60 protein-coding genes, 1 tRNA gene, 3 pseudogenes and 1 riboswitch (2 of these 65 running past the window's edge) are annotated in these 57,101 nt (G+C 41.1%); of the genes and pseudogenes, 51 read left to right on the forward strand and 13 right to left on the reverse strand.

The window, feature by feature from the left end; genetic code table 11:
* From AC3ZVC_RS11075 to AC3ZVC_RS11105, 7 genes are all read left to right on the forward strand, one after another.
* Positions 1–262 carry the 3' end of a spore germination protein gene (locus tag AC3ZVC_RS11075; RefSeq protein ID WP_490068453.1) on the forward strand. 1,199 nt of this gene lie to the left of the window's left edge, so the window shows 262 of its 1,461 coding nt (coding positions 1,200–1,461); its start codon lies beyond the left edge, outside the window; the stop codon is at positions 260–262.
* A 163-nt stretch (positions 263–425) separates the two neighbouring features.
* Entirely contained in the window at positions 426–626 is a 201-nt protein-coding gene (locus AC3ZVC_RS11080; protein WP_490068454.1) for a YqgQ family protein, read from the forward strand.
* An 18-nt stretch (positions 627–644) separates the two neighbouring features.
* A complete protein-coding gene (locus tag AC3ZVC_RS11085; RefSeq protein WP_490068455.1) occupies positions 645–1,607 on the forward strand; it encodes an ROK family glucokinase in 963 nt (320 codons plus the stop codon).
* Between the two features lie 353 nt (positions 1,608–1,960).
* A complete protein-coding gene (locus AC3ZVC_RS11090; RefSeq protein WP_490068458.1) occupies positions 1,961–3,820 on the forward strand; it encodes an LTA synthase family protein in 1,860 nt (619 codons plus the stop codon).
* 123 nt (positions 3,821–3,943) lie between these two features.
* Positions 3,944–5,131, forward strand: a complete 1,188-nt coding sequence (locus AC3ZVC_RS11095) for a M14 family metallopeptidase (RefSeq protein ID WP_490068460.1) — start codon at positions 3,944–3,946, stop codon at positions 5,129–5,131.
* Positions 5,132–5,356: 225 nt separating this feature from the next.
* On the forward strand, positions 5,357–6,511 hold the full coding sequence (locus AC3ZVC_RS11100; protein ID WP_490068462.1) for a YqgU-like beta propeller domain-containing protein: 1,155 nt from the start codon (positions 5,357–5,359) through the stop codon (positions 6,509–6,511).
* 25 nt (positions 6,512–6,536) lie between these two features.
* On the forward strand, positions 6,537–6,851 hold the full coding sequence (locus AC3ZVC_RS11105) for an MTH1187 family thiamine-binding protein (RefSeq protein ID WP_490068463.1): 315 nt from the start codon (positions 6,537–6,539) through the stop codon (positions 6,849–6,851).
* Positions 6,852–6,888: 37 nt separating this feature from the next.
* On the opposite strand, the gene AC3ZVC_RS11110 is transcribed toward AC3ZVC_RS11105, so the two are convergent.
* On the reverse strand, positions 6,889–7,062 hold the full coding sequence (locus AC3ZVC_RS11110; RefSeq protein ID WP_490068464.1) for a DUF2759 domain-containing protein: 174 nt from the start codon (positions 7,060–7,062) through the stop codon (positions 6,889–6,891).
* A 124-nt stretch (positions 7,063–7,186) separates the two neighbouring features.
* Entirely contained in the window at positions 7,187–7,666 is a 480-nt protein-coding gene (locus AC3ZVC_RS11115; RefSeq protein WP_490068466.1) for a hypothetical protein, read from the reverse strand.
* Between the two features lie 100 nt (positions 7,667–7,766).
* Between AC3ZVC_RS11115 and AC3ZVC_RS11120 the strand changes: the two genes are divergently transcribed.
* Positions 7,767–8,402: an MBL fold metallo-hydrolase gene (locus AC3ZVC_RS11120; RefSeq protein ID WP_490068468.1), complete on the forward strand. Its 636-nt coding sequence runs from the start codon at positions 7,767–7,769 to the stop codon at positions 8,400–8,402.
* Positions 8,403–8,861: 459 nt separating this feature from the next.
* Positions 8,862–9,932 (forward strand): class I SAM-dependent methyltransferase, encoded by a 1,071-nt coding sequence (locus tag AC3ZVC_RS11125; protein WP_490068470.1) that lies wholly within the window; start codon positions 8,862–8,864, stop codon positions 9,930–9,932.
* Between the two features lie 62 nt (positions 9,933–9,994).
* Here the strand turns inward: AC3ZVC_RS11125 and AC3ZVC_RS11130 are convergent, their stop codons facing one another.
* Positions 9,995–10,240 (reverse strand): DUF2626 domain-containing protein, encoded by a 246-nt coding sequence (locus tag AC3ZVC_RS11130; protein ID WP_009332938.1) that lies wholly within the window; start codon positions 10,238–10,240, stop codon positions 9,995–9,997.
* 268 nt (positions 10,241–10,508) lie between these two features.
* Positions 10,509–11,207, reverse strand: a complete 699-nt coding sequence (locus tag AC3ZVC_RS11135) for a helix-turn-helix transcriptional regulator (protein WP_490068473.1) — start codon at positions 11,205–11,207, stop codon at positions 10,509–10,511.
* A gap of 307 nt (positions 11,208–11,514) precedes the next feature.
* Here AC3ZVC_RS11135 and AC3ZVC_RS11140 point away from each other — a divergent pair, with 307 nt between their 5' ends.
* On the forward strand, positions 11,515–11,868 hold the full coding sequence (locus AC3ZVC_RS11140) for a Spx/MgsR family RNA polymerase-binding regulatory protein (protein WP_490068474.1): 354 nt from the start codon (positions 11,515–11,517) through the stop codon (positions 11,866–11,868).
* Positions 11,869–12,287: 419 nt separating this feature from the next.
* On the opposite strand, the gene AC3ZVC_RS11145 is transcribed toward AC3ZVC_RS11140, so the two are convergent.
* Positions 12,288–12,359: transfer RNA gene (locus AC3ZVC_RS11145), tRNA-Gln, on the reverse strand.
* A gap of 158 nt (positions 12,360–12,517) precedes the next feature.
* Here AC3ZVC_RS11145 and comGA point away from each other — a divergent pair.
* The 9 genes from comGA to AC3ZVC_RS11190 all read left to right on the forward strand — a co-directional run bounded on the left by comGA (position 12,518) and on the right by AC3ZVC_RS11190 (position 17,322).
* On the forward strand, positions 12,518–13,588 hold the full coding sequence (gene comGA, locus AC3ZVC_RS11150) for a competence type IV pilus ATPase ComGA (protein ID WP_490068475.1): 1,071 nt from the start codon (positions 12,518–12,520) through the stop codon (positions 13,586–13,588).
* A complete protein-coding gene (comGB, locus tag AC3ZVC_RS11155) occupies positions 13,575–14,606 on the forward strand; it encodes a competence type IV pilus assembly protein ComGB (protein ID WP_490068476.1) in 1,032 nt (343 codons plus the stop codon). Before comGA ends, comGB begins: the two co-directional genes overlap by 14 nt.
* The gene (gene comGC / locus AC3ZVC_RS11160) at positions 14,606–14,965 is read left to right on the forward strand and encodes a competence type IV pilus major pilin ComGC (protein ID WP_490068478.1); all 360 of its coding nucleotides are present in this window, start codon (positions 14,606–14,608) and stop codon (positions 14,963–14,965) included. The genes comGB and comGC overlap by 1 nt, the downstream gene beginning before the upstream one ends.
* A complete protein-coding gene (comGD, locus tag AC3ZVC_RS11165) occupies positions 14,965–15,402 on the forward strand; it encodes a competence type IV pilus minor pilin ComGD (protein ID WP_490068479.1) in 438 nt (145 codons plus the stop codon). The genes comGC and comGD overlap by 1 nt, the downstream gene beginning before the upstream one ends.
* Positions 15,386–15,715 (forward strand): phosphatase, encoded by a 330-nt coding sequence (locus tag AC3ZVC_RS11170; RefSeq protein WP_490068480.1) that lies wholly within the window; start codon positions 15,386–15,388, stop codon positions 15,713–15,715. The genes comGD and AC3ZVC_RS11170 overlap by 17 nt, the downstream gene beginning before the upstream one ends.
* A 13-nt stretch (positions 15,716–15,728) precedes the next feature.
* On the forward strand, positions 15,729–16,145 hold the full coding sequence (comGF, locus tag AC3ZVC_RS11175) for a competence type IV pilus minor pilin ComGF (protein WP_490068482.1): 417 nt from the start codon (positions 15,729–15,731) through the stop codon (positions 16,143–16,145).
* The gene (gene comGG, locus AC3ZVC_RS11180; protein ID WP_490068483.1) at positions 16,135–16,518 is read left to right on the forward strand and encodes a competence type IV pilus minor pilin ComGG; all 384 of its coding nucleotides are present in this window, start codon (positions 16,135–16,137) and stop codon (positions 16,516–16,518) included. The genes comGF and comGG overlap by 11 nt, the downstream gene beginning before the upstream one ends.
* A 13-nt stretch (positions 16,519–16,531) precedes the next feature.
* The gene (locus tag AC3ZVC_RS11185; RefSeq protein ID WP_490068484.1) at positions 16,532–17,029 is read left to right on the forward strand and encodes a shikimate kinase; all 498 of its coding nucleotides are present in this window, start codon (positions 16,532–16,534) and stop codon (positions 17,027–17,029) included.
* 107 nt (positions 17,030–17,136) lie between these two features.
* The gene (locus AC3ZVC_RS11190) at positions 17,137–17,322 is read left to right on the forward strand and encodes a YqzE family protein (protein ID WP_490068486.1); all 186 of its coding nucleotides are present in this window, start codon (positions 17,137–17,139) and stop codon (positions 17,320–17,322) included.
* 52 nt (positions 17,323–17,374) lie between these two features.
* Here AC3ZVC_RS11190 and AC3ZVC_RS11195 read toward each other — a convergent pair.
* Together AC3ZVC_RS11195 and AC3ZVC_RS11200 are read right to left on the reverse strand one after the other, a co-directional pair.
* Positions 17,375–18,168 (reverse strand): annotated as a pseudogene (locus tag AC3ZVC_RS11195) (YqhG family protein).
* Positions 18,146–19,834 carry a DEAD/DEAH box helicase gene (locus tag AC3ZVC_RS11200; protein ID WP_490068488.1) on the reverse strand — a complete coding sequence of 563 codons (1,689 nt, stop codon included), beginning with the start codon at positions 19,832–19,834 and terminating at the stop codon, positions 18,146–18,148. The pseudogene AC3ZVC_RS11195 and the gene AC3ZVC_RS11200 overlap by 23 nt, the downstream one beginning before the upstream one ends.
* Before the next feature lie 179 nt (positions 19,835–20,013).
* A riboswitch (glycine riboswitch) is annotated at positions 20,014–20,102 on the forward strand.
* A 162-nt stretch (positions 20,103–20,264) separates the two neighbouring features.
* Between AC3ZVC_RS11200 and gcvT the strand changes: the two genes are divergently transcribed.
* From gcvT to gcvPB, 3 genes are read left to right on the forward strand one after another with little or no spacing between them, the layout of a single operon-like run.
* A complete protein-coding gene (gcvT, locus tag AC3ZVC_RS11205) occupies positions 20,265–21,371 on the forward strand; it encodes a glycine cleavage system aminomethyltransferase GcvT (RefSeq protein ID WP_490068490.1) in 1,107 nt (368 codons plus the stop codon).
* Between the two features lie 16 nt (positions 21,372–21,387).
* The gene (gene gcvPA / locus AC3ZVC_RS11210; RefSeq protein ID WP_490068491.1) at positions 21,388–22,734 is read left to right on the forward strand and encodes an aminomethyl-transferring glycine dehydrogenase subunit GcvPA; all 1,347 of its coding nucleotides are present in this window, start codon (positions 21,388–21,390) and stop codon (positions 22,732–22,734) included.
* Entirely contained in the window at positions 22,727–24,187 is a 1,461-nt protein-coding gene (gene gcvPB, locus AC3ZVC_RS11215) for an aminomethyl-transferring glycine dehydrogenase subunit GcvPB (RefSeq protein ID WP_490068492.1), read from the forward strand. The genes gcvPA and gcvPB overlap by 8 nt, the downstream gene beginning before the upstream one ends.
* A gap of 117 nt (positions 24,188–24,304) precedes the next feature.
* On the opposite strand, the gene AC3ZVC_RS11220 is transcribed toward gcvPB, so the two are convergent.
* Positions 24,305–24,688, reverse strand: a complete 384-nt coding sequence (locus tag AC3ZVC_RS11220) for a rhodanese-like domain-containing protein (RefSeq protein ID WP_110064391.1) — start codon at positions 24,686–24,688, stop codon at positions 24,305–24,307.
* Positions 24,689–24,870: 182 nt separating this feature from the next.
* Here AC3ZVC_RS11220 and AC3ZVC_RS11225 point away from each other — a divergent pair, with 182 nt between their 5' ends.
* From AC3ZVC_RS11225 to AC3ZVC_RS11240, 4 genes and pseudogenes are all read left to right on the forward strand, one after another.
* Positions 24,871–25,707 (forward strand): lipoate--protein ligase family protein, encoded by an 837-nt coding sequence (locus AC3ZVC_RS11225; protein ID WP_490068493.1) that lies wholly within the window; start codon positions 24,871–24,873, stop codon positions 25,705–25,707.
* A gap of 807 nt (positions 25,708–26,514) precedes the next feature.
* Positions 26,515–29,076, forward strand: coding sequence for a vitamin B12-dependent ribonucleotide reductase (locus AC3ZVC_RS11230; RefSeq protein WP_490068494.1), 2,562 nt, complete (start codon positions 26,515–26,517; stop codon positions 29,074–29,076).
* A 238-nt stretch (positions 29,077–29,314) separates the two neighbouring features.
* Positions 29,315–30,340, forward strand: coding sequence for a spore photoproduct lyase (gene splB / locus AC3ZVC_RS11235; protein WP_490068496.1), 1,026 nt, complete (start codon positions 29,315–29,317; stop codon positions 30,338–30,340).
* Between the two features lie 183 nt (positions 30,341–30,523).
* Positions 30,524–31,409 (forward strand): annotated as a pseudogene (locus AC3ZVC_RS11240) (patatin-like phospholipase family protein).
* A 271-nt stretch (positions 31,410–31,680) separates the two neighbouring features.
* Here the strand turns inward: AC3ZVC_RS11240 and AC3ZVC_RS11245 are convergent.
* Positions 31,681–32,067 carry an SA1362 family protein gene (locus tag AC3ZVC_RS11245; protein WP_490068498.1) on the reverse strand — a complete coding sequence of 129 codons (387 nt, stop codon included), beginning with the start codon at positions 32,065–32,067 and terminating at the stop codon, positions 31,681–31,683.
* 478 nt (positions 32,068–32,545) lie between these two features.
* Between AC3ZVC_RS11245 and AC3ZVC_RS11250 the strand changes: the two genes are divergently transcribed.
* From AC3ZVC_RS11250 to efp, 4 genes are all read left to right on the forward strand, one after another.
* Positions 32,546–33,076, forward strand: a complete 531-nt coding sequence (locus AC3ZVC_RS11250; RefSeq protein WP_214722963.1) for a YqhR family membrane protein — start codon at positions 32,546–32,548, stop codon at positions 33,074–33,076.
* Positions 33,077–33,389: 313 nt separating this feature from the next.
* Positions 33,390–33,836 (forward strand): type II 3-dehydroquinate dehydratase, encoded by a 447-nt coding sequence (aroQ, locus tag AC3ZVC_RS11255; RefSeq protein ID WP_490068499.1) that lies wholly within the window; start codon positions 33,390–33,392, stop codon positions 33,834–33,836.
* A gap of 2 nt (positions 33,837–33,838) precedes the next feature.
* Positions 33,839–34,900 carry a M24 family metallopeptidase gene (locus tag AC3ZVC_RS11260; protein ID WP_490068502.1) on the forward strand — a complete coding sequence of 354 codons (1,062 nt, stop codon included), beginning with the start codon at positions 33,839–33,841 and terminating at the stop codon, positions 34,898–34,900.
* A gap of 23 nt (positions 34,901–34,923) precedes the next feature.
* Positions 34,924–35,481, forward strand: a complete 558-nt coding sequence (efp, locus tag AC3ZVC_RS11265; RefSeq protein ID WP_214722956.1) for an elongation factor P — start codon at positions 34,924–34,926, stop codon at positions 35,479–35,481.
* Between the two features lie 40 nt (positions 35,482–35,521).
* Here efp and AC3ZVC_RS11270 read toward each other — a convergent pair whose 3' ends face one another.
* The 3 genes from AC3ZVC_RS11270 to AC3ZVC_RS11280 form a co-directional block, all read right to left on the reverse strand.
* On the reverse strand, positions 35,522–35,689 hold the full coding sequence (locus tag AC3ZVC_RS11270) for a hypothetical protein (protein WP_490068503.1): 168 nt from the start codon (positions 35,687–35,689) through the stop codon (positions 35,522–35,524).
* 82 nt (positions 35,690–35,771) lie between these two features.
* Positions 35,772–36,458, reverse strand: coding sequence for an SIMPL domain-containing protein (locus AC3ZVC_RS11275; protein WP_490068504.1), 687 nt, complete (start codon positions 36,456–36,458; stop codon positions 35,772–35,774).
* 91 nt (positions 36,459–36,549) lie between these two features.
* A complete protein-coding gene (locus AC3ZVC_RS11280; protein WP_490068505.1) occupies positions 36,550–37,908 on the reverse strand; it encodes an alkaline phosphatase in 1,359 nt (452 codons plus the stop codon).
* A 439-nt stretch (positions 37,909–38,347) separates the two neighbouring features.
* Here AC3ZVC_RS11280 and spoIIIAA point away from each other — a divergent pair, with 439 nt between their 5' ends.
* The 8 genes from spoIIIAA (at position 38,348) to AC3ZVC_RS11320 (ending at position 43,614) form a co-directional block, all read left to right on the forward strand.
* Positions 38,348–39,271 (forward strand): stage III sporulation protein AA, encoded by a 924-nt coding sequence (gene spoIIIAA / locus AC3ZVC_RS11285; protein WP_490068507.1) that lies wholly within the window; start codon positions 38,348–38,350, stop codon positions 39,269–39,271.
* On the forward strand, positions 39,272–39,787 hold the full coding sequence (gene spoIIIAB, locus AC3ZVC_RS11290; protein ID WP_490068508.1) for a stage III sporulation protein SpoIIIAB: 516 nt from the start codon (positions 39,272–39,274) through the stop codon (positions 39,785–39,787).
* Between the two features lie 60 nt (positions 39,788–39,847).
* A complete protein-coding gene (gene spoIIIAC, locus AC3ZVC_RS11295) occupies positions 39,848–40,054 on the forward strand; it encodes a stage III sporulation protein AC (RefSeq protein WP_110064378.1) in 207 nt (68 codons plus the stop codon).
* Positions 40,042–40,458 carry a stage III sporulation protein AD gene (spoIIIAD, locus tag AC3ZVC_RS11300; protein WP_490068905.1) on the forward strand — a complete coding sequence of 139 codons (417 nt, stop codon included), beginning with the start codon at positions 40,042–40,044 and terminating at the stop codon, positions 40,456–40,458. The genes spoIIIAC and spoIIIAD overlap by 13 nt, the downstream gene beginning before the upstream one ends.
* 105 nt (positions 40,459–40,563) lie before the next feature.
* Positions 40,564–41,763: a stage III sporulation protein AE gene (spoIIIAE, locus tag AC3ZVC_RS11305; RefSeq protein ID WP_490068510.1), complete on the forward strand. Its 1,200-nt coding sequence runs from the start codon at positions 40,564–40,566 to the stop codon at positions 41,761–41,763.
* Between the two features lie 11 nt (positions 41,764–41,774).
* Positions 41,775–42,410, forward strand: coding sequence for a stage III sporulation protein AF (spoIIIAF, locus tag AC3ZVC_RS11310; RefSeq protein WP_490068512.1), 636 nt, complete (start codon positions 41,775–41,777; stop codon positions 42,408–42,410).
* Entirely contained in the window at positions 42,403–43,071 is a 669-nt protein-coding gene (spoIIIAG, locus tag AC3ZVC_RS11315) for a stage III sporulation protein AG (RefSeq protein ID WP_490068513.1), read from the forward strand. Before spoIIIAF ends, spoIIIAG begins: the two co-directional genes overlap by 8 nt.
* Before the next feature lie 3 nt (positions 43,072–43,074).
* Entirely contained in the window at positions 43,075–43,614 is a 540-nt protein-coding gene (locus AC3ZVC_RS11320) for a SpoIIIAH-like family protein (protein WP_490068514.1), read from the forward strand.
* 114 nt (positions 43,615–43,728) lie between these two features.
* Here AC3ZVC_RS11320 and AC3ZVC_RS11325 read toward each other — a convergent pair whose 3' ends face one another.
* A complete protein-coding gene (locus AC3ZVC_RS11325) occupies positions 43,729–43,893 on the reverse strand; it encodes a hypothetical protein (RefSeq protein ID WP_490068515.1) in 165 nt (54 codons plus the stop codon).
* Between the two features lie 314 nt (positions 43,894–44,207).
* Here AC3ZVC_RS11325 and accB point away from each other — a divergent pair, with 314 nt between their 5' ends.
* From accB to recN, 13 genes and pseudogenes are all read left to right on the forward strand, one after another.
* Positions 44,208–44,714: an acetyl-CoA carboxylase biotin carboxyl carrier protein gene (gene accB / locus AC3ZVC_RS11330; protein WP_490068906.1), complete on the forward strand. Its 507-nt coding sequence runs from the start codon at positions 44,208–44,210 to the stop codon at positions 44,712–44,714.
* A 14-nt stretch (positions 44,715–44,728) separates the two neighbouring features.
* Positions 44,729–46,086: pseudogene (gene accC, locus AC3ZVC_RS11335) on the forward strand (acetyl-CoA carboxylase biotin carboxylase subunit).
* A 13-nt stretch (positions 46,087–46,099) separates the two neighbouring features.
* On the forward strand, positions 46,100–46,507 hold the full coding sequence (locus tag AC3ZVC_RS11340; protein WP_490068517.1) for an Asp23/Gls24 family envelope stress response protein: 408 nt from the start codon (positions 46,100–46,102) through the stop codon (positions 46,505–46,507).
* Between the two features lie 540 nt (positions 46,508–47,047).
* Positions 47,048–47,437, forward strand: coding sequence for a transcription antitermination factor NusB (nusB, locus tag AC3ZVC_RS11345; RefSeq protein ID WP_490068518.1), 390 nt, complete (start codon positions 47,048–47,050; stop codon positions 47,435–47,437).
* 111 nt (positions 47,438–47,548) lie between these two features.
* The gene (gene folD, locus AC3ZVC_RS11350) at positions 47,549–48,406 is read left to right on the forward strand and encodes a bifunctional methylenetetrahydrofolate dehydrogenase/methenyltetrahydrofolate cyclohydrolase FolD (protein ID WP_490068519.1); all 858 of its coding nucleotides are present in this window, start codon (positions 47,549–47,551) and stop codon (positions 48,404–48,406) included.
* A gap of 202 nt (positions 48,407–48,608) precedes the next feature.
* Positions 48,609–49,949 (forward strand): exodeoxyribonuclease VII large subunit, encoded by a 1,341-nt coding sequence (gene xseA, locus AC3ZVC_RS11355; RefSeq protein WP_490068907.1) that lies wholly within the window; start codon positions 48,609–48,611, stop codon positions 49,947–49,949.
* A 5-nt stretch (positions 49,950–49,954) separates the two neighbouring features.
* On the forward strand, positions 49,955–50,188 hold the full coding sequence (locus tag AC3ZVC_RS11360) for an exodeoxyribonuclease VII small subunit (protein WP_490068520.1): 234 nt from the start codon (positions 49,955–49,957) through the stop codon (positions 50,186–50,188).
* Positions 50,189–50,193: 5 nt separating this feature from the next.
* Positions 50,194–51,084, forward strand: a complete 891-nt coding sequence (locus AC3ZVC_RS11365; RefSeq protein WP_490068908.1) for a polyprenyl synthetase family protein — start codon at positions 50,194–50,196, stop codon at positions 51,082–51,084.
* Positions 51,085–51,939: 855 nt separating this feature from the next.
* Positions 51,940–52,557: a hypothetical protein gene (locus tag AC3ZVC_RS11370; protein ID WP_490068521.1), complete on the forward strand. Its 618-nt coding sequence runs from the start codon at positions 51,940–51,942 to the stop codon at positions 52,555–52,557.
* Positions 52,558–52,569: 12 nt separating this feature from the next.
* On the forward strand, positions 52,570–54,465 hold the full coding sequence (gene dxs / locus AC3ZVC_RS11375) for a 1-deoxy-D-xylulose-5-phosphate synthase (RefSeq protein ID WP_490068522.1): 1,896 nt from the start codon (positions 52,570–52,572) through the stop codon (positions 54,463–54,465).
* 3 nt (positions 54,466–54,468) lie between these two features.
* Complete coding sequence (locus AC3ZVC_RS11380) at positions 54,469–55,314, forward strand: TlyA family RNA methyltransferase (RefSeq protein WP_490068523.1); 846 nt, start codon at positions 54,469–54,471, stop codon at positions 55,312–55,314.
* 202 nt (positions 55,315–55,516) lie between these two features.
* Positions 55,517–55,966, forward strand: coding sequence for a transcriptional regulator AhrC/ArgR (ahrC, locus tag AC3ZVC_RS11385; protein WP_214722914.1), 450 nt, complete (start codon positions 55,517–55,519; stop codon positions 55,964–55,966).
* Between the two features lie 155 nt (positions 55,967–56,121).
* Positions 56,122–57,101, forward strand: partial view of a DNA repair protein RecN gene (gene recN, locus AC3ZVC_RS11390; RefSeq protein WP_490068524.1) — the 5' portion only. Its footprint extends 703 nt past the window's final position; 980 of the gene's 1,683 nt are visible here — the first part of the coding sequence; it begins with the start codon at positions 56,122–56,124; its stop codon lies off the right edge, out of view.

The raw sequence follows: 57,101 nt of genomic DNA on the forward strand, positions 1-57,101 counted from the left end.
AAGCTATGAAATGAGCCTGGCAAATCGGTTAATCAGAATAGGATTGCTGATTGCAACAAGCTTATTCCATACATACGGATATGTAATTGGAATTGTGCTGCTGATTATTATGCTTGCAAGAATGAAGTCTTTCGGGGTACCGTACCTATGGCCGTTTATCCCTTTCAACTTAAGAGCATTTAGAGATGTTTTGGTCAGGTCGCCAATCCCGTTGAAAAACAGGCGCCCGCGGTTTCTTCATCCTAAGGATCCCGACCGCTAAATTTCAGAATCCCTCCCTGACAGATTCAGGGAGGGATTCTTTTTGGCATTGGCAGCAAAAGCGATCAAAACGGTACAGCTTGCTCCTTCCCTCTTGAGGAGGGGGATAATTTAGATTATACTTTAATGTGGCAAAAACTTATTAATAAAGGTCGAGGTAAAGCATGAAAACCATTTACGATATACAGCAATTCCTAAAGAAGTATGGGACGATTATATACATAGGGGACAGAGAAGCTGACTTGGAGCTTATGGCCTCAGAATTAAAAGAGCTATATGATTCGCAGCTTATTGACTTGAAAGACTATCAAAGTGCAACTTTGCTTATACGGACTGAAATTCAGCGTTTAAGAGAGAAAAAATAGACAGAAAAGGTGATTAATTTGGCAGAGAAGTGGCTAATTGGTGTTGATTTAGGCGGGACAACTACGAAACTTGCTTTTATCAATTACTATGGTGAGATTCTCCATAAATGGGAAATCCCAACGGATAATAGTGAAGAAGGAAAAAACATAACCATTAATATTGCAAAAGCGATAGACCGCAAACTGGAAGAGCTTGATCTGACGAAGGACAAAATAATAGGGCTTGGCATGGGGGCACCTGGACCGGTTAATCTTACCACCGGTGTCGTTTATAATACTGTTAATCTTGGCTGGAAAGATAATTACCCATTGAAGGATCTGCTTGAAGTTGAAACATCTCTTCCGGTCATCATTGATAATGATGCCAACTGTGCAGCCCTTGGCGAAATGTGGAAAGGTGCCGGCAATGGGGCAAAAGACCTTGTATGTGTCACGCTGGGAACTGGTGTAGGAGGAGGCGTAATTGCTAACGGCGATATCGTTCAGGGTGTGAGCGGTGCCGCAGGCGAGATTGGCCACATAACCTCTGTCCCTTCAGGAGGGGCTCAGTGCAATTGCGGAAAGACTGGATGCCTTGAAACAATCGCATCTGCTACTGGGATTGTAAGGCAGGCTATGGAAAGGCTGCAAGTGAGTGAAGCCGGTGAGCTTGCCAGGTTATACAATGAGAATGGGCTTATTACTGCGAAAGATGTTTTCGATACAGCCAGAACTGGGGATCTAACTTCTCTTTCGGTAATAAGGGAAACAGCTTTACATTTGGGATTGGCTTTGGCCAATATTGCTAATACGCTTAATCCGGAGAAAATCGTATTAGGAGGAGGCGTTTCCAAAGCAGGGGAAATTCTGTTAAAGCCTGTGGTTGAAAACTTTGCCAAATTTGCCTTCCCGAGGGTCAGTGAATCAACAGAAATCGATATTGCCACTTTAGGTAACGATGCTGGTGTGATTGGGGCAGCCTGGCTGGCAAAAAATAAATAAAACTTTAAGAGTACCTGTGTAAACGGGTACTCTTTTATTATTGGCTGTATTAAAGCTCAATGTTATGTAAGCACCCTTTATATGGAGCGGATATCAACAGACAAGTTTAACAAAGGATCACGTAAAATCTAATAATTCTGAATTATGATAATTCCGAAACTAAATCATGTTTTAAACGTCTAATAATTGGGGTATAAACAATAGCAGTCATTCTATAATTTTACAAGTTGAATTTAAATTATGAATTGGTTTTGTGTAAAAAAAGTATTAAGATTTAAATTACAAAAATATATATTCCTTATCTTGAAAAGAGCTTGTTTGCTTCCAAAACTTCTAGGAGGTAGAAGAAGATCATGAAGAAAATCCAATGGTCAAAGTTCTCGCTGATTGCCCTTGCGACGGTCTTGCTTTGGCTTAAGACATACATTGTCTATAAAACCAGCTTTGAAATTAAAATAGAAAACTGGAAACAGGAAATTATCTTGTTTCTCAATCCTTTAAGCTTCCTTCTGTTCGTATTTGGACTCGGTTTATTTATGAGGGAAAAAAAGCAAAAACGCTATATTATGATTTCCAGCTTCGCTATTTCTGCTATTTTATTCGCAAATGTTGTGTTCTACAGGTTTTTTAACGATTTTTTAACGATTCCAGTGCTTTTCCAAACAAGTAATATGAGCGATCTTGGAAGCAGTGTGAATGAACTTTTAAATGTAAGTGACATACTGTATTTTACTGACTTTGCATTGCTTGCCCTCATTCTATCCATGAAACCCGGCCTGGCACCTTATCGTCCCGCCTCAAAAATGTATCGGAGGGCTTACTTTTTGGCTGCTGCTGCAATTGCATTTTTTAATCTTGCATTGGCAGAAACTGAACGGCCACAGCTTTTGACCCGTACCTTTGACAGGGAAATGCTAGTAAAAAATATCGGGACCTACAACTATCATATCTATGATATTTTTCTTCAATCAAAATCATCTGCCCAAAGAGCACTTGCAGACGGAAGTGAATTGGCAGATATAAAAAACTATGTATCAGCGAATTATAAAAAGCCGAATGAAGAGATGTTTGGGATTGCAAAAGACAAAAACGTAATCCTTATTTCAATGGAGTCTACCCAGAATTTTGTTATCAATGAAAAAATAAATGGACAGGAAATAACGCCCTTTCTGAATGATTTTATTAAGGAAAGCTATTATTTTGAAAATTTCTACCATCAGACAGCCCAGGGAAAGACATCAGATTCTGAGTTCCTGGTTGATAATTCACTATATCCGCTTAGCCGTGGAGCGGTCTTCTTTACTCACTCCGGAAACGAGTATAACGCAACTCCTGATATTTTAAAAAATATAGGATATTTTACAGCAGCTCTGCATGCAAATAACAAAAGCTTTTGGAACAGAGATATCATGTACCAGTCCTTTGGATATGACCGTTTTTATTCTTTGCCTGATTATCATGTCAGCAATGAAAATTCAGTCGGCTGGGGTTTAAAAGATATTGATTTCTTTGAACAATCTGTACAGCACTTGAAAGAAATGCCAGAGCCTTTTTATGCAAAATTTATAACACTCACGAATCATTTCCCATTTGATCTCGAGGAAGAAGACCTATTCATCCAGCCCTATAATTCTGCAGATAAAACGGTAAATAATTATTTTCCGACTGTCCGGTATCAGGATGAAGCGCTCAAAAATTTCATCCAGCGATTAAAGGAAGAAGGCTTATATGAAGATTCAATCATTATTCTCTACGGTGATCATTATGGAATTTCCGAAAACCACAATGAAGCAATGGGTCAATTCCTCGGAAAAGAAGTTACACCTTTTGTCAGCACACAGCTGCAGAAAGTTCCGTTAATCATTCATATACCGGGACAGGAAGGAAAGACGATTTCCAAGGTTTCCGGTCAGATTGATCTTAAACCAACTATTCTTCATATGCTTGGCATTGATACGAAAGGGTCGATTGAATTTGGTGCTGATTTATTTGCAAAAGATAAAGTGGATTTTGCCGTATTGCGGGACGGCAGCTTTGTAACTAAAAGGTATGTATATACCCGGGATATTTGCTATGACAAGGAAACGGAACAGCCGATCGACAAATCCGCTTGCGAGCCATATATGTCTAAAGCAAAAAATGAACTCCAATATTCGGATAAGATCATTTATGGAGACTTGCTGCGTTTCTATGAAGATGCAGACCAAGAATAAATATAAATAGAAGTGGCACTGAACAACCTAAAGCCTGCGGTTTTGCAGGCTTTTTTTCTGCGGAAAAGGTCATCTTTTTTCTTTTTTATTCATAAGATTGAAATGATGGAAAGGGGGAGAAAGATGAAAGTCAAAGTCCGGTCCGGAGATTCATTATGGTATTACAGCCAGCTCTTCATGATGCCAATAAATCTTATTATTGATTCAAATCCAAGCGTAAATTCAAGTTCTTTAACGATTGGACAGGAGATAAACATTCCCGGTTTTACCTTACAAAACTATACTGTAAAAAAGGGTGATACCTTTTGGAAATTAAGCTCATCTAGAAATCTGTCCGTAGATGCTCTCCTGCTGATTAATCAAACCCTTAATCCAAATAGCCTGACTATCGGAGCTGTCATTAAACTGCCTAAACGAGTCATTTCACCAATTGTGGAAGGCAGGAGACAATATGATTATCAGGCTTTAACGGCTGATATATCGACATTGGCTGCCATATATCCATTTATTAAGATAAATACAATTGGAAATAGTGTTCTAGGAAAGCCCATTCAGGAAATCCGCTTTGGAAAAGGAAATAAAAAAGTGCAAATAAATGCTTCCTTCCATGCGAACGAATGGATTACAACACCGATTCTAATGGCTTTGCTAAACAATTTCCTTTTATCTATAACCAATGTAAGGCCTATAAGGGGCTTATCTACAATGCCTTTATATAATACAGTGGATCTTTCCATAGTGCCGATGGTTAACCCTGATGGGGTTGATCTGGTTTTAAATGGTCCCCCTCCTGAAGTAAGGGACCAGGTAATTGAGATAAACAGAGGAAGTACTGATTTTTCCGGCTGGAAGGCGAATATTAGAGGGGTGGATTTAAATAATCAATTCCCTGCCAAATGGGAATTTGAAAAAGAAAGATCAGAACAAGATGCCCCTGCCCCAAGAGACTACCTGGGGGAAGCGCCTTTAACAGAACCGGAAGCAATAGCCATGGCTGACCTGGCAAGGAACAACCAGTTTAATAGAATGCTTGCTTTCCATACCCAGGGATCAGAGTTTTATTGGGGATATGAGGGAATGGAGCCTCCGGAGTCAAAAGTGATCGCTGCTGAATTTGAACGTGTCAGCGGCTATAGAGCTGTCCAATTTATTGACAGCTTTGCCGGTTATAAGGATTGGTTTATTCAGGAGTTTCGCAGGCCGGGATTCACAATCGAGCTTGGAAGTGGAATCAATCCTTTGCCTTTATCGCAGTATGATGAAATATACGAAGAGGTTCTTGGTATTTTCCTTGCATCTCTCTATTTGTAAAAAAATATTTTTTACGCTGCATGTTTCTGTATTGTTTTTTAATTGGCCAGAGATTAAAATAAACTATCACAATAAATACAGCTAACAGCGACATAAGATTTAGCCGCTTTTCCATTAAAAGCCGGAAAGTCGGCTTTTTCCTTTTTAAATAATTTTTTCTATTATAATTGAAACATTTTTATAGTATTTACGTACTCATATATAGGGAGAAAAGGAGGTGCGGATTTGAAAAAGATTCAAATTACATATAGATATAGGTTTCTTTTTTTATTTCTTTTTCTCCTTATTTACATGTTATTTATAGTAGGCTGTGAACAAACAGAAATGACGAAGATTCAGCCAAAGTCAAAACAAAATCAAATTTCTGAAGACTCCGTACCTCCGGCTGATAATAAGAAAAATAGCCTAGTGCCTATCAAAGCTATAGCAGGAGAATTCCAGGGAGCAAATGGCTGGCTTAGTAATGAAACAATTGTTTACACTGTAAATAATGGAACCACATCAAGTGTTTACGCTTATAACCTATTTACCGGAGAACAAAATCTCCTTTTCGAAAGTTCGGTGCCTATTGCTGCGGTTACGATTAGCCCAACCGGAAAATACGTACTGATTCGGTCGTCTCCGGGCACATATGAAAGTACTTTGACAGTTGTAAAAGGGAATGGAGAAATTCTGATGAATGAGAGTCTTTCATCATTTGATCTTGCTGTTGAATGGAACCCTTATAATGAAGAGTCTCTTCTAGTTTCCTCGTTTACAGAAGATTGGGATTTTTCTTCCTGGCACATGGATATTAAGGCAGACACCCTAGAAGAAATCAAAATTAGGGAACCGTTTGCCAAATGGCTGAAGAACGACAAGTTATTGTTTCTTGGCTGGGACAGTGAGAGCCCATCTTTATTTGCTCCTTTAATAATGCAATCAATCAATGGAGATAATGAAACGGAGGTAATGGAAAACATTTTTCATTTTGACGCTGCCAAAAACAGGGTTATGGCCATTACGGTGCCTTCAGTAGAATCTGAACAAGCTGTTTATACGTTTATGGATAATAATTTTCATAAATTGTCATCATTTACTGTTCCCCATTTAACAAGATTTTCTGACTGGCTGGTTCCTTATTATGACTGGGCAAAAGATAATCTTATAACCTTCCAGCCTTTATACAGTGCTGAAAGTGATACGTATGCCGGCGGTTTCCAGCTTGTTGCTTTTGATAATAAAACCGGTGTTAAAGAGGTTTTAATGGAAGGAATGGAAAATACGCCAATTAGCTGCTCACCAGATGGTTCAGCTTGCTTGGCTGGTTATTACCTTGAAGAATTAATTATGCTTGAAAGTAAGGTGAAGGTTCCGATTTTGGAGAATAAAGAAATTTAATGGATATAAAAAAAGGAGTCTGGTTATGGCAATCGTAGATGTTACAGTAATCCCAATTGGAACGGAAACGCCAAGCGTCAGCAGTTATGTAGCTGATATACAGCGTGTATTGAAAAAATATGAAGAAAGCGGGAAAATCCGTTTTCAATTAACGCCAATGAACACCATAATAGAAGGCGAGCTTTCTGTTTTATTTGAGGTAATTCAAGCAATGCATGAAGTTCCATTTGAAAAAGGGCTAATGAGAGTAGCGACAAATATCCGTATTGATGATAGGCGGGATGTTGAAAGAAAAATGGAAGAAAAAGTCCAAAGAGTCGAAAGCCAATTAGAAAGCTAAAATAAAAGGGCTGCCCGTATAGGGCAGCCCTTTCATTTTAGTGAACCGCTGGGTATCCGCTGTTTATTAATGTCATTACAGCAAACCATCCGAAAACGGCAAACGTCCCGGCAGCAAAAAACAATCCAAGGAAATTCTTGTTTCTAAGTGCGCTGATGGCACCAAAAGCTGCAAGAACTGCGACTAATGCAAAGATAATAGGTAGTCCCATTAAAATAGCCCCCTTTATTTCGTGATCAGCAGGCGATAGCCATGTTAAAAATCCCTTTTCAGGTAATATACCCTGTATGTAAAGCCTAAGTATACATTCGTAATTTATTTTATATTTTTTTTCTCTATTTGTCGAGGTCTAAAAATGACACTTCTATGTCATAGGCTTCAGCAATTCCGTTTATTAAATCCTTTAAGTGCAGCTCAGAAAAATAAATCAGGCCATTATCATCATCTTTTGCTGTAAAAACCAAGTGTTCATGGAACTGATATTTAGCCATTTGAATGTCTTCAGTATCGCCTTTTGTTATGAAGAAAGCGCAAAGCATCTCTGGGTATAAATAAAATCCTTTGGCAGATTCTAACCCAAAGTCATCAAAAGTTTCTCCTTTTTCGCCATTAGTTATGTAATACAATAGTGAAGAACCTTCAATTAGATTAGACTCTATCAGCAGGTTTTTTGCCAGCTCCGCGTCATTATTATTTTCAAATAAAAGAATGCCTCTCTGAAAATCAAATAATTCTGTTTCCTTTTTAATGTAATCCATAAATTCGGGAACATCTTCAATAATATAGTTTGCTTCAACTCCATAAAGAAATTTCATAATATTCTCCTTCATCCAAGATTTATACATTCCATTTAATTATGCAGCTATTATAGTGTAGAATAAAAAGGAACTCATACATCAATCGGAGGTGTCAGCGATGGAATGGAATCAGATTCCGCTTGGCCCATTGCAAACAAACTGTTATGTACTATCGAATAAAAACAAAGCATGCTTAATTTTTGATCCGGGTGAAGAAAGCGGAAAGCTAAGCAGCTTCATTAAGCAAAAAGGGCTAAAGCCTCTAGCTATTGTTCTTACCCATGCTCATTTTGATCATATTGGGGCAGTAGACGATATTAGAGAAGAATTCGCCATCCCTGTATACATACACGAAAAAGAGGCAGATTGGCTTCTCGATCCAGCCTTAAACGGGTCACATCTTTTCAAAGTAGGCAAGCTTATTAAAGCCAAGCCTGCAGATCATATTATAACGGGTGAAAAAGAATTAAGCATCGGGGAATTTACGTTTGAAATTCTTGAGACACCAGGTCATTCCCCTGGCAGCATTTCATTATATTTTAAGGAAGCAGAGCTCGTAGTTGCCGGTGATGCTCTATTCAATGGCAGCATTGGCCGCACAGATCTTCCGGGCGGCAATCATCAGCAACTGCTGGACAGTATCCATGCCAAACTCCTGATCTTGCCTGAAGAAACGGAAGTATTGCCTGGACATGGGCCCACTACGACGGTTGGACAGGAAATGGATTCAAATCCGTTTCTGAATGGATTCTAAAAATTGGCTCTGTTAAAGCTTATTGTTATTTTTGAGCACCCTGTTGATTGGAGCGGAAGGCACGAGCTCCTCGAAAATGCATTCGCATTTCCTTCGTGCGGTGTTTATACAAGGAAGCTTACTCAAAGTCCTGCGGGAGTGCGGATCAAAGGGAGACCCCGCAGGAGCAAAGCGACGAGGAGCGTCGGACCGCCCTCGGAAAGGGAGTGCCTCGTGCTGAAATCAACAGGCAAATTTAACAGAGCCAAAAAAATAGAAAAGCCCTTCTCCAAATGAGAAGGGCTTTTCTGGGGGATGTTTTATTCATATAATGGGAGGGGATATAGTTAAGCTACTACCTTAACAATATAACACAGAAAACACTATGTCAATAGTGAAAATAGATAAATAAAACAATATAATTTGTGGTTATCAACAACGTGTTTTTATGCGAATTTCACTCAGAAAAAAGGAGTTAATATGCTGAATTATTTAAAGAATCATATTATGAATTCCCCTATAAAAATGATTAGCTATGCAGAGTATATCCAGCAGGCACTTTACCATCCTGAATACGGTTATTATATGAAGAGTAAAGCTAAAATCGGTCCTGGTGGTGATTTTATAACAACCAGCAATATATCTGATATTTATGGCAGGACAGTAGCCAAGTGGTTTTATAAGGAGGCCTGTAATAATCATCTTCCTTTTCATGTTTGTGAAATCGGGGGTGGAAATGGGCGCTTTGCCAAGGCATTTATTGATGAGTGGAATTTGCTAGCAGGCGGGCAGCTTCAATATTATATTTTGGAGACTAGCCCATACCACCGCCAGCTGCAGCAGGAGCAAATCCCATTTTCAGAGCATATAAGGCAAATAGAAAGCCTGGATGAAATATCGCCATTTAAAGGCTTGATCTTTTCAAATGAATTGTTTGATGCCTTTCCTGTTCATGTTATTGAAAAGAAAAACGAAAGGCTATTTGAGATAATGGTGACAGTTAAAGATGAGCAGCTGGCGGAAATGGCTGTTCCATTAAGCAATGAAGAAATTCTCTCCTTCCTTGAGGACAGCGGGTTAAAGCTAAGTAATGGACAAAGGATTGAAATTCCTATGCAAATGGAACATATGATCAAAAGCATAGCTGATACATTGGAGCACGGAATGGTGTTAACAGTAGATTATGGCTATTCAAATGAAGAGTGGCGGGAGCCTGCCAGAAGAAATGGGAGCTTGCGGGGATATTATAAGCACTCGCAAATTAATAATATTCTTATGAATCCCGGTGAAATGGACATTACAAGCCATATCCACTTTGACTCGCTGATTCGAATTGGAGATCAGTATGATTTGAGACTTATTCAAAAGCTGAGGCAGGATGAATTCTTGCTATCCACAGGTATCTTGCATGAGCTTGAAGACCATTATGACCTTAATCCATTTTCAGAGGTCAGCAAAAGAAACCGGGCTATCAGGAGTCTGATTATGCCTTCCGGAATGAGTTCGGCATTCCATGTCATCCTTCAGCAAAAAGGAATAGAAGCCAAATAAAAAAGCGATGAAAATTCATCGCTTTTTTATTTGGTATAAATACTATTAATGCACGTGGGCTATTAGTGGCCGCCCGCGCCTGGAGTCATCATAAAAGTTGACCAGTAAGTGAAGCCTACGAAGAAAACTGTTAAGTACGCTCCAAAAACATAAATATACATACGTTCGGAAAGCTTTAAGTAGCTTAAAAGCAGGAAAAATCCTGTTTGGCCGAAGAAAATCAAGGACGTTGTATACATGTCGCCCAAGTAAAACATAACGGCGAAAATTCCCGTCCAGAATCCTAATACTCTGTACATACGATCCATATGTATCCCTCCTTTTACCCTTACAAGTCCATCACTACAATATTATAAAGTAAATGCTTATTAAAAGTAAATAATGTTTCTAAATAGTGTTCAAAAACGAAGAGAAAAAGAGCAGAGAAGATCAGTGATGCGCTGCTTTAAGCAGCGCGTATGTTGTTGCTGCGCGAGCACAACGGATTGCCTCTAAGAATCTTCATCGCACGCAGGAAAAGAAACTGAGGCAAAGATTCGACTGCTATTTTCTCCGGCCTTTTGAACAACATTTCTTTTAATTACCCACAATGGCCTGATAGGTGCAAGTATCACAGCCAGTCAGCATATTCCCTTTTTCCACCAATTGTATGGAATCAAACAAACTTTCAAACATTCCCTGCAAAAATTCAAAGTGCATATTGCAAACAGGCTCTGCATGTTTAGCAGCTACCTCTTTAAATGGGCAGTTATAAATTTGAAAAAATACTTTAGTCTTTTCTTCATTAGTATCAAATTCTGGATGGAATCCTGAAAGATTGGCTGCATGTTTTAAAATATTCAATTTTTGGTCAAAGGTAAGTTCTTCAGAGCTTGAAAATCTTTTAAGCTCCTGATCAATTAACTCTTTGCCAAATCTCTTGCCTGTAGCATATAAGGCTTTTCTGCCTTCTTCGCCCAATTCAAGCATGGTTTCCATTGCGATTTTCGCAAGAAGCTGGTAGTCCCTGTATGGAAAATGCAGCTGGATTACATCATCAGACAAACGATATAACCGGCTTGGCCTGCCGCCTTTGCCTGTCTTCTTCGTTTCTGAAACAAGCATATTTACATCTTCCAGCTTGGATAAATGCAATCTTGCCACATTAGGGTGGATACTGAAGTTATCAGCAATCTCCTGAACGGTAACATCTTTATGCCTTTTTGTAATGTATTGATAAATATAATAGCGAGTTGGATCGGATAAAACATTTGTAATTTTTAATGTCTGTTCCATTTTATTGTCACCTCAAAAGGTTTTTTTATCCCGTTGTACGGGCAGCTGCTTTTCCCCGAAGAAAGCCGGGCCATGAAAGTAGGCTATGGCGAAAAACTGCCCGCTAAAAGCCTGATTTCTAAATATTGCTGGGTTGCTTTCTCCCATTATAATACAGGCGCAGCAGGTTAACACTGTAATCACTATAAGTTTAGAAAATGTTCACAATTAATATTTATTCGACCGCAATAAACTGTACAAACATTATACAAATGATATACAATGCTATTAATGAATAAGAAAGTAATTAAATGTGAGGTGAAGAGAAATGAGCCAATTGACTTTTTTTACGTATCCCAGCTGTACGTCCTGCAGAAAAACAAAGAAATGGCTGACTGCCCATTCAATTGAATTTGTAGAAAGGCATCTCTTCAAGGATACGCCCTCTCCAAGAGAAATATTGAAAATCCTTTCCTTAACAACGAACGGCCTGGACGAACTGCTTGCAACGAGAAGCCAAACCTTTAAAAACCTAGAACTGAACCTTGATGAACTGTCATTATCTGAAGTAGTACAAATGGTCATAAAAGATCCCAAGCTTCTGCGCAGGCCTATTCTCACAAACGGAGAAAAGATCGTAATCGGCTACAATCCGGATGCATTTAAAAATATGGCAAGGTGAATTTTTGGAGGAAAAATGCTGATCATGGCATTCTTCTTTTGGATGGGTATAGGGTGCTGATAACTCCTAAGTATGAGCAGATAATTAAAAGCGAATAGAAGCAAAAAAAACAGAAGGGGGCATAATCAGCTCCCCTTCCGCTAAAAAAACTGGGCTAGCAGGATTCGAACCTACGCATGACGGAGTCAAAGTCCGTTGCCCGTTGAATAAACTCCAAGAAAAACATCAATGAGTTAGCATCAAGAAAAAATCACCGCAGGCATATTTAATTGCATTTTAGAATGTGCTCCAGGGAGAAAACATCAAGAAAATGTAGTTAAATATGCCGATTATTCTTAAGTATGGGCGGATAATTAAAAGAGAATAGAAGCAAAAAAAAACAGAAGGGGGCATAATCAGCTCCCCTTCCGCTAAAAAAACTGGGCTAGCAGGATTCGAACCTACGCATGACGGAGTCAAAGTCCGTTGCCTTACCGCTTGGCTATAGCCCATCGATTAAATGCCTCTCGGCTTGTCACGATAATATTTTTAGATAACTCCTATTTTTTTATTCACAAATTCGTCAAAAAGTTATGTCGTTAATGAAAGGAATTACTCGGAATAAGCCGAATATATTCATTACATTAAAAAAAGGTGGTGTTAAAATCAATTGAGCACAATCGAAAGAATGGCTGAGCGAATTATTAAAGATGCCGTCAGGAGCCATGCCTCAGACATTCATATCATTCCCCGCAGAAAAGATACTCTTATCCAGTTAAGGTTTGGAAGCAAACTGACTCCAAGGCTTTATCTTCCTAGAGAAGAATGCGACAGACTGATTTCACATTTTAAGTTTACTGCTTCAATGGATATTGGTGAAAAAAGGCGGCCGCAAAGCGGAGCTTATTCTCTTGAAATCGATGGACAAATGATTGGACTCCGTTTTTCTACTCTTCCTTCCAGCTACAATGAAAGTCTCGTAATCAGAATTCTTCCCCAGCAGGAACAAATTCCTTTCTTTCAAATCAGCCTTTTCCCAAACATGACAAGAAAAATGCTGGCTCTGCTGAAGCATGCTCACGGCCTAATAATTTTTACTGGTCCAACCGGAAGCGGCAAAACCACAACACTGTATTCCTTATTAAATGAGACTTCCCATATGTTCCACAGAAATGTCATAACTCTGGAAGATCCAATTGAAAAAGTAAATGACATGGTTCTCCAAGTCCAAGTTAATGAAAAAGCAGGCGTTTCCTATGCTGCCGGTTTAAAGGCTATACTTCGCCATGACCCGGACATCATTATGGTCGGTGAGATCCGAGATGCAGAAACAGCCAAAATAGCAGTAAGGGCAGCGCTGACTGGTCATTTAGTTTTGAGCACAATGCATACAAGGGATGCAAAAGGGGCTGTACATCGTCTAGCTGAATTTGGCGTAAACATGCTTGAGATTGAACAGACTCTAGTGGCGGTGACGGCACAGCGGCTTGTGGAACTTACTTGCCCATACTGTGAGGGTGAATGTTCGCCTTATTGTTATGGATATGGCAGATGGAAGAGGGCAAGTGTATTTGAACTCCTGGCGGGGAGAGCGCTGAATGCTTCCATAAAAGAGGCCAGAGGGGAGGCGAATGATGTGAATTATCGTACGTTAAAGGAGGTAATTACAAAGGGGATAGCCCTTGGCTATATTAAGGAATCGGAATACAGCAGGTGGGTGCATGACAATGAACCAACATAAATGGACAATTAATGAACAAGGATATTTTCTAAAAAATACAGGTGATCTTTTGTCCAGGGGATATCCATTATCTGAAGCATTAGAATCACTAATACACCAGCTTCCAAGCAAAAGAAAACAGGAGATAAGCCAGTGCATCTCTGAGTTGAAAGAAGGATACCCCTTTTATCAAATTCTTTCCAATATGAACTTTAATAAAAGCTTGATAGGATACGTGTTTTTTGCTGAGCAGCACGGAGGTCTGGCAGCGGCGTTTCTTGATGGCAGTGAAATGATTCTGAAGAGAAGAAAGGAAGTTGATAAGTTAAAGAAACTAATCGCATATCCTCTTTTTTTAATCCTAATTACCTCATTTCTCTTTGTTTTCGTAGAAAATATACTATTGCCCCGTTTTTCTTCTTTGTTTGTTTCGATGAAACTGCAGCCTAATTTCTTCACAAAAGTTGTCTACCTTTTTGGCGAGCTTCTCCCTTTGTTATTGATCCTAAGTCTTTTCAGTATCATTGTTCTGCTTGGCTACTATTTTTTTAGTTTTCGAAAGCAATCTTCACTTGATCAGAAGCGGAAAATTGTGAGAATTCCTGTCGCAGGCCCTTTTCTTCGTCTGTACTATACTCACTTCTTTGCTGTGCAGCTTAGTTATCTATTAGCAGGCGGCCTTTCTGTGTTTGAAGCTCTAAGTTTATTTGAGAGACATGATAAACAGCCATTTTACAGGGAGATAGGCGAGGTTATGAAAATAAATTTGCGCAAGGGAGAAAAGCTGGAGGATATTTTAATAAGTTTCCCTTTCTTTGAAAGGGAGTTATCAAACATTGTAAGGCACGGGCAGAAAAATGGAAAATTGGATCAGGAATTAATCTTCTTTAGCAGGCACTGCTTAGATCTGCTTGAGGAAAAAACAGAAAAGCTGCTCAAACTGATTCAGCCGCTTTTATACTTGTTTATCGGCTTCTTGATTGTATCCATGTATCTGGCGGTTTTACTGCCAATGTATCATTTATTGGAGGGATTTTAATGAAATTACAGAAAGTCAAAAATGAAAAGGGATTCACACTGATTGAGATGATGATTGTTTTGCTGGTTATTTCAGTGCTGTTAATCATCACCATACCGAATGTGACTAAACATAATTCAAAAATTAACAGCAAAGGTTGTGAGGCTTTTATTCAAATGGTTCAAGCTCAGGTTCAGGCGTATGAGATAGATAAAAAAGCACCACCAGCTACTATCCAAGAATTAGTAGATGAAGAGTATCTTACTGATAAAACAAAATCATGTCCGAATGGGGATGAGATTAAAATTTCCACTGATGGAAAGGTTGAACTTGCAACCCCTCCTCCTGCTTCTCCAGAGACAGATACATCAGGAACATGATGAAAAATCAACAAGGATTCACTCTAGTTGAATCCCTCTTCGTTCTCAGCATATTCATCATTATTGCCTCGATTACGGCTGTTTTGGTTAAGCCACATTTCCTCTACTTTGAAAAACAAATGTTTTTTTCCCAATTAAAATCTGATTTGATGTATGCCCAGCAGTATGCAATAACTCATCATACAGATGTGGTCGTCCAGTTTGTACCAGACCAGCACCTTTATACCGCACAGGTGAAGTTAGGTTCGGATATCATTATTAGCCGGGAATATTCTGCTTTGTTTGAGATAAGGAAGGGGACCATGCCTTTGTATTTTCAGTATGGACCTAGCGGGAACACGAATAAATTTGGCAGCCTTTATATTAAGATTGGCGAGGAAAGGTACTTGATTACTTTTTTAATAGGGAGAGGGAGGTTTTATGTGGCGAAAGAATGATGGCTTCCTCATGGCTGAGCTGCTGCTTTCATTATCAGCCTGGATGATTGTGGTGGGAGTACTTTTCCCCCTCATAATAAAAGCGGTTGAGCACTCTGTTGAAATGGAACAGGATTTTGAAAGCACACAGCTCCTTTATGAAAGCTTGCAGCAAACTGTGGTTGAAGGGTATTCGCCTTCCGGTAAATCTATTAAGAGGAGCCAAACAGTATATGAAATCTTTTTAAAGGAAAGCGCAGAATTAACGGAGGTTTGTGTAAAGTATGAAGATATATTTAAGAAAGCCAATGAGAAATGTGAGGTATATAAATAGCGAAGGCTTTACCATGCTGGAGATGCTTTTTGCTTTTTCAATATTCTTGATGCTTGTTTCCTTTTTGCCGCTTAGCTTTAACTTTCTCTTTCAGGACTGGAAATTTGATGCAAGGACACAACGGCTTGAATGGCTGGTATTTATCAATCAGATGAAAAAGGAAGTCAGGCTTGCAGATTATGCAGATGTCTCAAATGAAAGAATTGTATTAAAGATAGCCGGGCAAAACGTAGTATATGAAAAATACGGTTCAAGCCTGCGGAGAAGAGTGGACTTGAAAGGCCATGAAATTGTTTTGCAGCAGGTTGATTCTATTTCATTTACTAGCATTAACGGAGGATTGGAAATGGAAGTGAAAGATACATTTGCCCAGGTATATTCTGCCTCCCTTTATTCCTATATAAATTGGGAGGGTACTAATGTGCCGTAACGAAAAGGGATTTGTTTATCCTCTTACATTTACAATTATTCTTGCTGCTTTCCTTTTGCTAACGATCCAATTGGAACAATATTTATCGGAAAAAAGACTCATCGAAGAAGCGAAAACGGTTTTAGTGCAAGAGTATTATTTATTAAACGCTCTCAAGAACACAGAAAGATTGCTGAAAGAGAAACAGGTATATGATTTATCAGGTTATTATTACTTTGCAAATGGGCATGTATCCTACAGTATGGCACCCCTAGCTTCGAGTTTGTACCAAATCACATTCAGAACAAAACTAGGCTCTGATTCCGAATTCACAACGTACGCTTATTATGACATCGATTTGGAAAAAGTGATAAAATGGAGTGAAAAAAACTGATTGGGGAAAAAGGATGAAATCAATTTACTTAATAGGATTCATGGGTGCAGGCAAGACCACCATAGGTAAAGAACTAGCGGCTTATGTGAATAAAGAAGTAATTGATACTGATGAAGAGATTGTTAAACGTGAGAAAAAAAGCATAATTGACATTTTTGCAGAACAAGGTGAACTATATTTCAGATTGCTTGAAACTAAAATACTGCAGGAGCTGAATAACCGGGAAGCTGTTATCACAACAGGCGGCGGAATAGTCGTTAGGCCTGAAAACAGGGAAGCACTAAAAGGGAAAGGGAATGTTTTTTTTCTTTATGCTACACCGGAGGAAATATTTAAGCGTCTTGAAAATGATCAATCTAGACCCTTGCTTGAAGGGGATAAAATGAAAAAAATCCGCGAGCTGTATGAAGAAAGAATGCCTTTATACAAAGAAGCAGCAAATGTAATCATTGACACGACCCATAAAGAAAGTGGCGTTATTATTAATGAAATTATAAGCCGTTTAGAATAATTTTGCCTGGACATACTTGTTAATGACGACAATGTGAAACTTCTAAATGTGCAGTTTCCATCACAGTTAGTTGGGTGGACCATGAGCGGAAAAGGCAGGTGTGTCAAATGAAATCAAACGAGTACGTAAAATATATCACACAGACTGTAGTTAAATATATTGACCAGCCCAAGGATGAACGAAAAAAGCACAGGATGGAGAAAAAGGAAATGAAAGAACCCTTTCTATTCAGGTGGTTTGGCGTACTTCCTTATATTTTCTACTTTGCCCTAAATAAGAAAAAACATAAATAGCACCAAAACAGGAAACCGGCAGCAACTGCCGGTTTTTGCTTTTATGCTTTGTTCAGACAGCGCTGTCTGTCAGATAAAAGAGACCTCCGTTAATGATGGAAATATTAATTTTTGGCTCATATTGCTCTTTCAGGGCGGTTTTTTCAGTTTCGTAGCTTTCGCCTTTTTCCTCAGCATCCTCATAAAAATGCTCCAGCAAATCCAGATCCTTTTTCCAGCGCATCCTGGCATCATCTGCCCAGCTATGCTCTTCCTGCTCAATCCCCATCTTTAAAAAATTCGCTACCCTTGATACACCGCTTTTCGGCATAATGAGTGGAGAAAGAGTAAAAGAATAATCAGGGATCTGGGTGTTAAATTCATTTTAAGCAGCTTGTCATGGAAGTCCTCCGCCATTTGCCCATTTATTAATTGGAGGCCAATCGATTTGAAAACGTCTCTCTTCCGGTCACATTGGTAGGAGATTCGAACGTTCATACCCAGCCAGGGCCGTAATGGAGTTTGCTGGCCGGGAGCATGATGATGATTTTCATAAAGTCTGATATAGCCTGCAAGGTTTCGGGCAGACTCAAATATTTGGTGCAATCGGGGGGATCCAAAATGAATGATCTCTCCTTTTAAATGGTCAGGAGCCAGCTGCTGGTTTGTAATAAGGGTCAGCTGCATGGGATTTGGGATACCGCCTGTTTTCTCCAAGTAATGCCAATAGAACGGCCGGTTCATGAGTTCCTTATCAAGTTCGATGGTAAGCTGAACTGTCATATAACCTGGGCCTTTATTGACAATCTCACATCCATTTGCGTGAAAATATCTCTCAAGAAATTTATGAATTTCCTGTTGCTGCATTCAGTCCACCCTCTTTCATATCCTCTGCAAATTGAATCATGCTAGTTAAGTTCTCCATTTTAATTCTCATCTCACCCTCTGAAGATGATTTTCCAAAAATATCAATAAGGTGATCATCAATGTTGCCAAATTCAAGCTTTGTTAAAATATCATCCAAATCTCCAATAACTTTTTCAAACAGGTTGATTTTCTCATATAACAGTTTCAGAACATGCTCTTCAACTGTATTCTTAGTGGCAAAGTTATAAATCAAAACATCCTTCTCCTGGCCTAGACGATGGATACGGCCAATCCTCTGTTCAAGGCGCATCGGATTCCATGGAAGGTCGAAATTAATGATATGATTGCAAAATTGAAGGTTTATTCCTTCTCCTCCTGCTTCTGTTGCAATGAGAACCTGGGCATTCTTTTGAAAAAGTTCTCTCATCCAATCCTTTTTGCCCCGTTTGAACCCTCCCCTAAAAGGGACTGAGGTAATGCCGTATTGTTTCAAAAACCATTGCAGATACATTTGGGTTGCACGATATTCTGTAAAAATAATTACTTTATCATTTATTTTTTGGATTAATTCAAGAGCCTTTTGGGCTTTTGAATTTTGCTGGACAGCTTCAACCTTGGAAACAAGGTATTGAATTTGTTCCTGGAAAGCTTTAGTAGGCTCTTCTTGTTTTTTGAGCATATTCTGCAAAGTGAAATAAACAGCCTCCCTGCTGCTGCATGCTTCCCTTTGCAGAGTCATTACAGAAAATTGGCTGGAACTCACCCAATCGCCTTCTCTTCGCAATTCGGTTACAGCATCATATAGCTCTCTCTCTGCCTGGGAAAATTCAATCGGAATGGTTTCAACATGTCTCTTGGTCCATTCGATCCCTGTGTCCGCCCTGCGGTTCCGAATCATAACTTTATTTACTAGCTCTTTTAAATGTTCATCATCATTTAACGAACGTGAATCTTTTTTATAACTCTCATAAAAGGCCGACTCGTTGCCGAGATGGCCGGGTTTTAGGAGGGATACCAAATTAAATATTTCTCCGATCCGGTTTTGGATCGGAGTTGCGGTTAACAGAAGGCAAAATTTCTTCTTTAAATTTTGCACAAACTCATAGTTTTTTGTTTTATTATTTTTAAGCTTGTGAGCTTCATCGATTATGATCAAATCATAGTCCAGGCTGTAAATGATGTCCCGGTGGGGATTCCGTTTGGCGGTGTCTATGGAAGAAACCACAACATCACATTGCTCCCATACATAGCTTTTCCGCTGGGCAACTGCTGGGATGAAAAACTTGCTGTTCAGCTCCATTGCCCATTGAGATACCAGGGAAGCCGGAACGAGAATCAACACTTTTTTTACTAAACCTCTTATCATATATTCCTTTAAAATAAGACCAGCCTCAATCGTTTTCCCAAGACCAACCTCATCTGCAAGGATGGCTTTTCCGTTCATGCTTTCAACAACCTGCTTTGCTACTTCCAGCTGATGGGGAAGCGGTGTCAGATTAGGCAGGTGCTTTGGAGCCTGAAGGCCTTCAAATTCGGGAATGACCGTATGCTTTTCAACTTCTACAGCCAGCTTATACAGTTCCCAATTTCCCCAAGGACCATCGTCTTCTATTCTCTTTAAAAATTCATCCTGCCAGGAAGAATCAAAGCCAATTTGCACCGTCATAAAAACAGCTCCTTTAATCTATATAAACATATTGCCCAAACCTGGTTTAGGTGGTAGGATGATAATAGCTTTGAAAGTTTTGAAAGTTAACACATTAAATTTAGTTTATCGAAATAATGGAGTCATTATTTTTCTGTTTGGTATAAGTATGACCAACTTGGGAAATTTTATAAATGCGAATGATAACAAGGGGAGAGACTACGTTTGTAGCGCCGAAGGAGCAAGCAAATCCTGTGAATCTCTCAGGCAAAAGAACTCTTGTTTGACGCAGCTCTGGAGAGTGCTTCTATAAAGGAGCCACCCAAGGGGAAAGCCGATTTCGGTAAACTTTCAGGTGCAAGGACAGGGATCTTCTCAATTACGAGGGGATACTCTGTCCTTTTTTATGTTTCCTACACCGTTTTAAAAAGATTATGAGGGGGACGAGTAAATGTCACAGTTAAAGCGCACACCTTTGTATGAGGTGTACAAAGATTATGGAGCAAAAACCATCGATTTTGGGGGCTGGGACCTTCCTGTACAGTTTTCAAGCATTAAAGAAGAACATGAAGCAGTCCGTACCAGGGCTGGCCTTTTCGATGTATCCCATATGGGTGAGATCGAAGTGAAAGGCATTGACAGCCTTGCTTATCTTCAAAAAATGATGACAAATGATGTTTCAAAATTAAAAAACGCTGGTGCTCAATATACAGCGATGTGTTATGAGAATGGCGGAACTGTTGATGATTTACTTGTCTATAAAATTGGCGATGACCACTATCTGCTAGTTGTAAATGCATCAAATATTGAAAAGGATTACCAATGGCTGCAAGACCATGTTGAAGGCAATGTGGAATTGAAAAACCTTTCGGAAGATATGGCGCAGCTTGCACTCCAAGGACCGCTTGCTGAAAAGGTAATGCAAAAGCTTGCTGGAAATACAAGCTTGGGGGAAATCGGCTTTTTCAAATTTCAGCAGGATGTTGATCTGAATGGAAAGAAAGCCCTTGTTTCAAGAACTGGTTATACTGGAGAAGATGGTTTTGAAGTATACTGCGATGCGAGGGATGCTGTAGCATTGTGGAATGAAATACTTGAAGCAGGCAAAGAAGATGGCGTGCTTCCATGCGGCCTTGGCGCTCGGGATACACTCCGATTTGAGGCTAATCTTGCACTATATGGCCAGGAACTTTCCCCTGATATAACACCGCTTGAAGCAGGAATTGGCTTTGCTGTAAAAGTGAACAAAGAAGCTGGTTTTATCGGCAAGGAAGTTCTGAAGCAGCAAAAAGAAAATGGGGTTCCCCGCAAGCTTGCCGGGATTGAAATGATTGACCGCGGAATCCCGCGCCATGGCTATCCTGTTTATAAAGGAGAAGAGCTTATCGGGGAAGTGACAACAGGCACCCAATCTCCAACCTTAAAGAAGAATATTGGCCTTGCACTTATTAAAAAAGAACATACTGAGCTAGGAACAGAAGTGGAAGTAGAAATTCGCGGCAAACGTTTAAAAGCAAAAATTGCATCTACACCTTTCTATAAAAGAGAAAAGAACTAACCGGGGGGAGAAAACGATGAAACATCGCTATTTACCGATGACAGAGTCTGACCAGAAAGCAATGCTCGAAACGATCGGCGTTAAAGCTGTGGAAGAGCTTTTCAGTGACATTCCTGAAAGCGTAAGATTTAAAGGTGAATATAAAATAAAACCTGCAAAATCTGAAACAGCACTAATGAAAGAGCTCACTTTAATGGCACAGAAAAATGCCGATCTTCGCACAAACACCTCTTTCCTTGGAGCAGGTGTATACGACCATTACATGCCGGTTATCGTTGACCATGTATTATCGCGTTCAGAATTTTATACTGCTTACACTCCTTACCAGCCGGAAATATCCCAAGGTGAGCTTCAGGCAATTTTTGAATTCCAGACGATGATCTGCGAATTGACTGGAATGGATGTCGCGAACTCCTCCATGTATGATGGTGGAACGGCTCTTGCTGAAGCTGCAATGCTTAGTGCGGGAAATACACGCCGCAAAAAAGTGCTGATCTCAAGCAGCGTTCATCCTGAGTCAAAGGAAGTTGTCAAGACTTATGCGAAGGGCCAATATATTGAGGTAATTGAAATTCCTCACAAAGATGGTGTAACAGATCTTGACGCGTTAAACGATATGATTGGCGATGATATTGCAGCAGTAATCGTCCAGTATCCAAACTTCTTCGGAAGAGTAGAGCCACTAAAAGAGCTTGAAGAAATTATTCATGCACATAAATCAATGTTTGTGGTTTCAAGCAACCCGCTTTCTCTAGGAGCATTAACGCCTCCGGGAAAATTCGGAGCAGATATCGTGGCTGGGGATGCACAGCCTTTTGGGATTCCTACAGCTTTCGGCGGGCCGCACTGCGGATATTTTGCCGTTACATCCAAGCTGATGAGAAAAGTTCCGGGACGCCTCGTTGGCCAGACTGTTGATGATCAAGGGCGCCGAGGCTTTGTTCTGACGCTTCAGGCTCGTGAGCAGCATATCCGCCGCGATAAAGCAACGTCCAACATCTGTTCCAATCAGGCGTTAAATGCTCTTGCTGCATCTGTAGCAATGACTGCTCTAGGAAAGAAGGGCGTTAAAGAAATGGCTGTTTCCAACATGCAAAAAGCCCATTATGCCAAAAAGCAGTTTAAAGAAAATGGTTTCGAAATAGCATTTGAAGGCCCTTCATTTAATGAATTTGTCATTAAGCTGAACAAGCCGGTCAAAGAAGTAAACAAACAGCTTTTGGAAAAGGGCATTATTGGCGGCTTTGATCTTGGCAGAGATTTTGCTGACTTGAAAAACCATATGCTAGTTGCTGTAACTGAATTAAGAACGAAAGAAGAAATTGATACATTTGTTAAAGAAATGGGGGATTACCATGCATAAGGAAGATCAGCCACTCATCTTTGAAGTAAGTACAGCAGGGCGTATCGGTTACAGCCTCCCTGAAATGGATGTTCCGGAAACAGATTTAAGCGAACTTCTCCCTGAAGGTTATTTAAGAATAGAAGAGCCTGAACTGCCAGAAGTATCCGAGCTTGATATTATGCGCCATTATACGGCTCTCTCCAAACGTAACCATGGAGTTGATTCAGGATTCTATCCATTGGGATCATGCACCATGAAATATAATCCTAAAATCAATGAAAATGTTGCCCGCTTTAACGGGTTTGCCCATTTGCATCCCCTTCAGGATGAAAGCTCTGTACAAGGTGCATTGGAACTTATGTATGATTTGCAGGAGCATCTGATTGAAATTACAGGAATGGATGAAGTAACGCTTCAGCCGGCTGCCGGGGCGCACGGAGAATGGACTGGACTAATGATGATCCGTGCTTACCATGAAGCTAATGGCGATACGAAGCGTACCAAAGTTATAGTTCCTGACTCTGCCCACGGTACAAACCCGGCTTCTGCAACAGTAGCAGGATTTGAAACAATAACCGTTAAATCAAACGAAAACGGTTTGGTCGATTTAGAGGACTTAAGAAGAGTGGTTGGCGAAGATACTGCTGCCCTAATGCTGACAAACCCTAACACTTTGGGCCTTTTCGAAGAAAATATTCTGGAAATGGCTGAGATTGTGCACGGTGCAGGCGGAAAACTTTATTATGATGGAGCCAATCTGAATGCCGTTCTTTCCAAAGCCCGCCCAGGAGATATGGGATTTGACGTTGTTCACCTTAATCTTCATAAAACCTTTACTGGGCCGCACGGCGGCGGCGGACCGGGATCAGGTCCTGTCGGTGTAAAAGCAGATCTAATTCCATACCTTCCGAAGCCTATATTGGTTAAGAAAGATGGCAAGTATGAATTTGATTATGACCGTCCGCAATCAATCGGCCGAGTGAAGCCTTATTATGGAAACTTCGGCATCAATGTACGTGCTTACACATATATCCGTACAATGGGACCGGATGGATTAAAGGCTGTAACAGAATATGCGGTATTAAATGCAAACTATATGATGAGAAGGCTGGCACCATTCTTTGATCTTCCTTTTGACAGGCATTGCAAACATGAATTTGTATTGAGTGGAAAGCGCCAGAAAAAGCTGGGAGTCCGCACATTGGATATAGCCAAGCGCCTTCTTGATTTTGGCTACCATCCGCCAACAATTTACTTCCCGCTTAATGTGGAAGAGTGCATTATGATCGAACCGACAGAAACAGAATCAAAAGAAACGCTGGATTCCTTTGTTGATGCCATGATCCAAATTGCCAAAGAAGCAGAGGAAAACCCTGAGATCGTTCAGGAAGCGCCTCATACAACGGTTATCGGACGCCTTGATGAAACAATGGCTGCCCGCAAACCTGTTCTTCGCTATCAAAAGCAATAAAAAAATTAAAGGATGTCCCGGAATAGGGGCATCCTTTTTGCTGTTTTAATTGAGAGAAAGCAGGAAAATATCAAAAAATCCCAGCCGAAAATGGCTGGGGCCTTTAGTCTATCACTATTATTTTTTCGCTTTAACTTTGCCGGACCATTTTTTGAATCCGCCCTGAAGGTGTGAAAGGTCTTTATAGCCTTTACGATGCAAAAACTGGGCAGCTCTCGCGCTTCTCATGCCGCTTTGGCAATATAGGTATACAGGCTTGTCCGGACGCAATTCCTTCATTCGCGTTTTCATTTGTGAAAGCGGAATATTGCGGGCACCTAAAATATGACCATTCTCAAATTCGTTTGGTTCGCGGACATCAATTAATTGGGCTTTTCTATAACCTTCGCGAAACTGGTCTTCAGTAAGCGTTTTAACAATCCTGCGCTGATATAACCAAGTAACGACGGAGTAGGTAATAATTGCACCTAAAATGATAAGAATGAAATAAAGTGTATCCAATGTGTCTTTCTCCTTTCACACTTAGCTAAGCCAACTTATATTATATAAGCCTTTCCTTATGCGAGTAAAGGGAATCTGCTAAATTTATTATGGAAAATCAACTTGCTTTAATTTTCGTATGAATTTTGGTAGACTATAAACCGCAAATGACTGGTTAAAGAATCTGTAAATGAGGGTTACATATGACAAAAGAAGTTTGGCGTTTTATTGATTCAGGAGAGGGATCTCCTTCTTTTAATATGGCTTTGGATGAGGCCCTGCTTGATTGGAACAGTTCGGGGAAGATGCCTCCGGTTATTCGTTTCTATGGATGGAATCCAGCGACGCTTTCCATCGGGTACTTCCAAAAGGTTGAAAAAGAAATCGATATGGAGGCCGTTAAACAGCATGGGTTGGGTTTTGTGCGCAGGCCTACAGGCGGCAGGGGCGTGCTTCATGAACATGAGCTTACATATAGTGTAATTGTTCCGGAAGAGCATCCTGATATGCCAATGACTGTGACTGAAGCTTACAGAGTCATTTCAGAAGGAATATTAAAAGGATTTCACGCACTTGGGATGGAGGCATACTTTGCAGTGCCGAAGACTGCTGAGGAAAGGGATTCATTAAAGAATCCCAGGTCCGCTGTTTGTTTCGATGCTCCAAGCTGGTATGAGCTTGTGGTAGAAGGACGCAAAGTGGCCGGCAGTGCCCAAACAAGGCAAAAAGGGGTAATCCTGCAGCATGGATCCATTTTGCTTGACTTGGATGAAGATAAACTGTTTAGCTTATTCAAGTATCCAAACGAAAGAGTAAAAGAGAGAATGCAGAAAGCTTTTAAAAATAAAGCTGTTGCCATGAACCAGCTGACATCCGAAAAGTTCACTCTGGATCAGGCCAAACGGGCTTTTAAAAAAGGCTTTGAGGAAGGCCTGAATATAGAGCTGGAACCATACGAGCTGACTGCTGAAGAAATGGCATATGTGCAAAAAATTGCAAAAGAGCGCTATGAAAATGAAGAATGGAACTATAAAAGATAGGCTGTTTTCGCAAACTTTTGCCACTTTTTATACAAGTATAGAGGAGAGGCTGATTCTCAGTTCCAGGATGCTCAGCAAACCGCGGGGCGGGCGGTGAGCATCCTTGGCGAGCAGCGCCTGTGTGATCTCAACTGTTCCGCTCGGAGTCTCGCACCTTACGCTCCAACCAACAAACCTAATATAATAATGTTCCTATTCACAAATCTATTCAAAAACAGCAATCTTTTAGAAAACAGCCAAAGATAAAAAGCGGCCCTGTCGCTTTTTTCTTTTTGGCTATGCTTATTTTGATTTTAGAACTGGTGATTGAAACAGATGGCTGAACTGCTCAAAATGCCTTCGTAATTACTTCGCGGGACCTTTTAACAGGTATGCATATTCTCATTTTCCTGCGTGAAAGGGTAGGCAAGGAAATCCCGCAGAAAACGAGCGCCTGCAGCGGAAAATCAAGATGCATGTTTAACAGAGTCTTTTTTTATTTTTTGAACATTTTACCAATTCATATATATATAAAGTGCAAACCTCGAAATTTATGAAAATTTATCGTTATTTGTCGTAAATCTGTCATTAACTCTTGTTTTCTTCAAAATCTAGTATTTTTTAAGTTTGACAAAATCGGTTAAGCCTGAATCGAACACAACATATAGTGGTGTCGAAAATATTTTAAACACTATATATTGATTTTGGGGTTTGAGGTATGGTAACTTTAGGGTACTCTTCTAACACAGCTAGAGTTGCTCTAACTATGAAAATGTTTACACAACATACAGAAAAATGGCATGAATTTATATCGAAGGAGTTGTAACAATGTCTGTTGCGCTAGGACAAAAAATGAAATTGAACATCGATCGTTTGAACAAGGACATCCGTTTATTCCCTCAGGTTCACCCTGTAACCCCGGATATGAAAATGACCCACAAAGGTGTTTCCCGTTTAGTCATGCTGGACAGATACACTTTCAAAGATACTGAGAAAGTGACTCTGACAAATGGTGACTTCGTTGTCCTAACTATCAAAGAAGATCCGAAATTTCCAGCCCGCGGCCTAGGTTTTATCCTGGATATTGACTGGGAAAACAAGACAGCCAAAGTTTTAGTCGAAGAAGATTACAGAGGCGTGCTCGATGATCCGGAGGAAGCACGTACAGGCATTATCACGAAGCCGCTGGATGTAATTGAAAAACCGCTTGAAATCTACTACGAACAAATTGCTAAACGTAACGCAACAGGCCTTGCATCGGTAGAGAAGACAGAAGAAAAAAGAAAAGAATGGTTTGAAAAATTCTACCAGGAACTAAAGAACTTAAACTTCATCCCGGCCGGCCGTGTTCTTTACGGAGCAGGTGCTGACACGGATGTAACGTATTTCAACTGTTACGTAATGCCTTTTGTACAGGATTCCCGAGAAGGCATATCAGAGCACCGCAAGCAGGTTATGGAAATCATGAGCCGCGGCGGCGGAGTGGGAACAAACGGTTCTACCCTAAGACCTCGCAATACACTGGCAAAAGGAGTCAACGGTAAATCTTCCGGTTCAGTTTCCTGGCTGGATGACATTGCGAAACTGACTCACCTTGTTGAACAGGGAGGGTCACGCAGAGGGGCTCAGATGATTATGCTGTCGGACTGGCATCCGGACATTATTGAATTCATAATTTCTAAAATGCAAAATCCAAGGATTTTACGATTCCTTCTTGAAAATACAAACGATGAAACCATAAAAAAATATGCTAAAGAAAAATTGAAATTTACCCCTTTCACCGAACAGGAAATTGCTATGTATCAGGGAATTGTTAATTACAAGACTATTCCTGGATATGGCGGATTCAGCGAGAAGATCATCAAAGATGCAGAAGAAAAACTGTCTGCTGGCGGTACGTACAGTGTCCATAATTCTGAATTCCTGACAGGTGCAAATATTTCAGTCTGCCTGACAAAAGATTTCATGGATGCAGTCGAGAATGACACAGAATACGATCTTCGCTTCCCTGATGTGGAATCCTACGATGCCGAGACCATGAAAATATATAATGAAGAATGGCACAAAGTGGGTGACGTAAGAGAATGGGATAAGCTTGGCTACAAGGTTCGAGTTTACCGCAAAATTAAAGCGAAAGAACTTTGGAACTTAATTAATATTTGTGCAACATACTCTGCAGAACCAGGAATCTTCTTTATCGATAATGCCAACGACATGACAAATGCACAGGCATATGGACAAAAGGTTGTAGCAACAAACCCGTGTGGGGAACAGCCTCTCGCACCATATTCTGTCTGCAATCTGGCAGCAGTGAACCTGGCAGAAATGGCAGATAAGGAAAACAAAACAGTAAACTTTGAAAAGCTGAAGCGTACTGTCGAAGTGGGCGTTCGTATGCAGGATAATGTAATAGATGCAACCCCATACTTCCTTGAAGAGAACCAAAAGCAGGCGCTTGGTGAGCGCCGTGTTGGCCTTGGCGTTATGGGACTTCATGATTTGCTCATCTACTGCGAAACTGAATATGGCTCGGGAGAAGGAAATGATCTGATAGACAAAGTCTTTGAAACAATTGCAACGACAGCGTACAGAGCTTCTGTAGAGCTTGCAAAGGAAAAGGGAAGCTTCCCATTCTTAACAGGTGAGAATGCAGAGGATACAAACCGCTTACGCCAAGCATTTACACAAACAGGCTTCATGAAGAAAATGCCTGAAGATATCCGTCAGTCTATCCTGGAAAAGGGAATTCGTAATTCGCATCTATTAACTGTTGCTCCGACTGGATCTACAGGAACAATGGTTGGAGTTTCTACAGGCCTTGAACCATACTTCTCATTCTCTTACTTCAGAAGCGGCCGTTTAGGCAAGTTTATCGAAGTAAAGGCAGATATCGTTCAGGAATATTTGGATCGCAACCCCGATGCAGATCCGGATAATCTGCCTGAATGGTTTATTGCAGCGATGGATTTGGCTCCTGAAGCACATGCCGATGTACAATGTGTAATCCAGCGCTGGATTGACAGCTCAATAAGCAAAACAGTAAATGCGCCGAAGGGCTACAGTGTTGAGCAGGTTGAAAAAGTGTATGAGCGCCTGTACCGCGGCGGTGCCAAGGGTGGAACGGTCTATGTTGACGGATCGCGCGATTCTCAGGTCTTAACCCTGAAAGCAGAAGAAAACAGCTTTGATGATACAGAAACAGTTAAGAAAGAAAAAACAAAGCAGCACGTTGTCTTAGTTGATACGATCAGCGACCTTCGTTCAACTGATGTAACAATCGGTTCAGAAGTAGGCAATACCTGCCCGGTATGCCGAAAAGGAAAGGTAAAAGAAATCGGCGGATGCAATACGTGTACTAACTGTAATGCCCAGCTGAAATGCGGGTTATAATTAGGTTAAGTAAAAGTTGATTTTAGGACTGTTGATGGAGCGTAAGGTATAACTAGCAACTACGTTTGCGAAAGCAGCCAAATAAAAAAGAATTACCAAAGAAGATGGAAATAATTGTTCCATCTTCTTTTTTTGCTGTTGTGGGATTTGGCTCATACTACTGTTATCAGGTTCAGCGACCCCCAAGGAAGAAATGGTTCGTTGAACAAATCGACTAACATAAGAAGTGAGGTTACCCATGAATCCTTTTATCCCGCAGCTTGTTTATATTGAACCCCAGGCATTGGAATATCCTTTAGGCAGAGAGCTGAAGGAGAAGTTTGAAAAAATGAATATCGAAATTAGGGAGACGACTTCCCACAACCAGGTAAGAAATATTCCCGGCGACAATGAATTGCAGAAATACCGCAATGCAAAATCCACATTAGTTGTGGGTATAAGAAGAACCCTGAAATTTGATACCTCAAAGCCTTCAGCCGAATACGCCATTCCGCTCGCTACCGGCTGCATGGGCCATTGCCATTACTGCTATTTGCAAACGACACTTGGCAGCAAGCCGTATATACGTACGTATGTGAACCTGGAAGAAATATTTGACCAGGCTACGAAATATATGGAGGAAAGAAAACCTGAGTTAACACGTTTTGAAGCTGCGTGTACATCCGATATCGTCGGGATTGATCATTTGACACATTCTTTGAAAAAAACAATTGAATTTATTGGCCAAACAGAATTTGGCCAGCTTCGCTTTGTGACGAAGTACCATCATGTAGACCACCTGCTTGATGCTAACCATAATGGAAAAACTCGCTTTCGTTTTAGTGTCAATTCACGTTACGTAATCAAAAATTTTGAGCCGGGTACTTCTTCTTTTGATGACCGGCTTGAAGCTGCCCGAAAAGTGGCAAACGCAGGGTATCCGCTGGGTTTTATCGTTGCGCCTATTTATATGCATGAAGATTGGCGTGAAGGCTATCTTGAGCTTTTTCAAAGATTAAGCAAATCGCTTGAAGGCATCAATCTTCAAGGGTTGACCTTCGAATTGATTCAGCACAGATTTACCAAACCAGCCAAAAAGGTAATTGAAAAGCGCTATCCTAAATCCAAGCTTGAGATGGATGAAGAGAAGCGCAAGTATAAATGGGGAAGATATGGAATCGGTAAATATGTATATCCAACGGAAGAAGCAAAAGAACTGGAGAACACGATCAGGCAATATGTCCATTCCTTCTTTCCGGAGGCAGAAGTCCAATATTTTACCTAAACATACGTGCAGAAACGGAGCATGATGCAGATGAGCTTTTAAGCTATAATAACCTCCTATTTTACAAATTCCTAATCGGCAGGAAATTCTGCTTGTCAGCCGTACTATTTTAAAAAGCTCCTGATTAAAGATGTATAAGTAAGAGTTCCTCTATTAGTAAGTACATCGACAGGAGTGGCTTACATGTATATAGACGGTGTTTTTTCAGGAGGAGGAATTAAGGGTTTTGCTTTAATCGGTGCATATGACGCAGTCCAAAAACGGGGGTTCCAATTCAAACGAGTAGCCGGAACGAGTGCAGGCTCCATCGTTGCAGCATTAATCGCTGCCAGATATACAAGTGACGAAATTTATCAGCTTGTGGATGAACTTGATGTAAAAAAGTTTCTTGATGAAAGAAAGACATTCATACCCTTCTCTGTCACTAAATGGCTTCTCCTCTATTGGCGATTAGGACTTTACAAAGGTGTGGAACTGGAGAAATGGATGGCTGAAAAGCTGGCTGCCAGAGGTATAAGAACATTTGCAGACCTTCCGCCACAGTCATTAAGGGTAATAGCCTCCGACCTGACTAATGGCCGGCTTGTTGTTTTGCCCGATGATCTCTGTTCAATATGGAATCGATCCGGGCTCTTTCCCGGTGGCCAAGGCAATCCGTATGAGCTGCAGTCTTCCTTATTTTTTTGAGCCAGTAAAAATGCAGGCATACAGCAGCACGAGTGTAATCGTTGATGGAGGAGTTTTGAGCAATTTTCCGATGTGGTTATTTGATAGGGATAATGTGAAAAAAATCAGGCCTGTATTGGGAGTTAAACTAAGCCATAACCTAAGTGAACGGCCGCCGAATAAGATTGCGAATGCGATACAGATGTATGAAGCCCTTTTCGAAACCATGAAAGATGCGCATGATGCACGATACATTTCAAGAAAACACGCGCAAAATATAATATTTATCCCAACTGATGGGGTGCTGACCGCCGAATTTGAGCTAACTGAACAAAAGAAAAGGGATTTGCTTGAGCATGGAAGACAATGTGCGGAGCAATTTTTCTCAAGATGGAGCTACTAAAGATTAAAAAAACAAGGCTCTTTTCTAAAAGATTGTTGTTTTTGAATAGTTTATAAGACATAAACAAGGTTGGGTGATTGGAGCGGAAGGCGCTCGACTCCTGCGGGAGCAGCGGGACAGGTGAGAACCCACAGGCGCATTGCGCCGAGGAGGCTCACCGCCCGCCCCGCGGAAAGCGAGCAGTCTGTAGCGAAAATCAGCCACTACTCTATTTTATTAAATAGCAACAAAGTTTGCGAAAACAGCCAAAAACAAAAAATCGAGCCCTTTATTAAAGGGATGCTCGATTTTTCTTTTTGCCTTTTTTGCCTTCTATGACAGTCAAATGTGGAGAAGACTTTTTCTTAGATTTTTTTATTGAAGTAAGGGAACCGAGGGACGCCTTTTTGCCGTTGGCTGAACCTGCTTCTTTATAATTAAAGCGTTTTTTAGATTTTTTGGCTGCCCGTACAAAAGCCCGCTGCTCTCGCTTAGAGGGGTTAGCTCTGTTAATGCGCTGAAAAAGAAAGTATATAACAGCACCGATGATGACAATGACAGCTATTCTCTGCAAAAAACCGGCAGGATCTGAGATCAGGCTGACGGTAACTCCAAGGGCAGCAAGAATTATAAGCCCGGAGACAATATAAAATGAAATCCGATTTTTCAAGAAAGCCACCTCCCTAAAAGCATGATGAGCAAATTTCTAAGCTTTTAAACTATATATACAAAGATTTAAGTAATTTCTTCATTAAAAGTTGTCCTCAGTTTTTTCTTTTCCTATTTCTTTACATTTTAAACGAATGAATGTCATGTTTATCGTATTTACCTGGCATTCTTTTCTTAAAGGCAGGTCTAAATCAAGATAGGCTTGCACATTTCCAAGGCAACCCGTATTCTTACTTAAATTTATGCACGATTCTGCAGTCCCGGAACCCCTTTTAGAGAAATGGGTTGAATTGGGTAGGAAGCAATTGAAATTTATATTTGTATACTTATTTTATTCTACTTAAAAACTGATAAAACCTCTATCCAAAGGGAAATATCATAAAAAAAATCTCTTTTTTTTTCGGCCAACAATCGATTTAAATATAATTTACAATCTGATGCAAAGGAATAAATGCGGGTGGACATAATAGGAAATGGAGGTGGCATAAATGGCAGAAGAAAAAGAGCAATTGGAACAAAATCAGAGAGAAAAACCGATGTCTTTTATGGCTATGGTCGTGATTACTGGTTTGATCGGAGGCATTCTGTGGAGCGGACTGGCCTATTTGGCTTATGTATTCAATTTTACAGAAATACGCCCTAATGTCATTCTCGAACCCTGGACGATAGGGGCGTGGAAAGAGGGTTGGTTGGGAACAGTGATTTCGATTCTCCTGATCGGAGGCATTTCAATTGTTGCCGCACTTATTTATTATGCAGCGTTGCGGAAATTTGAAAGCATCTTTGTTGGGGCCGCCTATGGAATTGCCCTTTTCTTAATTGTATTTTTTGTATTAAATCCGATATTCCCTGGCATCAGCCCGTTCTGGGAATTGGAGCGAAATACGATTATCACATCCATATGTTTTTATCTTTTATTTGGAGTGTTTGTGGGGTATTCCATTTCATATGAAGCCCATGAACTTCGCGGGAAAAGCGAGGATGAGAAGAAGGCCCGGACTGATCCGGAGTTTCCGTAAGCAAATGTGGAGAATGGGAAATAGCCCTCATGAAGCAGCTCCATATTTAAATTGCAGTGTTAGAAAGCACTTTTTAAAGCTGTTTTCCGATTTGTATCATACCAGCCAAATGCCAAACAGGGAATGCCTTATCTTATGCGGCCTTCCCTCTTTTAGTAAAAACATCTTAACTGTATGAAGTTCCACATTATGTTAGAATGTTCTTAATGGACATTCTTTTTAAACTTGGATTCGGCATGCAAGGAAAACGATTTCATTCATACTGTTTTCCAAAAAAGAAGCCCATTAGCAACTAAGTAAGAGGGGGTTGATTATGAGGAAGATACTCCTGTTAAATGGGCCAAATTTAAATTTGCTTGGGAAGCGGGAACCAGGCGTTTATGGTAATGAAACTCTTAAGCATCTGGAAGAAAACATCAAATCATTGGGCGGTGCACACCAGACAGAAGTGTCTTGTTTTCAGTCCAACCATGAAGGCGAATTAATAGACAGGCTTCATCTTGCCAATGAAGATGGAACAAAAGGTATTATATTTAATCCTGGAGCATTTACCCACTACAGTTATGCAATAAGGGATGCCATAGCAGGAATCAGGGTTCCTGTGATCGAAGTACATATATCGAATGTTCATGCCCGTGAAGAATTCCGCCATACATCTGTGATTGCCCCTGTGGCACACGGACAAATTGTCGGACTGGGATTTAAGGGCTATGAACTGGCTTTTTATGCCTTAATGGATCTTTTAAAGGGGAGAGGATAATCATGGATAAAATACAAAAGCTGCGATCAAGCTTCGAGCAATCAGGCATAGATGGAATGTTGATTACAAGCAGTTATAACCGCCGTTATATGACAGGTTTTACCGGGTCAGCAGGTGCAGTTTTAATCAGTGAAGAGAAAGCGTTATTTATCACTGACTTCCGCTATACTGAGCAGGCTGCAAAACAATGTGAAGGCTATGAGATTGTTAAGCATACCGGAGCCATTCCTGAAGAAGTGGCAGAACAGGTGAAACAACTTGGGATTAAGAAGCTGGGATTTGAAGAGGACCATTTAACTTTTTCCGCTTTTAAAACCTATGAAAAAGCGGTTGAAGCAGAACTTGTTCCTGTTTCCGGGACAATTGAAAAGTTACGCTTGATTAAGACCGAATCAGAGATTAAGATAATAAAGGTGGCAGCTGACATAGCAGATGCTGCATTTAAACATATTCTAGATGTCATTCGTCCAGGAGTTACCGAGCTGGAAGTATCGAATGAATTAGAGTTTTTTATGAGAAAAGCGGGTGCAGCTTCATCTTCGTTTGATATTATCGTAGCATCCGGACACCGCTCTGCCCTTCCGCATGGAGTTGCAAGCGATAAGGTGATCGAAAAAGGAGATTTCGTCACTCTGGATTTCGGCGCTTACTATAATGGCTATGTTTCAGATATTACCCGTACAGTAGCAGTAGGGAAGCCTGAAGATAAACTGAAAGAAATTTATGATATTGTGCTTGAAGCCCAGGAGCGGGGAATGGAAGGCATCAAACCGGGTATGAGCGGAAAAGAAGCAGATGCTTTAACTCGGGACTATATTTCCGATAAAGGCTATGGAGAATATTTTGGCCACTCTACTGGCCATGGCATTGGATTGGAAGTGCACGAAGGACCAGGGCTGTCGTTTAAATCCGATGTCATTCTTGAACCTGGCATGGTTGTAACAGTTGAGCCGGGCATTTACATACCGGGTCTTGGCGGAGTCCGCATTGAGGATGATACATTAATTACAAAGGATCATAATGAAACGCTTACTCATTCTACCAAAGAATTGATTATTCTTTAATTGAACTTTAGGAGGACATATTCATGATTTCAGTAAATGATTTTCGTACGGGATTAACAATTGAAGTTGATAACGGCATTTGGCGCGTAATGGATTTCCAGCATGTTAAGCCAGGAAAAGGTGCGGCATTTGTCCGCTCCAAGTTACGTAACCTTCGCACAGGTGCCATTCAGGAAAAAACATTCCGTGCCGGTGAAAAAGTTGCCAAAGCGCAAATTGACAACCGCAAAATGCAATATCTATATGCGAATGGGGATCAGCACGTGTTTATGGACAATGAATCTTATGAGCAAATTGAATTGCCTGCTGCTTCAATTGAATACGAATTGAAGTTTTTAAAGGAAAATATGGAAGTTGCAATCATGCTTTACCATGGAGAATCTCTAGGAATCGAGCTTCCGAACTCTGTTGAGCTGACAGTAACTGAAACGGAGCCAGGCATTAAAGGGGATACAGCTTCAGGCGGAACAAAGCCTGCTACTCTTGAAACAGGCCTTACTGTACAAGTTCCTTTCTTTATTAATGAAGGAGACAAGCTTATCATCAATACAACTGACGGTTCTTATGTGTCACGTGCATAATAATTAGAAAAAAAATCCCGAGTTTCTCGGGATTTTTTGTTTATCCTTTATATTTCCTGCCTTCCGCTCCAGGTGATATATCGGTGTCATTGCGGTTATTATATTCAGGGACGGAAGTAGGCGCTTTTTGGTTATCTCGTGTTCCGCCAAGATAGGCCCTGTCCCCTTTTTTCTGGTTTTTTAAAAATTCTCCCAATTCTTCATTCATATTAAAGGACCTCTCTTTTTACGTATTGTCGTTCAGACTCTTATTATCTTCATATTGAAGAGAATTATAAGTCGAATTCATCCTAGCTGTAATACATAAATTCTGCAGTCACTCGGCTCGTTATATCAATTGTTCCCGGTTGAATGGGGGTACTCACTTCACTTTTAACAAAAGCTGCAGGCTGGTAGGGAACAGGCCTTTCAAAGTCAAAAGCACCCTCAGTAACTGATAAAGGTGTCCCGACTAATTGGACTCTTAAGGCAGCCGCAATCGTTTCGGCCTTTTTATAAGCATCCGCAACAGCCAAGGTCAATGCCTGCTGATAGTAAAAACTTTGGCTTTCCATTTCAAAAGTAATCCCCCTGACAAGATTGGCACCGCTGTTCACTGCCGTATCGACAACAAGGCCAGTATTTTCGATATTATCTACAGTAATGCCAAGCACATGCTCCACTTTGTAACCGCGAAAAACCTGTTTCCCATCCACAAAATCATATTGCGGAAAAATCGAAAAGTCGGCTGTGCGAATTTGTTGATCCAGTATTCCAATGTTATTTAAAGCGTTTTTAATGTTAGCAATTGCCTGTGCATTATTCTCCTGTGCTTTCTGCAGCACTTGGTCTTCAGTTGAAACTCCGAGTGTTACTATGGATTGGCTTGGCTGGACTGCTATTTTCCCTTCGCCTGAAACTCTCATGATATTGGGTTTGGATCTGGCCTGGCTGGCAGAATGAGATGAATGGCGGACGAATGGCTGCTGATAATACATGAAATGCTCTCCCCGCTTTCAAAATTTAAGATCTCTCTAGAATGTACGGCGGATAAGGGGATAAAATACGCATTAAATTTCCAGCCAGGCATTATTCCCATTTGTATCTCATCAATGATGCAATTTTTTTAGGAATATCGGTGTTATCAAGGACGCCTGAAAAAACCTCACTTCCTTTGCCATATGCAAATAAAGGAATCATATTGCCTGTATGACCTCCAGTGGAGCTTAAAGATCTAACTTTGTTTGCAATGATTCCCCCGTTGTTTCTTTCCGCAATCAGGCTTCCAATCTCCCAGGCTGCCAAGTATTGAGGATATACTTTATTGTCGGAGTTTAGCAAATGGTCATTAAAAGCTGCAATTTCCTTATCAGTTAGATCAATATTGGCGTATTTCTTTAGAACCTCTTTGATGCTGGAACCCCTGTAAGATCTAGAATTTTGATCCTTCACAAACTGGCTGACCATATATTGAGGGGTAGCTTTAATTTTCTTCAGATGGTGTATATCCAGCGGCTCTGAGGCAGAAATTCCCATTGTTTCATGGTCGGCCACGACAAGTACGAGTGTCTCTCCGTCATTTTTAGCCCATTCAACCGCATATTTTACAGCTTTATCAAATTCGATTGTTTCTTTCCATATGCTTGTAATATCGCCTGCGTGAGAAGCATGGTCAATCCTCGCTCCTTCTGCCATTAGGAAAAAACCATTTTTCCCTTTTGACAACACAGCGACTGCTTTTTCAGTCATTTCTTTTAAACTCGGTTCTTTGCTCCCAATTAGAAGCCGATCCAGTTTAAAATTCATATAACTATTATTGAACAAACCGAGCAGCTTATTTCCCTTTGCTTGCATCAGTTCATCCCGATTGCTTGCATAGGTATAACCCATTTGAATGGCTTCCTTAATTAAATCTTTTCCATTCTGTTTTTCCGGACTATAATAGGTTCTTCCTCCCCCCATGAGCACATCCACTTCATTGTTCAGCTGCTGACGGGCTATTTCCTCCTGTCCTGACCACCTGTTGGGGACACTTGCGGTAAAAGCAGCAGGGGTTGCATCTGTAACCGTATTTGTAGAAATAACTCCTGTTTTCTTTCCGTTCTTTTTAAATAAATCCAATATGCTGTCTGATTCAACTCCATCCGGAGTGACTCCAATCATTTCATTATTGGTTTTTTTGCCAATCGCCAACGCCGTTCCGCCTGCAGCGGAATCGGTTACCAGGTTATTGGCAGAAAAGGTATGCACAAGTGCAGTGTGAGGAAGGGTCTCCAGGAACAGCCGACCGTTTTTCCCGTACTCCATTTCCCTCGCAATCTCAATTTGCCCGACTCCCATACCATCTCCAATCATCAGAATGACATTTCGAGGTTCTTCCGAATTTGCAGGCCGAGCGAGCCCCTGAGAAGGGTAACAAGCAAACACCGCGATTTGAATGATTATCATAAGGCATATCCATTTTGATTTCATATATTGACACCAGCCTTTTTTAATTTTGCATAGGCTTATTTTTTGGAAAAGCAAATTTTTTACTCCGATTGGACAATTTTAAAATTTGCTTATAGTTATCTAAATTAGAGTAGTTACTGATTGGAGTGGAAGGTGCTCGATTCCTGCGGGAGAAGCATGTTGAAGGAGACCCCAGCAAGCGCAAAGCGCTGAGGAGGCTCCTGAGACTGCCCGCAGCCCGCTGAGCACCTGAAACGGAAATCAACAAAATTGGATTGAAAAAGCAAAAAAGTATGTGAAAACAGCCATTAAGTAAACTCGTCCCAAAGAAAATGGGAGAGCCAGCAAATCAAAGTCATAATGTTTTGTTGCAGGCATACATTTTAAATAATGAGAAGCTAGTCCGACACGAAATATTAAAAATGGAGGAGCAAATATGGAAACGATTATAGCCTTTTTGCCGAAAAAAATTTCTGAGAAGCTAAAGCAAATCCCTCCACATTTTTTGAAGGATATGGAAGAAATAAGAGTCCGTATTAACAGGCCGCTCGAATTGACTACGAAGGGTATGCCTCATTTTCTTCCCTACATTGTTGATTCGGAGGATGCGGTCCATTTGTTGAATAAAATAAGCCATTTTTCCATTTATACTCTCGAAGAAGAATTGAAAAGGGGCTATATCACAATTGAAGGGGGCCATCGTGTCGGACTCGCCGGGAAAGTGATTCTTGAAGAAGGAAAAGTAAAGGCAATCAGGGATATCTCTTCTTTTAATATAAGAATTGCCAGAGAAAAAATCGGGATTGCCCAAAAGCTGATTCCGCGCATCTATCAGGAAGGCTGGCAGCACACAATGATTATCGGACCGCCGCAAACAGGTAAAACCACATTGCTGAGAGATATAGCGAGAATTATATCATCCGGGGACCCGGATGGGACCTTTCAGGCGAGCAAGGTGGGGATTATTGATGAACGTTCTGAAATCGCAGGCTGTGTAAATGGAATTCCGCAAATGTCATTTGGACACAGAATTGATGTCCTTGATGCGTGCCCGAAGGCAGAGGGGATGATGATGATGATCCGTTCCATGAGCCCAGAGGTGTTAGTCGTTGATGAAATTGGAAGGCAGGAAGATGCGGAAGCCATAATGGAGGCAGTAAATGCCGGAATCAAACTGATTATGACCACACATGGAAACTCGCTGGAAGAAATTAAGAAACGGCCCACTTTAAAAGCAGTTTTGGATATGGGGATTTTTCAGCGGTTTATTGAACTCAGCAGGAGGGACGGACCAGGCAGCATTACTTGTATTAAGGATGCTTCAGGCAAGGAACTCCTGCAAGAAGTGAGAGTGACCTAAATGATGAAGCTAATTGGAGCTGTATTTATTATAATCGCGACAACTTGGGCAGGATTTGAAGCTTCGAGACATCTGACTGAACGGCCACGTCAGCTGCGCCAGCTGAAATCGGCCCTGCAGTCCCTTGAGGCTGAAATTATGTACGGCCACACACCGCTTCATGAAGCAGCCAGAAGGCTTTCTGCCCAGTTGCCTAAGCCATTATCATGGTTTTTCGAATCTTTTGCTAAAAAATTGACTGACTCTGAGACAACTGTCAAGGATGCCTGGGAACAAAGCTTAAAAGAAATATGGAAATTGACCGCTTTTAAACAAGGTGAATTCGAAATTATGAAGCAATTTGGAGAAACACTTGGGCGGCATGACCGGCTCTCGCAGCAAAAGCAGATTATGCTTACCCTTTCACATCTGGAACGGGAAGAAGCAGATGCGCATGATAAGCAAGTGAAATACGAAAGAATGGTCAAAAGCCTCGGATTTTTATCGGGACTGCTTTTAATCATTTTATTAATGTAGGTGTTGCGGGCATCAGCTATTGGCTGCCGGACTATGGACAGAGCTTAGGAGGAGAGAAGGATGGGGTTAGAGGTTGATATCATATTCAAAATTGCGGGTGTTGGGATCGTAGTAGCCTTTTTGCATACGATTTTGGATCAGGTCGGAAAAAAGGAATATGCACAGTGGGTTACGCTTTTCGGCTTTATTTATATTTTATTCATGGTTGCATCTATTGTAGATAACCTATTCCAAAAAATAAAATCAGTGTTCTTATTCCAGAGCTAAAGGGGGGCTTAGCCATTGAAATTCTTCAAATAGCCGGATTCTCTCTTGTTGCAACGTTCCTTGCACTGATTGTGAAAGAACAAAAACCTAATTTTGCCTTTTTACTGATTGTGTTTGTAGGCTGTGCCATTTTCCTGTTTCTGGTCGACCAGATATACGCTATTATCCACATGATTGAAAAGATTGCTATAAATGCAAAGGTCAACATTGTATATGTAGAAACGATTTTAAAAATAATTGGGATTGCTTATATTGCTGAATTTGCTGCTCAAATTACGAAAGATGCAGGACAGGGGGCTATTGCGGCAAAAATCGAAATGGGCGGAAAAATCCTGATCCTGGCAATGGCCATCCCAATTCTGACTGTATTGATTGAAACCATCATTCAGATGATTCCAAGTTAAATGGAGCTGGCCGGCCAATCAACCTGGGCAGGCCTGGTATGCAGGACAAGCCCCCCCTTATGCTGGTAAAGCTGCACGATAGGGTCTTATAAAAGAGGTGAAAAAATGAAGCAAAAGATGCAGAAAATTCTATTGTCCAACATAATCCTATTTTTTTTACTCGCACCATTTGTACAAGCCTCACCAAAGACCAGCGAAATAGATGAAACGATTTCCCCCCAGGATTTAGTGGAGTCACAGGTGGAATCCCTTGATCTGGATGAACTAAAAGGCTTTTGGGAAGAAATTACGACAGAGTATGGAGGTTTTTTGCCGGAAAGCCAAAAAGGGAGCCTCTACGAATTCATTAAGGGGGATAAGGAATTCTCACTTAAAGAATGGGGTACCGGCGCAATGAAGTTTGTATTTCATGAGTTTATTGTAAACGGAAAATTGCTCGGCACATTAATTTTGCTGACGGTGTTCAGCATGTTTCTGCAGTCTCTGCAAAATTCGTTTGAAAAAAGCACAGTCAGCAAAGCGGCGTATGCAATTGTGTTTATGGTATTAATCATTATTGCCCTTAATAGCTTTCATGTAGCGATTGACTACACACAAGAAACAATTTCAACGATGGTTTCCTTCATAATGGCACTTATTCCACTGCTGCTAGCTCTAATTGCTTCGTCCGGAGGAGTGGTATCAGCTGCTTTTTTTCACCCCGTGATTTTATTTTTAATGAATGTCAGCGGCTTGTTTATTCAATATGTCATCCTTCCGCTTCTATTTTTATCAGCATTGCTAAGCATTGTCAGCACCCTTTCGGAGCATTACAAGGTGACCCAGCTTGCCAATCTGCTCCGAAACTGGAGTATAGGGCTTCTCGGCATGTTCCTGACAGTGTTTTTAGGAGTCATCTCAGTACAGGGAGCCTCCGCCGCAGTTACCGATGGAATTACAATTCGTACAGCAAAGTTTATCACAGGCAATTTTATTCCGGTTATCGGAAGAATGTTTACCGATGCTACAGATACTGTAATCAGCGCCTCTGTTCTTTTAAAGAATACAGTAGGCATAGCAGGTGTAGCGATCCTCCTGATCATAGCAGCTTTTCCGGCAATCAAAATACTAATGATTGCGTTTATATATAAATTCGCTGCTGCCATTTTGCAGCCTTTGGGAGGAGGTCCGATAATATCCTGCCTGGATATTATCAGCAAAAGTGTTATTTACGTTTTTGCCGCTTTGGCCATTGTATCCTTGATGTTTTTCCTTAGTATTACTGTCATTATTGCAGCCGGGAATTTGACCATGATGGTCAGATAGGGGGGGATGAAGTGGATTTTATAAAGGAATGGATAACGAATATCATATTATTTGTTCTGCTGGCCACTGTCATTGATATGCTCCTTCCGAGCTCAAAGCTGCAGAAATATACAAAAATGGTGACAGGGCTTCTGCTCATCGCAATTATTCTTACTCCAATTTTAAAACTTATATCAAGCGATTTTGAAGAAGCTTTTGTATCGGTGCCTGTTTTTGAGGCGTCAGGTGAAAAAAATATGGAAAATTTAATAGAATTGAAGAAAAAAGAAATACAAGCCTCAAGTGATGCATATATTTTAGAACAAATGGCTGTCCACATGAAACAGGACGCAGAAGAGGAGTTGATGGAACAGTACGGTCTGGAAATTGCTAACATTGATATTTTAGTAGATGAAAGCAGTGATCAAGCCTTCCCGGATAACCTGCATAAGGTCATGATCCAATTAAAAGCAAAAGATGCAGAAGCTGAAGCTGTAGAAGCGGTCAAAAAAGTGGAAATAAATACCGGGGAACCTCTTCCATCCAGCAGGGCTGAACATGATGATGAGGCAAAAAAAGTCGCTTCTCTTCTCGCACAAAAATGGAATGTAGACGCAAAATCAATCGAAGTACTGGTAGAAGGGGGGAATATGGATAGGGATGGATAATGAAAAAGGTCCTTTCACATGGTTAAGAAAATTACTCTCCAAAGACGGGCAGCCCGATAAAAAAGCTGGAAAATACCAATACTTGCTTCTTGTTCTCCTCTTTGGCGCAGCTATCATGCTGATCAGCAACACGCTGTTTAAAGAGAATGCTTCCACTGAAGACATGTCCGTTTTTAAAAACGGGGATGAGGCGAAGCAGGAGGAAGAGGTGCCTGTGTTCGGCCAGAAACAATCCGGGGGAAATGACAAAATTGCCAATTATGAAAAGGCATATGAAGCACAAATAAAAGAGGCCCTTGATGCGATAGTGGGTGTTGATGATGCCACGGTTGTCGTCAATGTGGATGCAACAGAGAAGAAAGTCCTTGAAAAAAACAAAACGACCCAAAAACAAACAACCGATGAAATAGATCGGGAAGGTGGCAAAAGAAAGGTAGAGGACCAGTCACAGGAGGAGCAGCTTGTGATTGTACGAAATGGCGAGAAAGAGGTTCCAATTGTAATAGAAACCAAGAAACCTGAAATCAGAGGTGTACTGGTGGTTGCAAAGGGAGCTGAAAATATACAAGTGAAAAAATGGATTATTGAGGCAGTTACAAGAGCGCTTGATGTACCAAGCCACAGAGTTTCTGTAATGCCTAAAAAAACTAAGGGGGAATAATAGATGCTTTTAAAGAAACAAACGGTCTGGTTATTAACAATGCTAAGTTTGGTGGTTGTGTTATCCGTGTATTATGTTACATCTCCTGAGCAAAAAGGAAATGATCTAGCTGCAATGGAGGAGAAGGCAAATGGCGAAATGGAAGCAGTTGAGAGTGAAGATGGCAAAGCCATTATTACAAACACAGCCAGCGATGAAATGTTCGAAACTCTTCGCCTTCAGCTCGATGACGAGCGCAGCCGCATGAAAGAAGAACTTACAACAGTGTTGGGACAGACAGATCTTCCTGCTGAAGAAAGAATGAAAGCAAAGGATCAAATCGATGAATTAAATGAAATAGCCCAAAAAGAAGCAATGCTTGAAACGTTAATCAGAGCAATGGATTACGAAGATGTCCTCGTTCGCGCTGATGGAAAAAAAGTTCAAATTACAGTAAAAGCTAAAGATCATTCGCCTTCTGCTGCAAACAATATCATTCAGGAAGTAAGAAATGAAATTGGACAGCTTGAAGCAGTTGCGGTTGAATTCCAAATTGCCAAGTAAACAGAACTAAAAAGGGTGCCCGCGGAATAACTTGCGGGCACCTTTTAGTTTTTATAAATGTTATCAGGCTATTTTTGAAGATTAACCAGGTGTTCCATCGAAAAATGGGCTTTATTAATCGATTCCACCGGCAATAATAATAGATAGGATAACAGCCATATCTTTTTTTAAGGCTATATCTACGAGGGCTGCCAATATAACGCTTATTAAAGCAGCCTTCACCACAAGCGAATTTTTGCTTATAAGATCTTCTTCCTTTATTTTATCTATTGTTTTCATATTACACAGATCCTCTCTGGTACTTTAGTCCTCTTAAAGATCAGTTTTTCACGATTTTTCGCCAAAATCCTTCGTAACATTTCACAAAAATTTCTAGAAATATTAAAATGGTTTTAGAGGTGGAATGGAGAAAAAATTATACAGTACACAATACGATGTTGAACTTTGATAAGGTCTTATCGTATGATATTAGTATCTAGTCATAATTAAATCATGCGGAACATTCCAATTCTTTCTTTCTCTATTCTTCCAATGCCAGTTTTCAATAGGAGAAAGAGGGAATGGAAAGCAGTGAGAAAACAAGGGGTGCCAAAATGTTGAAAGTACAGGAAATACGAGAATTAATCAAACTTGTTAATGATTCAAATATTGATGAATTCGTTTACGAGCATGAAGGCTCAAAAATTAAAATGAAGAAAAAAGTTAATGAAGCAGCTGTCGTGCAGCAAGTTCAGCCAGCTGCAGTTCCTCCTGCACCTGCTCCGCAGCCTGTTCAGGCTGCAGCTGTAAAAGTGGAAGAGCCTAAATCTGAAGCACCTGCAAAGGAGCCTGCACCTCAGGCGAAAGCAGCTGACGCAGACCTACATAAAATTGTATCCCCGATGGTTGGGACTTTCTATAAGTCTTCTTCCCCTGACGCGGATGCATATGTTAAAGCAGGTTCTAAAGTTACTAAAGACTCTATTGTCTGCATAGTGGAAGCAATGAAACTGTTTAATGAAATTGAAGCTGAAGTCAATGGAGAAATTGTAGAAGTGCTAGTTAAGGACGGCCAGTTAGTAGAGTATGGCCAGCCTCTATTTTTAGTAAAGCCTGAATAAGGAGCGGTTACGGAATGATAAAAAAACTCTTGATTGCTAACAGAGGAGAGATAGCTGTTCGCATCATCCGCGCAGCGCGCGAAATGGGAATAGAATCTGTAGCCGTTTTTTCAGAGGCTGACAGGGAAGCACTGCATGTTCAGCTTGCGGATGAGGCTTATTGCATTGGCCCGACTGCATCAAAGGACAGCTATTTGAATTTTACCAATATCATTAGTGTTGCAAAGCTTACGGGCTGTGACGCAATCCATCCAGGGTACGGATTCCTGGCAGAAAATGCTGACTTTGCCGAGCTGTGCAGGGAATGCAATATCATTTTTGTCGGTCCGACACCTGAAGCCATCAGCAAAATGGGTACGAAGGATATTGCGAGGGAAACAATGAAAGAAGCGGGAGTTCCGATTGTTCCCGGTTCAAACGGAATTATTAAAGATGTGGAAGATGCCATTCAGCTTGCTGAGAAGATTGAATATCCTGTAATAATAAAAGCTACTGCCGGGGGGGCGGCAAAGGAATTCGTGTTGCGCGCACTGAGCAGGAGCTGATTAAGGGAATCACCATTACTCAGCAGGAGGCCTTAACGGCATTCGGAAACCCTGGCGTATATATTGAAAAATATATAGAGGACTTCCGCCATGTTGAGATCCAGGTGCTAGCAGATAATTATGGGAACACCATTCATCTGGGAGAAAGGGATTGTTCCATCCAGAGGCGTTTGCAAAAGCTTTTGGAGGAAACTCCTTCACCTGCCCTTGATGGGGAAACTCGTGAAGAGATGGGCACTGCTGCTGTAAAAGCAGCCAAAGCAGTTGATTATACAGGCGCTGGCACGATAGAATTTATCTATGATTACCAAAAACGCCGATTCTACTTTATGGAAATGAATACACGCATCCAGGTGGAGCATCCTGTTACCGAAATGGTTACTGGGGTCGATTTGATTAAAGAGCAGATTAAAGTTGCTTCAGGTGAAAAGCTTAATATCACCCAGAAAGATGTTACTTTTAACGGCTGGTCGATTGAATGCCGCATTAATGCGGAAAATGCTGAAAAGAACTTTATGCCTTCTGCAGGCAAAATCAATATGTATCTTCCGCCGGGCGGGTTGGGTGTCCGTGTCGATTCTGCTGCATATCCTGGCTATATGATTCCGCCATATTACGATTCCATGATTGCAAAAGTGATTACGTACGGCAATACTAGAGAAGAAGCCATTTCCCGAATGAAGAGAGCTTTAAGTGAGTTTGTTGTTGAAGGTGTACATACGACAATTCCATTCCATCTAAAGCTTCTCAGCCATGAAAAATTTGTGGAAGGGCAGTTTAACACGAAATTCCTGGAATTGCATGATGTAATGAATTCTAGAGATTGATGGAGGTGCCATTATGAGTGAAAATAACATTCTTGAAATGAGCCATGAAAACTCCGGCCTTGGCAAGGTTGAAATTGCCCCGGAAGTAATTGAGGTTATAGCCGGCATTGCTGCATCTGAAGTGGAAGGAGTTGCGCAGATGCGCGGCAATTTCGCTACAGGTGTAGTTGAGAGGCTCGGCAAAAAGAACCATGGTAAAGGGGTTAAAGTTGAATTAACTGAAGAAGGAATCAAGGTTGATGTATATTGTCTGATGAAGTTTGGCGTATCTATTCCTAGTGTTGCTCAAAAAATTCAGGACAATATCCGCCAGGCGCTTTTGAATATGACAGCCCTTGATGTCCAGGAAGTAAATATCCATGTAGTGGGGATCTCGTTTGAAAACCAAAAGCATGAGGTTGAATACGAACAGGAAATGTAATAATCTTTCACCAAGCCAAAGACATCTGACAAAGTCTTTGGCTTTTCTGGTTTTTTTCTCTTCATCCCAAGATGGTTATAAAGAAATTTTTTAAAGGGAAAATAACTTTTATATCGCAAAGGCTTTTTTAACGGAGTAACCCTGTAAGTAAAAAAAGGACATGAAATGGACATAATTGTTATTGCTTAGTGCGAATATCCCTTACTTGTGCTATTATCTTGTTATGTTATTTTTGGACGTGTATATGCTCAAAAATGAAGGTTATTTTCTATAAGATTGTAGTTGTTGAATAGGAAAATTGAAAAAAATAAGGTTGGTTGATTGGAGAGTAAGGTGCGAAGCTCCAGCGGGAGGAGTGGGACAGGTGAGACCCCACAGGCGCTGATCGCCGTTGAGGCTCACCGCCCGCCCCGCGGTTCGCTGAGCATCCTGAAGAGGAAATCAACCACGCCTCTCTACTTGATTAAAAAGCAACAAAGTTTGCGAAAATAGCCAAAATGAAACCCCATCAAGCTAGCCATAAAGGAGTTAAAGATAAAGATGAAGAGAAGAACAGCCAGAGAGAAAGCATTGCAGGCTTTATTTCAAATCGATGTAAGCCAGGCGGAACCGGAGTCTGCCATTGAACATGTTTTAGAAGGCGCACCAAATGATGAGTATTTAAGCAAACTTGTATCAGGTGTTTCGCAGTATAAGGAAACAATTGATGCAGAGATAAAAAAACATCTTGAAAAATGGACTTTGGAAAGGCTTGCTACAGTGGACCGCAACCTTTTGCGATTATCAGTGTTTGAACTCCTGTATCTTAGTGAGGATGTTCCAGCAAATGTAGTGCTGGATGAGGCAATTGAAATTGCAAAATTATATGGCGACGAACAGTCAAGCAAGTTTATAAATGGTGTGCTTTCCAAGGTGAAAGAACAGCTTTAATAGTATTTAGTTCGGACTTGCACAGGATGTGCTGGCGCCGGCGCCATATTGAAAACATGCCGGCGTTCCTTATCATTAGGCGCTTCCGCTGTCCTAATAGGGGGATAAATAATGGCTGCAAAAATAATTGACGGCAAAGAGATTGCAAGAGTAAAACAGGATTCCATAGGAGAGGAAGTTCAAAAGCTGAAGGCAGAAGGAATTACGCCAGGCCTTGCAGTTATTTTAGTGGGAGATAATCCGGCTTCAAAAACCTATGTGTCCAATAAACAAAAAACATGCAATAAACTGGGGATGTATTCCTTGCTGATTGAACTTCCGAAAGAAGTCAGCGAAGGGGAGCTTAAAAGGAAAATCAAAGAGTTAAATGGAGATCCGGATATACACGGAATACTTGTCCAATTGCCGCTTCCTGGCCATATTGATGAAAAGGTCATTATTGAAACAATTACGCCCGATAAGGATGTGGATGGCTTCCATCCAATAAATATTGGCAGAATGATGACCGGCCAAGAGGCCTTAGTCCCTTGTACTCCATTTGGGATTATGGAGATGCTGGATTATATCGGATCTGATATTGCCGGCAAGCATGTGGTAGTTGTCGGCCGAAGTAATATAGTTGGAAAGCCTTCAGGGCAGTTGTTTTTAAATAAAAATGCTACGGTTACCTACTGCCATTCCAAGACAGCTGATTTAAAGGAGCATACGAGAAGAGCAGATATTCTAGTGGCGGCTGTGGGAAAGGCCGGGTTAATTACGGAAGACCATGTGAAAAAAGGTGCAATTATCATAGATGTTGGCATGAATCGAAATCGTGAAGGAAAGCTGTGCGGTGATGTTGATTTCGACGGCGTTAAAGAAAAAGCTGGTTATATAACACCGGTCCCTGGCGGAGTAGGCCCGATGACGATCACTATGCTCATGTATAACACTTTAAAAGCAGCAAGGTCAGTCCAAAGTAAACGTTAATTGTATTTTTGACAACTTCCAATACAGGTGCAAAATCTGTCCATTTCCATTATGCTATATTAAGGACTTTGGTTTTGTGTGCGAATGCACGCAGTCCTAAAGACTTAATTATAAGTGGAAGGGCAGTTTTTTGCTGTCTATGCGGTTAATAGTTCTTGCTTTGGATGCCCAATTGGCGTCTTCGGCAAAAAAGGAGATTGTTATGAAGGAACAGCAGTATCTAACAGTCAACGCTTTAACTAAGTACATAAAAAGAAAATTTGATGCTGATCCTCATTTGCAAAATATTATGGTTAAGGGAGAAATATCAAACTTCAAACAGCATTCCAGCGGCCATATGTATTTTACATTGAAGGATGAAAAAGCCCGAATACTGGCTGTGATGTTTGCAGGAAATGCCCGAACAATGAAATTCAGGCCAGAGAATGGCATGAAAGTCTTGGCCCGGGGTGAAATTTCTGTCTACGAACCAAGCGGGCAATATCAAATTTATATAAAAGAAATGCAGCCGGATGGGGTTGGGGAACTTTATCTTGCCTACGAACAGCTGAAAGAAAAGCTTGAAAATGAAGGCCTGTTTTCAAGAAGCAATAAAATAGCAATCCCGCGTTATCCAAAAACTGTAGCTGTTGTTACCTCCCCAACAGGAGCGGCTATAAGGGATATACTAACGACAATTAAAAGGCGCTATCCAATTGCAAATATACTTATCTACCCTGCACTTGTTCAAGGAAACCAGGCTGCGCCATCCATTGTGAGAGCGATTCAAATGGCAAATGCTTCCCGAGAGGCCGATGTCTTAATTATTGGGCGTGGAGGCGGCTCCATTGAAGAGCTTTGGGCTTTTAATGAAGAGCCGGTGGCAAGGGCAATCTTTCATTCTGAAATTCCTATTATATCAGCTGTTGGACATGAAACAGACTTTACGATTGCCGACTTTGTGGCCGACTTAAGGGCACCTACACCTACGGGAGCAGCTGAAATGGCGGTCCCTCATATTGACGATTTAACAGAGAGGCTATTCAATAGGCAATCGCGGTTAATAAGAGCAATGAAAGAACAAGCTGCCCTTCAGAATGAAAGGCTTAAAAGAGTACATAAGTCTTATGCGTTTCGATACCCTCAAAAGCTGTATGAACAGAAATTGGAGCAGCTTGATAAACTGACAGAACAGCTTGTCAGGGGTTCCAAAAGGCTGCATGATTTAAAACTTGAACAAGCAGACGCTTTACAGAAACGATTGCACCGCAGCCATCCCGGACAGTTGAAGGAGCAGGCCAAGGAGAAGCATGACAGGCTGCATAAGCTTCTTAATAGAGCTTTGGGCAATATTGTGACAGCCAAGGAAAAAGACTTTGCGAGGGCTGTGTCTACATTAGAAGCCCTGAGTCCTCTTAAAATTATGGATAGAGGATACAGCCTTGCATATACAGAAAAAGAAAAGTTAATAAAGACCGTAACTCAAATTAATGTGAATGACCAAATAAAGGTTAAAGTTTCAGATGGTACGATTAATTGCCGGGTAACGGATATTGAGGAGTGAATCGAATGGCGGATGAGAAAAAGCTTACATTTGAAGAGGCTATGGACCAGCTTGAGGTTATTGTCGAAAAGCTTGAAGAAGGGGATGTCCCCCTTGAAGAAGCAATTAATATTTACAAGCAGGGCATGGAGCTTTCAAAACTATGCCATGACAAATTGAAAAATGTTGAATCACAGCTTACGGAAATACTGGCGGAGGATGGCCGAAAAGAAAACTTCGCCATTCCTGAGGAGGAATAACATTGCTGCAACAATCCTTGGTTTCTTTTTCTGACCATCATAAACAAATGCTGGAAAATCAGCTAAAGGAGAGCGTTAACAAATTGAATGCTCCTTCAGCGGTAAAAGAATCAATGCTTTATTCTCTTGAGGCAGGAGGCAAGCGCATCAGGCCATTGCTGTTATTCGCAACATTGGCTGCATTTGAGGAGGATACGGTTAAAGGTTTGTGGACGGCAGCAGCAATTGAGATGGTCCATACATATTCGCTTATACATGATGACCTCCCGAGCATGGATGATGATGATTTGAGGCGAGGAAAGCCAACGAATCATAAAATCTTTGGAGAAGCCTTTGCTATTCTGGCTGGAGATGCCCTGCTGACATATAGCTTCCAGTTAGTTACCGAAACGCCGGACGAATTTGCTTCAGCTGAGATAAAACTTTCGTTAATTAAGGAACTGTCTAAAGCTTCAGGAGCAGAGGGAATGGTTGGAGGACAAGTAGCAGATATTAATGGTGAAGGGCAGCAATTGTCTTTGGAAATATTTGAATACATCCACTTGCACAAAACAGGCAAGCTCTTGAAGTGCAGTGTTGTGTCAGGTGCAATTTTGGCAAAATCCAGTCAGAAAACCATGCAAGCATTATCTGATTTTGCATACCATTTGGGACTGGCTTTTCAAATCAGAGATGATATTCTCGATCTTGAAGGCACAGAAGAGAAGATTGGAAAGCCTATTGGCAGCGATGAGTCAAAAAATAAAAGTACCTACCCTTCCCTTCTTTCAATGGAGGGAGCCAAAGATGCACTCGATCGTCACATAAAATCTGCCAAGGGAAAATTGAAAGAAACAGGATTAAATACGGAACTGCTTGAGGCGATAACCGATTTAGTAGCCAGCAGGGATCATTAAGAGGCTGGGCAGGCCGATTGTTGCACAATCGCAAATATGGTATAATAGGTATATATGGATGGTGCAGTATTCTAGTCGGTCTACCATTCCTGAAGGTGGGGCTAAAAATCCACTAAAGGGCACATCGATGAAGTTCCTTGTTTTGGCTTGAGGCGCCCAGCCTTGGGTCGATTCAGGGTGTAAGGTGTAAGGGCGATCTGCAAAGGCATGTGGGCGTTGACCCTTTCACCGCGGAGGCCCCGAAGGCCGTGCTGCAGCGGAAGCGTAAGCACTGAAGTCTCGGGTTATGAACCTGCAATGTGGTCCAATGGGAGATCACTAGCAGCGTAGCCTGCCTTGAGTGAAGATAGAGGGGATTACAGTTATAAGGGCATACATCAGTTGGCCATTGATATATGCTTTTTCGCCTGTATGAAATCTTCTTTGCAAAAGAGGCTAGGGAAATGGTTAAAGGCTGCCGAGGAAATCTCCTAGACTGTTCCAATGACATATAAAGGGGATTTTAGTGCGGACTAAGTGGCAATCCAGTCTAGCTGGTGGCGACACGGCTAAGGCGGATTTAAAGGGAAACCGCCGGTATGGCGACATCCGGTATTCGCTTGGGAAAACCTACTGGACCTAAGCCGCAATCTTAACCCTTTGTATGGCCATCCACTTTTTGGGTTTTTGAGGGGTTTGCCCCTCTCGTACATATATATGTGTTTTTATTGACAGGTTTCCGTGTGGTTATAGCATAATAAGCACAAATAAAGAGGCGAAGCTCTTGCTGAAGCTGAACGAGCGGAATTCATTTCCCGAAAAACCGGCGAGCTCCGCCTCTTTTTCATTCTAGATCAAAAAGGAAGTTTTACAGAAATGAGAGAGTTGCTGCGGAATTCGATTAAATGGAGCTTCAGTATTGCCGTTATCACTTTTGTGCTAGCGGCTCTTTTTTCAATTATTTCAAACTCCATATTGAACGGTGTATCATGGGGAATTGGGCTGATTGTTGTTGGATTTATTGTTTTAATCGGCATTTTTTTTGATATGATAGGAATTGCTGCCACTGCTGCAGATGAGGTGCCTTTTCATTCTATGGCTTCAAATAAAGTTTTTGGAGCCAGGCATTCGATTCGCATTGTTAGAAATGCCGACCGGTTCGCCAGTTTTTGCAATGATGTAATTGGTGATATTTCTGGCATTATCAGCGGTTCAGCGGCTGCAATTGTTATTGTGCAGTTAACTGTCTCATTTCAGGTGAATGACAGCAGCCTATTTGAATATGCTTCTTCGGTTATCATAACAAGCATTATTGCTGCGATGACCGTTGGTGGAAAGGCATTTGGAAAATCGCTAGCAATAAGGTACTCTAAAGATATTATCTTCCAGGTAGGGAAAGTTCTGCATTTTCTTGAGGATAAATTCCATATTGTTATAATAAAAGACAAGAAAAAAATGAAATTTAAACAACGGACGAATAAGAGACGAAAGTGAGTGGTCCACAGAATGGATCTGTTATCAATTAAAGACCCTTCCTTTTTAAAGGGGCTCTCTAATAAGGAACTTGAAAATCTGAGCCAGGATATTCGGGAATTCCTGATTGAAAAGCTATCGGGTACCGGTGGGCATATCGGCCCCAACCTGGGTGTCGTGGAACTAACTATAGCACTTCATAAATGCTTTGACAGCCCCAAGGATAAAATTATTTGGGACGTCGGACACCAATCCTATGTTCATAAAATATTGACTGGCCGTGCATGCCAATTTGATACATTAAGGCAATACAGAGGTCTTTGCGGCTTCCCTAAAATGGTTGAAAGCGAGCATGATGTTTGGGAAACGGGGCATAGCTCCACATCCTTATCTGCAGCAATGGGAATGGCCATCGCAAGAGACTTGAAAAAAGAGAATAATTATGTAATTCCAGTAATTGGAGACGGAGCATTAACCGGTGGAATGGCTTTAGAAGCTTTAAACCATATTGGCCATGAAAAGAAGAATATGATTGTTATTTTAAATGATAATGAAATGTCGATTGCCCCAAATGTTGGAGCATTGCACAATGTCCTGGGAAGACTAAGGACAGCTGGCAAATATAATTGGGTAAAAGATGAACTTGAGTATTTTTTAAAGAAAGTGCCTGCAGTGGGGGGGAAATTAGCTTCTACTGCTGAGAGGCTAAAGGATAGTCTGAAATATTTATTTGTTTCGGGAATGTTCTTCGAGGAATTGGGCTTTACATATCTGGGGCCAGTGGATGGTCATAATTATGAGGATTTATTTGAGAATTTGGCTTATGCGAAGAAGACTGAGGGACCGGTCCTTCTCCATGTAATTACGAAAAAAGGCAAAGGCTATCAGCCTGCCGAAAGCGATCGAATTGGAACTTGGCATGGTACTGGCCCATATAAAATGGAAACAGGGGATTTTGTAAAACCTGCCAGTGCACCACCCCCTGCCTGGAGCAAGCTTGTCAGCGAGACAGTCAGGAAGCTGGCAAGAAATGATGAAAGAATCGTGGCCATTACCCCTGCAATGCCAGTTGGATCAAAGCTGGAGGGCTTTGCTGGAGAGTTCCCTGATCGCATGTATGATGTAGGGATTGCAGAACAACATGCAGCCACTGTTGCTGCTGGGCTGGCAACGCAAGATATGAAGCCGTTCCTTGCTATCTATTCCACCTTTCTGCAGCGTGCCTATGATCAGGTCGTACATGATATCGCGCGTCAAAATCTGAATGTATTTATTGGGATAGATCGCGCAGGACTTGTTGGTGCGGATGGGGAAACCCATCAGGGAGTCTTTGATATAGCATTCTTAAGGCATTTGCCGAACATGGTTCTAATGATGCCGAAAGATGAAAATGAAGGCCAGCACATGGTTAAAACGGCTATTGAATATAATGATGGCCCAATCGCAATGCGGTTTCCGCGGGGAAATGGCATTGGGGTGCCAATGGATGACGAGCTTAAAACGATTTCAATCGGTACCTGGGAAGTTCTGCGAGAAGGAAATGACGCAGCCATTCTAACCTTCGGCACAACTATTCCTATGGCTTTAAAAGCTGCCTCACTATTGGAAAAGCAAGGATATTCCATTAAAGTGGTTAATGCAAGGTTTATTAAGCCGCTCGATGAGAAATTGCTGAAGGATCTGTTCGCGGTAAATATGCCAATCCTGACGATAGAAGAAGCTGTCCTTCAGGGCGGTTTTGGAAGTGCGGTACTTGAATACGCAAATGAAAAAGGCTTTCATCATGCTGAAATTGACAGGATGGGCATACCTGATAAATTTATCGAGCATGGCAGCGTAAAAGAGCTTTTAGAGGAAATCGGCATGACAGTAGAAGATGTCGTTGAAAGAATGAGTAAATTAGCAAGAAAAAAACAAAAAAGGGCTTAAAGAATGAAAACAAAGAAAGAACGAATAGACGTTTTATTAGTTGAAAGAGGGCTTGCTGAGACAAGGGAAAAAGCCAAAAGAGCTGTAATGGCTGGCCTGGTATTCAGTAATGAAAGCCGCCTTGATAAGCCCGGCGAGAAAGTAAGTGTTGATATTCCTTTAACTTTAAAAGGGAAAGTGATGCCTTATGTCAGCCGCGGCGGGCTAAAGCTTGAAAAGGCCCTGAAGGAATTTGATTTAAATGTAGAAGGCAAAATATTGCTTGATATTGGTGCCTCGACAGGCGGCTTTACAGATTGTGCGCTGCAAAACGGGGCAAAGATGTCTTACGCTCTGGATGTAGGCTATAATCAGCTTGCCTGGAAGTTAAGACAGGATGAACGGGTAGTCGTCATGGAAAGGACAAACTTCCGCTATGTAACGCCAGCCGATCTCACTGCAGGGATGCCTGACTTTGCTTCGATAGATGTTTCTTTCATATCGCTAAAATTGATTCTGCCTGTCCTCAAAACACTTCTTGTACCCGGAAGTAATGTGGTGGCTCTTGTTAAGCCACAGTTCGAGGCAGGCCGTGAACAGGTAGGGAAAAAGGGAATCGTCAGAGATCCGAAAGTCCATGTATCAGTACTTGAAAAAATTATTGAATTTTCGCTTGGCCTTGGATTTGATGTGAGAGATGCATCTTTCTCGCCAATTACGGGGGGAGACGGAAATATAGAATTTTTACTTCATCTGCATTGGGCAGGCAGCAAAGAAGAAGGAGAAGATCTTTTAAAGCTTCAGCCTGATGCGATAGTAAAAGAAGCGCATGCCGAGTTAAAGATAAAGCATGGGAATGGGGAGGAATAGGCGGAAGCCTATTCCTTTTTATTTGTTTCAGCAAGAAAGGATTTTGTCGATGTTTAACGAATTAGTATATTATTATGGGGAAAAATTGTACTTTATAGGGAAAATCGGCTAACATAGGATTAGATTATACTTTAATTATTAATTGGATTTGTAAAAGCTAGCGTGCAAGCCGGTAAGCGGTTTAATTATAGAGGTGATAAAAGTGAATAAAGGCCAGAGACACATCAAAATTCGCGAGATTATAACGAATAACGATATTGAAACTCAGGATGACCTTGTTGATGAACTAAAGAATGCGGGATTTAATGTAACCCAAGCAACAGTCTCGAGGGATATTAAAGAACTTCATCTTGTAAAGGTTCCATTAATGGATGGAAGGTATAAATACAGCCTTCCTGCGGATCAGCGCTTTAATCCACTGCAAAAGCTGAAAAGAAATCTGATGGATGCCTTTGTCAGAGTGGATACAGCAGGACACCTGCTTGTTATGAAGACTCTTCCCGGGAATGCAATGGCCATTGGGGCTCTCATTGATAATTTGGACTGGGATGAAATTTTGGGAACCATTTGCGGCGATGATACATGTTTAATCATATGCAAAACACCAGAGGATACAGAAGCGATTTCAAACCGATTTCTTGAAATGCTTTAGATTAATGAGTCAGTACTTCAATACATGTCTAGCTTCAGCGCCTACCCCGCGAGGTCACAAGACAAGCCTCCCAGAAGGGTAGAGAACATCTTCCCGTGAGGCCCGTCTTGTCTGGGGTGAGTGAGGCGCCTCTGCTTTTCTAATGAGGTGATAAGATGTTAAATGAAATATCAATACGAAATTTTGCTATTATAGAAGCCCTTTCTGTCTCATTTGAAAAGGGCTTAACTGTTTTAACCGGTGAAACCGGGGCAGGGAAGTCCATCATTATTGATGCGATTCATTTGCTTGTAGGCGGCAGGGGATCAGCCGAGTTTGTTCGCCATGGGGAGGAAAAGGCTGAAATTGAAGGGTTATTTCAACTGGATGACCCCAAACATCCCAGCTATAAAAAGACATCTGAATTTGGCATAGATATCGAAGATGGCATGGTCGTTCTGCGGAGGGATATATCGAAGTCAGGGAAGAGTGTCTGCAGGGTTAACGGGAAACTAGTTACAATCTCAACCTTACGGGAAATAGGAAGTACCCTCATTGATATCCACGGGCAGCATGAGCATCAGGAGCTAATGGATGATACACTGCATTTAACACTCCTGGATCAATTTGGCGGGAATAAATTATCAAACGCTTTAGCAGAATATCAAGGGATTTACAGATCGTATGAAAGTACGTTAAAGAGACTCAAAAATTTAAGCGAAAATGAACAGCAAATGGCACACAGGCTGGACTTAATACAATTTCAGATGGATGAAATCCAGTCGGCGCAGTTAAAAATAAATGAAGATGATGAGCTATTTGAAGAAAGAAGAAAGCTTTCGAACTTTGAGCGTATTTATGATTCCCTTCAATCGGGTTATAACGGCCTTCAAGGCGACCAAAAGGGGCTTGACTGGATAGGGATGGTTATGGGGCATTTGCAGGATGCAGCCGGGCTAGACCCTGCCTTTCAAGAAATAGCCGAGAATGTTTCAAACAGCTTTTATTTGCTTGAGGACGCTGCAAGATCACTCCGGAATGAAATGGACTTTATGGAATATGATCCTCAGCGGCTCAATGAAATAGAAGACAGGTTAAACGAAATTAACGGTTTAAAACGCAAGTATGGGAAGACGGTGGAAGAAGTCCTTGAGTA

The sequence above is a fragment of the Cytobacillus sp. C11.1 genome, from assembly GCF_058145115.1.

Coding starts and splice junctions, on each gene's coding strand:
- AC3ZVC_RS11140 (WP_490068474.1), top strand. CDS start 11,515: ATGAGCCAATTGACTTTTTTTACGTATCCCAGCTGTACGTCCTGCAGA.
- AC3ZVC_RS11200 (WP_490068488.1), bottom strand. CDS start 19,834: ATGACGGTGCAAATTGGCTTTGATTCTTCCTGGCAGGATGAATTTTTA.
- AC3ZVC_RS11080 (WP_490068454.1), top strand. CDS start 426: ATGAAAACCATTTACGATATACAGCAATTCCTAAAGAAGTATGGGACG.
- AC3ZVC_RS11190 (WP_490068486.1), top strand. CDS start 17,137: ATGAAATCAAACGAGTACGTAAAATATATCACACAGACTGTAGTTAAA.
- AC3ZVC_RS11275 (WP_490068504.1), bottom strand. CDS start 36,458: ATGTATTATCAGCAGCCATTCGTCCGCCATTCATCTCATTCTGCCAGC.
- AC3ZVC_RS11130 (WP_009332938.1), bottom strand. CDS start 10,240: ATGGATCGTATGTACAGAGTATTAGGATTCTGGACGGGAATTTTCGCC.
- spoIIIAB (WP_490068508.1), top strand. CDS start 39,272: ATGATGAAGCTAATTGGAGCTGTATTTATTATAATCGCGACAACTTGG.
- AC3ZVC_RS11135 (WP_490068473.1), bottom strand. CDS start 11,207: ATGGAACAGACATTAAAAATTACAAATGTTTTATCCGATCCAACTCGC.
- AC3ZVC_RS11340 (WP_490068517.1), top strand. CDS start 46,100: ATGAGTGAAAATAACATTCTTGAAATGAGCCATGAAAACTCCGGCCTT.
- AC3ZVC_RS11280 (WP_490068505.1), bottom strand. CDS start 37,908: ATGATAATCATTCAAATCGCGGTGTTTGCTTGTTACCCTTCTCAGGGG.
- AC3ZVC_RS11250 (WP_214722963.1), top strand. CDS start 32,546: ATGGCAGAAGAAAAAGAGCAATTGGAACAAAATCAGAGAGAAAAACCG.
- spoIIIAG (WP_490068513.1), top strand. CDS start 42,403: ATGGATAATGAAAAAGGTCCTTTCACATGGTTAAGAAAATTACTCTCC.
- AC3ZVC_RS11370 (WP_490068521.1), top strand. CDS start 51,940: ATGAGAGAGTTGCTGCGGAATTCGATTAAATGGAGCTTCAGTATTGCC.
- aroQ (WP_490068499.1), top strand. CDS start 33,390: ATGAGGAAGATACTCCTGTTAAATGGGCCAAATTTAAATTTGCTTGGG.
- AC3ZVC_RS11380 (WP_490068523.1), top strand. CDS start 54,469: ATGAAAACAAAGAAAGAACGAATAGACGTTTTATTAGTTGAAAGAGGG.
- dxs (WP_490068522.1), top strand. CDS start 52,570: ATGGATCTGTTATCAATTAAAGACCCTTCCTTTTTAAAGGGGCTCTCT.
- folD (WP_490068519.1), top strand. CDS start 47,549: ATGGCTGCAAAAATAATTGACGGCAAAGAGATTGCAAGAGTAAAACAG.
- comGB (WP_490068476.1), top strand. CDS start 13,575: ATGAACCAACATAAATGGACAATTAATGAACAAGGATATTTTCTAAAA.
- AC3ZVC_RS11260 (WP_490068502.1), top strand. CDS start 33,839: ATGGATAAAATACAAAAGCTGCGATCAAGCTTCGAGCAATCAGGCATA.
- AC3ZVC_RS11360 (WP_490068520.1), top strand. CDS start 49,955: ATGGCGGATGAGAAAAAGCTTACATTTGAAGAGGCTATGGACCAGCTT.
- AC3ZVC_RS11230 (WP_490068494.1), top strand. CDS start 26,515: ATGTCTGTTGCGCTAGGACAAAAAATGAAATTGAACATCGATCGTTTG.
- gcvT (WP_490068490.1), top strand. CDS start 20,265: ATGTCACAGTTAAAGCGCACACCTTTGTATGAGGTGTACAAAGATTAT.
- xseA (WP_490068907.1), top strand. CDS start 48,609: ATGAAGGAACAGCAGTATCTAACAGTCAACGCTTTAACTAAGTACATA.
- splB (WP_490068496.1), top strand. CDS start 29,315: ATGAATCCTTTTATCCCGCAGCTTGTTTATATTGAACCCCAGGCATTG.
- spoIIIAA (WP_490068507.1), top strand. CDS start 38,348: ATGGAAACGATTATAGCCTTTTTGCCGAAAAAAATTTCTGAGAAGCTA.
- AC3ZVC_RS11225 (WP_490068493.1), top strand. CDS start 24,871: ATGACAAAAGAAGTTTGGCGTTTTATTGATTCAGGAGAGGGATCTCCT.
- nusB (WP_490068518.1), top strand. CDS start 47,048: ATGAAGAGAAGAACAGCCAGAGAGAAAGCATTGCAGGCTTTATTTCAA.
- AC3ZVC_RS11110 (WP_490068464.1), bottom strand. CDS start 7,062: ATGGGACTACCTATTATCTTTGCATTAGTCGCAGTTCTTGCAGCTTTT.
- AC3ZVC_RS11270 (WP_490068503.1), bottom strand. CDS start 35,689: ATGAATGAAGAATTGGGAGAATTTTTAAAAAACCAGAAAAAAGGGGAC.
- spoIIIAE (WP_490068510.1), top strand. CDS start 40,564: ATGAAGCAAAAGATGCAGAAAATTCTATTGTCCAACATAATCCTATTT.
- comGC (WP_490068478.1), top strand. CDS start 14,606: ATGAAATTACAGAAAGTCAAAAATGAAAAGGGATTCACACTGATTGAG.
- AC3ZVC_RS11105 (WP_490068463.1), top strand. CDS start 6,537: ATGGCAATCGTAGATGTTACAGTAATCCCAATTGGAACGGAAACGCCA.
- comGG (WP_490068483.1), top strand. CDS start 16,135: ATGTGCCGTAACGAAAAGGGATTTGTTTATCCTCTTACATTTACAATT.
- AC3ZVC_RS11095 (WP_490068460.1), top strand. CDS start 3,944: ATGAAAGTCAAAGTCCGGTCCGGAGATTCATTATGGTATTACAGCCAG.
- comGD (WP_490068479.1), top strand. CDS start 14,965: ATGAAAAATCAACAAGGATTCACTCTAGTTGAATCCCTCTTCGTTCTC.
- AC3ZVC_RS11320 (WP_490068514.1), top strand. CDS start 43,075: ATGCTTTTAAAGAAACAAACGGTCTGGTTATTAACAATGCTAAGTTTG.
- efp (WP_214722956.1), top strand. CDS start 34,924: ATGATTTCAGTAAATGATTTTCGTACGGGATTAACAATTGAAGTTGAT.
- spoIIIAC (WP_110064378.1), top strand. CDS start 39,848: ATGGGGTTAGAGGTTGATATCATATTCAAAATTGCGGGTGTTGGGATC.
- AC3ZVC_RS11325 (WP_490068515.1), bottom strand. CDS start 43,893: ATGAAAACAATAGATAAAATAAAGGAAGAAGATCTTATAAGCAAAAAT.
- gcvPB (WP_490068492.1), top strand. CDS start 22,727: ATGCATAAGGAAGATCAGCCACTCATCTTTGAAGTAAGTACAGCAGGG.
- AC3ZVC_RS11120 (WP_490068468.1), top strand. CDS start 7,767: ATGGAATGGAATCAGATTCCGCTTGGCCCATTGCAAACAAACTGTTAT.
- AC3ZVC_RS11185 (WP_490068484.1), top strand. CDS start 16,532: ATGAAATCAATTTACTTAATAGGATTCATGGGTGCAGGCAAGACCACC.
- comGF (WP_490068482.1), top strand. CDS start 15,729: ATGCTGGAGATGCTTTTTGCTTTTTCAATATTCTTGATGCTTGTTTCC.
- gcvPA (WP_490068491.1), top strand. CDS start 21,388: ATGAAACATCGCTATTTACCGATGACAGAGTCTGACCAGAAAGCAATG.
- AC3ZVC_RS11090 (WP_490068458.1), top strand. CDS start 1,961: ATGAAGAAAATCCAATGGTCAAAGTTCTCGCTGATTGCCCTTGCGACG.
- AC3ZVC_RS11125 (WP_490068470.1), top strand. CDS start 8,862: ATGCTGAATTATTTAAAGAATCATATTATGAATTCCCCTATAAAAATG.
- AC3ZVC_RS11115 (WP_490068466.1), bottom strand. CDS start 7,666: ATGAAATTTCTTTATGGAGTTGAAGCAAACTATATTATTGAAGATGTT.
- AC3ZVC_RS11170 (WP_490068480.1), top strand. CDS start 15,386: ATGTGGCGAAAGAATGATGGCTTCCTCATGGCTGAGCTGCTGCTTTCA.
- accB (WP_490068906.1), top strand. CDS start 44,208: ATGTTGAAAGTACAGGAAATACGAGAATTAATCAAACTTGTTAATGAT.